Source organism: Aeromicrobium sp. UC242_57 (genome assembly GCF_044452305.1).
GTDB lineage: Bacteria > Actinomycetota > Actinomycetes > Propionibacteriales > Nocardioidaceae > Aeromicrobium.
Genome location: NZ_JBIOAM010000003.1, coordinates 798,717 through 853,368, shown reverse-complemented (window position 1 = coordinate 853,368; position 54,652 = coordinate 798,717). Strand labels below are relative to the sequence as shown.

Here is a 54,652-nt window from a genome sequence, read left to right as displayed (position 1 = left end):
CTCGCGGTCGTCTATCGCGAGCCCATCGCTGATTGGTCGACCACGACCTTGCAAAGAACTATCGGCATTGCCGCGGTCGTGCTGGCCGTCGGGACGTTCCTCGCCCGAGCCCTGCTGAAGGGGGCCGGGGCCGTGGTCGGCAGGACATTCGTCGACGTCGTCCGCTATCTCGACCGGTCGCCCAGGTCGTACACCGTGCGCAAGGACATCCGTGCCGGACTCGTCGACCTGCTCGCCGAGCTGCACTCAGCGCAGCGCTACAGCCGGATCGTCGTCGTGGCGCACAGCCTCGGCGGCTTCATCGCCTATGACGCCCTGACGTCGTTGTGGCCCACCATGAACCGCACGCACACCTGCGAGCCGCACGACTCCAAGTTCCGGATCCCGCACCTCGCAACGTTGACGGAGCAGGCCAAGCAGCTGCAGGATCACCCGTCCGACGAGGCTCTGCTCGACGACGAGCAGGCTGCGGAGCTGCACGCCTTCCGCGCCACTCAGCTCGACTTGTGGAAGGACCTGCGCCTACGAGGCAATCCGTGGCTCGTCACCGACTTCATCACCCTCGGCACCCCGATGTACTTCGCCGACGTCCTGCTGTCGTCCAAGCGGAGCGAGTTCGCCCGCCTGACCCGCATCTCCGAGCTGCCCATGTGTCCCCCGCGGCCTGGGACGCAGACTGTCGAGGGCGGCACGATGCCGATCAAGGATCGTGACACCTACAGCCACGTCGACAAGAACATCGAGGTGCTGAACCACGACGCCCTGTTCGCCGTCGTCCGGTGGACCAATCTGTACTTCCGTCCGGCGGCCGGCTTCTTCGGCGACTGGTTCGGCGGCCCTCTCCGACCTCTGTACGGCCTCGGCATCCAGGACCAGCCGCTGACCGGCAACCGCCCGAAGCGCTTCATGCCAGGGCTGGCGCACTCGTACTACTTCCGGTACCCGAACAGCTCGATTCCGACGACGCCGCCCGCCAGCTGCAACGGCACATCAACTTCCGGCTGGAGGCCGAGGACGACGACTGGCCCGACCTCGTCAAGGCTCCGTGACGACCGGGCACCCCTAGCTCGGATCGGGGGCGACCTGCAGCTTCACGTCCGCCTCGAACGTCTTGCCGTCGCGCACCCCCTGCACCGTGACGACGTCACCGGCAGACCGGGTCAACGAGATCTCCTGCAGAAGCTGCTGCAGTCGTTGCCCGGCGCCCGTCGATCGAGGTCAGGACGTCGCCGGCCTGCAGGCCAGCCAACGCAGCGGGTCCGCCCTCGGACACCGATGTCAGGAACAGGCCCCGTGGCGGTCGACACCTCCGAGCCGTCGGTGACCGGCGCGACCGAGACACCGAAGTGGACGTGTGCCACCCGACCGTCGCTGATCAGCGTCGGCAATGCGTCGAGCACTGTCTGCGGGGATCGCGAAGCCCAGACCGATGCTGCCGGCGACCGGCACCCCGGCCGAGTCGCTGGCGGTCGCACCGGCGGTCGGCACGCCGACCAGGACCCCGGCACAGTTCGCGAGCGTCCCACCGCTGTTGCCCGGGTTGATCGCCGCATCGGTCTGCAACGCCGAGATGAGCAGGGCTGTCGCATCACCGTCGGCGGGCACCGTGACGGTACGGCCGAGCCCGCTGATGATCCCGGCGGTCATGGTGTCTGACAGTCCCAGGGGTGCGCCGACTGCGAAGACCTGCTCGCCGATGCGCGGGCTCTCCCGCGTGTCGAACGTGATCGGCACGATCTCGGTCTGCGCACTGACCTTCAGCACCGCGAGATCAGTCTGGATGTCGCGACCGACCAGTGTGGCCTCGAGAGTCTCGCCGTTGGGACGCAGCACGCTGATGCTGCCGCCGTCGACCGCCGACGAGATGACGTGGTTGTTGGTCAGGATGTGCCCGTCGGTGTCGATGAACTCGCCAGACCCGCTGCCCGCCGGACCGCTGGCGTCGTTGGCGAAGATCGTCACGACCGAGGGCATGACCTTCGGAGCCACCTCGGTAGCCGGGCAGAACTCGCCGGCTCCGCCGCTGTTCGACGACCCGGACCGATCGGCCACGACGAAGATTCCGGTGACAAGCAGAGCCGTGCCCGCAGCGACGACCGCGCCGACACGTACATCGCGATTCTTGAGCAAGGTCTCGGGCTTTCTGGGCGGCATCCGGTGGCCAAACCCTACTTCGTCGCCGGGTCAAGGGATACCAACGCACCGTTCCCGCTGGCGCAGTGACATAGCAACCTATCCGGCGCTCGGATACGTCGCCAAGTCACCGCACCGGGGATTGCTACGCCAGGGCGGCCGCCGCTGCCAGCGCCACGGCACTGTCCTGGTCAGGAGCGCCGCCACCGACCCCGATCGCGCCGATCAGACGTCCGTCACGGTGCAGCGGCACGCCACCGGCGATGAAGAGCAGCGGCCGGTCGAGGGCCGTGGGCAAGGTGTGGAACAGCGCGCCGGGTTGCACGAGGTCGACGAGGTCCGCCGTGGGGCTGCCCAGCTGGACCGACGTGAAGGCCTTGCGGGTGCTGGTCTCGCCCGAGATCAGCACAGCGTTCTCGTCGCGCCGGAATGCCATCAGGTTGCCGCCCGCGTCGAGGATCGTGATGCTGACGGCGATACCTGCTGCCTCGGCTTCGCTGCGGGCCACTGCGACGAGCTCATCCGCCTCAGGTGCTCTCAGGGGGCGGACGCCAGCGGCGATGGGATGCGACATGAGTGTCTCCTGGTGTGGTGAAGGGTGAGTGGGCTGGAGCTGTTCAGGCATGGCTGGTCTGCAGGACAGGGGTGTGAGCTCGTTCAGAACGGCGTTCGAGCGCGCCTGAGAGGACGGCTAGCGCGAGTGCTCCGGCAACGAGCAGGGCCCCGACCCAGTTGGGTGCGGTGTAGCCGAGGCCTGCCGAGATCACGACTCCACCGAGCCAGGCGGCCAGCGCGTTGCCGAGGTTGAAGGCGCCGATGTTGACGGCCGATGCGAGCGTCGGCGCGCCGCTGGCCTGGTCGAGCACCCGCTTCTGCAGCGGCGGCACCGTCGCGAAGCCGAGCGCGCCGACCAACGTGATGCTGATGGCAGACAGCACCTTGTCGTGGGCCGTCAACGTGAACAGGGCCAGCACGATCGCCAGACCGCCGAGCGATGCGTACAAGAACGGCATCAACGCCCGGTCGGCGTACTTGCCGCCGATCAGGTTGCCTGCCACCATCCCGGTGCCGAACAGGACCAGCAGCCACGTGACTGCGCCTTCGGAGTAGCCTGCGACGTCCGTCATCATGGGCGCGATGTAGGTGATCGCGGCGAACACTCCACCGAAGCCCAGCACCGTCATCAACATGGCGAGGACGACCTGGACGTTGCGGAACGCAGCCACCTCGTGCCGTACCCGCACCGTGTCCTCGCGCGGCGCGAACGGCACCAGCGCCGCGACGCCGATCATCGCGATGACTCCGAGCCCGGCGACGAGCACGAACGTCGTGCGCCATCCGATCTCCTGGCCCACGAACGTCCCCAGTGGAACGCCGACGACATTGGCCAGCGTGAGGCCGGTGAACATCGTCGCGATGGCTCCGGCTCGCTTGTTCGGCGCCACCAGACCTGCGGCGACGACCGATCCGATGCCGAAGAACGTGCCGTGAGCCAGCGAGGCGACGAGACGGCCGATGACCATGACTTCGAAGGTCGGGGCGAAGGCCGTGACCAGGTTGCCGATCACGAAGATGCCCATCAGGGCCGTCAGCATCCGCTTGCGCGAGATCTTGGTGCCCAGGATGGTCAGGACCGGAGCCCCGATCAGCACGCCGAGGGCGTATCCGGTGACGAGCCATCCGGCGGTGGGTATGGAGACGCCGAAATCTGCCGACACGGCAGGCAGGAGTCCCATGATCACGAACTCTGTGGTGCCGATGGCGAAGGCGCCTACAGCGAGTGCGAGCAGTGCGAGTGGCACGATGGACCTTTCGAGACGAACGATGATTGCCATCGTCGACAATAGTTGCAGACGCTTGTTAATGCAAGCGCGCATTATTGCTGTTTGCTATCTTTGCCTGAGAGGGAAGGACACCCATGACTGCGACAGATCCCGCACTGACCGCGCTGGCCGACGGCTGGTGGAGCTTGTCTCAGCCCCACGGCACGATCGAGACGCGCATCGAGCGCGCGCTCCAGGCCCATCACGACCTGAGCGTCCGCGAGTTCTCGCTGCTGAACGTCCTGAGCCGGCAGCACTCCGGCGAAGGCGGGCACCTGCAGATGAACCAGGTCGCCGTTGCCGTCGTGCTGAGCCAGAGCGCGACGACCCGCCTCGTGAGCAGGCTCGAAGATCGCGATCTCCTGGCTCGCTACCTGTGCCCCACCGACCGTCGTGGCATCTACACCGACGTCACCGAGCAGGGCCGCGCACTGCTCGAACGCAGCTCGCCCCGACCCATGACGGCGCCCTGCGGGCTGCGCTGGACGACGCCTCGCAGGACCCCGAGCTCGCACCGCTGGTGCGCGCGGTCGAAGAGCTCTCGTCGGTCACGTCGGCGTAGCTGCTTCCGCCTGACCCTCTCGCCAGATTCGGGGCTATCGTGACGCATGGCCCTCCATCGCAGCCCTGGTCCCCGCCACGCCTCTGCCCACTCGGCCGAACGCGATGTGGACGCATCACCGTCGCGCTCGTCGAATCCATTCCTCACCGAGGCCAACCCCGACCTCGCGAGCCGCCTGGTGCCACCGAAGGACTCGCTGGCCGATGCGCCCGTGCCACCCGATGTCGCGTACCAGCGATCCACGGACGACTGATGCTCGACGGCAACGCCCGGCTCAACCTCGCGACCTTCGTGACGACCTGGATGGAACCACACGCGCGCGCCCTGATGTCCGAGTGTGTCGACAAGAACATGATCGACAAGGACGAGTACCCGCAGACCGCCGAGCTGGAGCGCCGCTGCGTCTCGATCCTGGCCGACCTGTGGCACGCCGACTCCACTACACCTGCCACGGGATGCTCGACGACGGGTTCCAGCGAGGCCTGCATGCTCGCCGGCCTGGCGCTGCGCCACCGGTGGTCCGCCCGGGTGCACGATCGGACCAGACGGCCCAATCTCGTCATGGGGGCCAACGTCCAGGTCTGCTGGGAGAAGTTCTGTCGCTACTTCGACGTCGAGCCTCGCATCGTTCCGATGTCCGGAGACCGCTTTCACCTCGACGCGGAGCATGCCGTCGCCCAGTGCGACGACGACACGATCGGCGTCGTCGCGATCCTGGGCTCGACCTTCGACGGCAGCCGAGCCGGTCGCCGAGATCGCCGCTGCCCTCGACGACCTCGCCGCAGCGGGCGGACCCGACGTGCCGATCCATGTCGACGGTGCCTCCGGTGCCATGATTGCGCCCTTCCTCGACGAGGAGCTGCTCTGGGACTTCCGGCTCCCCCGGGTCGCCTCGATCAACACCTCGGGACACAAGTACGGCCTGGTCTACCCCGGCGTCGGCTGGATCCTGTGGCGAGACGCCGCGGCACTGCCCGGACGAGCTGGTGTTCAACGTCAACTACCTGGGCGGCGAGATGCCGACGTTCGCCCTCAACTTCTCCCGCCCCGGCTCGGAGGTCGTCGCCCAGTACTACACGTTCTTCCGGCTAGGCCGCTCCGGCCTCCGGGACGTTCAGCAGGCGTGCCGCGACGTCGCCACCTACCTGTCGAGCCGCATCGAGGCCATGCCCGAGTTCACTCTCCTGAGTCGCGGGGACGAGCTGCCCGTCTTCGCCTTCACGACGAGCGAGCACGCTGGGACGTGGGACGTCTTCGCGGTGTCTCGCGCGCTGCGCGAACGAGGGTGGCAGGTCCCGGCCTACACCTTCCCCGAGGATCGGCAGGACCTGTCAGTCCTGCGGATCGTGTGCCGCAACGGATTCGGCCATGACCTCGCCGACCTGCTGATCGCCGACCTGACCTCCGCCGTGGCCACCCTCAACGCCCATCCCACCACCGAGACCAGATCCGGCCCAGCTGGCTTTCGCCACTGACGGACGGACCTGGCGAGAAACGCGCCCTCCTCACCCACGACGGGGGAAGCATCTGCGGTCGACACAGGAGGATCGTGACCGAGATGAACCCCACGACGACCTGTGCGCGCATCCTCCTCCTCTCCGCACTCGTGCTCGCCGCTGGTTGCGGCAGCGAGGACGACGACACGGCCGCTCTCTGCTCCAGCGTCGACTCGCTGAAGACCTCGGTCTCAGGACTGACCGACATCACGATCGACAAGAACGCCCTCACCGACCTGCAGGCACGCCTCGACCAGGTCCAGACCGACCTGGGAGAGGTCAAGGACGATGCAAGCGACAAGTACGCCACCGAGATCGATGCGGTCGACCAGGCGGCCTCCACGGTGGGTTCGACGCTCGACCAGGCGATCAGCACGCCGTCCGTCCAGGCCGCGTCGGCCGTCGGCACCGCCGTGCAGAGCCTCGGCACGTCACTGAAGACCCTCGCCGATGCCGTCAAGGGAACCTGCTGAGACCTGGTCGTCGCCGCTGTTGGTCACACTCGGCAGGTCCTGCGCGTCAGTAGGGTGACCAGCAGCGACAGAAGGGTGCGACCCGTGGACCAGACCGAGCAGTTCGAGGCAGAACGACCACGACTGGTGGGAATCGCGAGCCGAGTGCTCGGCGATCCCACCGAGGCCCAGGACGTCGTCCAGCAGACGTGGTTGCGGCTGCACGGCACCACGACCCAGATCGACAGCCTGCCAGCGTGGCTGACGACGGTCACGACGCGACTGTGTCTCGACCGGTTGCGCTCACGCACCCCAGTTCCCGTCGACGCCCTCGATCCGGGCACGACCGTCAGCGATCCGGCCGACGACGTCGCGCTCGCCGACACTGTCGGGGTCGCCCTGCACGTCGTGCTCGACCGGCTCTCCCCACGAGAGCGAGTGGCCTTCGTGCTCCACGACAGCTTCGGCTTCGAGTTCCCGACGATCGCCGCAGTCCTCGACACGACCCCTGCGGCGGCCCGCAAGCTGGCCTCGCGGGCACGTGCCAAGGTCGCCCAACCGCGTTCTGAGGACGGCTTGGCCGACTGGCAGGTCGTCGACGCGTTCATGGCTGCGGCACGCAGCGGCGACTTCGACGCCTTGCTGCGGCTGCTGGCGCCCGATGCGCTCGTGGGAGCAGACGACGCCGCGATCCTCGCCGGGACTCCCCAGGAGATCGTCGGTCGCGGCGAGGTCGCGGCGTTCTTCAACGGCAGCGCCCACGCCGCACTGGCCGTGTTCGTCGGCGACCGCCCCGGCAGCGCCTGGTTCCACCTCGGCGCAGCCAAGGTCGTCTTCGACTTCACGATCGCCGACGGCGTGGTGCAGGCCATCACCTTCCGCGCCGCTCCGGAGACCCTCTCGCAGGTGGTTCGCCGAGACGGTGACCAACGCCGCGACTGAACCGATCTCGACCCGTTGCAGCTCCCCCTGTCACACAGCGTCCATCCCCATCGTCAGTACAGCAGGACCCCACACCCAGAAGGAGACACCCATGAAGACCATGACCTGCCGAGCGCTCGGCGGCCCGTGCGACATCGAGCACCACGGCGAGACCGCCGACGACGTCATCAACGCCCAGGACAGGCACCTCAAGGAGGCCGAGAAGGCCGGCGATGCCTCCCACCAGGAGGCGCGCAACGCCATGAAGAGCCGGTGGCGCCACCCCAAGAAGTCGCTGGGCTGGTACAACGACACCAAGAAGGCCTTCGCCGAGCTGCCGGAAGACTGAGATCGGCCTGCCCGGCCATGTCGACTGGCCGGGCGGGCCGTGAATCCGGAGCACCCGCTCGGCCGGGTCCCGGTTTCGCGGCGGTGCTGACGGGTACGCAGGAGCGACACCCGCACCGCCATCGCGAAAGGTCCACCATGAGTCGCTACCAGCTGCAGGACGCCGACGGACGAGCTTCGGCGAGGAGTCGTTCGACTCGTTCGACGCCGCCAACGCCTGGGCTCTGGAGCAAGACGTATCCCCCGGATGGACGCTGTTCCAGCAGATCGGCGGCGACTGGACACCGGCACGCATCGACCCGTCGTAGTCGATCACTTCTGCTTACCGCATGCGCGATTCGCTGTATGACAACGTCTTCATCTGGCCACTACCCGGCGTACGGCACCTCGGTCTGCCAGCTTTTCGACGTCTTGACGGGAAGCGTCGAAGATCGCCTCGGCGACCCGGTCGGGCGTGAAGGCGCCTTCCGACGCCAGGACGCCTCGGACCGTCACCGAGACGGCGCGGATCCCGTCGTCGCTCAGGTGCGCGTCGAGGCTCTGGACGAGGTTGCGCACGCCGGCCTTCTGGACTCCCAACGTCGCCGCGCCCGGGGACGGCTGGTCGGCGGCCATGCTCCCGGTGACCGTGATCCGTGCACCAGCGGCCATGAACGGACGCGCCGCCTGGACCGAGGTCAGCAGGGCACCCACCCCCAGCGCAACGTCCGTCAGGAGCTCGTCGACGGTCAGGGTCAGCGGATCCTTGGCACGGAACGCGCTGGGGTTGAAGTGCAGGACGTCGACCTGCCCGAAGGCTTCACCGAGCTGGGTGATCGCCGCCGTGGTGACCGCGACGTCGGTGACGTCGGCGACAGCCCAGCGGACGAGGCTCTCGTCCGACGAGATGCTCTGCGCCACCTGCTGCACGACATCCTCTTCGGCTCCGAGCAGGGCGACGCGGTAGCCATGGCGGGCGAACAGCCGTGCCACGGAGCCGCTGACCCCTGGACCCGCTGCGATGACGAGGACGACCGGTGCGCTCATGTCTGCACCCTAGTCGGCCCCCAGCGGGCCCGCGCCGGATCAGGCCGTGACGGTCCTGACCTCGTCGTCGGCGTACTGGACGAACGCCTTGCCTGCCAGCACCGGCCCGATGTGGTCGGTGACGACGGCGACGTGCGCGGGGTGTGTTTTGTACGCCTGCCAGGCCTCCACCGACTCGAAGCGCATCTGGAACCGCAGGTTCGCGTTGCCGGGGACCAGGCCCGCATCTCGCACGACCTGCGCCTCGGCGAGCCCGTCGATCTGCGCCGGAAGGCCGAGCAGCCCGTCGAGGATCGCGTCGACCTGGGCGTCGGTCGCTTCGGGGACGAGCGTGAGGTGGCCTACGTGGTTGAACATCTTGCTCCTGGTGCTTGTGTTGGTCGGTGGGGGATCGTCAGCAGGCAGGGGTCAGTGCAGCTCGAGGAGCGAGCCGTGACCGGCGATCCGGTCGTCGATGCCGTTGACCCGGAAGGCATGCCACATCGTGGCCAGGTTGATCGCGATGACGGGCTTGCCGAGCTCCTTCTCCAGCTCGGCGGCGACCGCGACGCACTCCAAGTTGGTGCCGCACTGGATCAGCGCATCGACGTCGGGTCCGTCGACCGACAGGAAGGCATTGCGCAGGGTCTCGGGCGTCTCGTCGGCGATCGACGTCGCCGACTCGGAGCACAGACCGTGAATCGCTGCGACGTCGAAGCCGAGCTCGGTGAAGTAGTCGACGACCTGCTCATCTCCGACGGGCTGGTACGGGGTCACGATGCCGATTCGGTTGGCGCCGAAGGCCTTGAGCGCCTCACCCGCGGCAGTGGCCCCCCGTGGTGACCTCGAGCCCGGTCAGCTCACGCACGTTCTGCTCGAACGCGGCATTGCCCTGCACACCGCCCCAGAAGGTCTCGGCCGACATGCCCATCACGATGTACTCCGGCTGGCAGGTCATGACGGTCTCGAGCGCTGACGGCAGCGCTTCGTTGAGGCACTCGCGAAATGCACCGAAGGCGTCGGCGGAGTCGAGCGCGGGTGCCTTGATCATGATCCGGCCGGTGTGCCAGGAGCAGTCCTGCGGTCGCAGGTGCGCGAACTCTCGCTCGACCGAGGTGTTGGTCGACGGCAGGACGAGGGCGAACTTGCGACCTTTGGCAATCGTGCTGGGCATCCGGATCTCCTTGGCTTTGCGCGACGCTCTCGCGCACTCACAAGAAGTATAGAGAATATATACATCCCATCGAGTCAGTGGACGGATACGCTGCCCACCCCCGTGCCGCTGCGCTACAGCAACCTGGCCAGCCGCTTCTTGCGCAGGTTCTCCTTCACGATCCACCCGACGTCCGGATCGGACGTGTCGAGGTCTCGGAACGCCCCCAGGCCGGGCCCGGGATCGGCGGCGACCGCCACGCTCCAGGCATAGCCCAGTGCCTGACGGAGCGTCCGTGCGTCAGAACCTGCCCGCTCGGCCAGCGGAAGACCAACCAGGTGCAGCGTGCACCGGCCGCAGAGGTCGACAGCGACCGCTGCGGCCCCTTCTGCCTTCAGCAGCCGTGGCTCGCAGATCGCTGCCACCGCCGCGCGCTGCACCAGGAGACTGGGATCGTCCGCCCACCTCCGCACGATCTCGACCAGCGCAGCGGGCGCGTCATCGCCCAACAGCGCAGTCCGATGACGACGCCCTCCCGTACGCGCCAGCGTTCATCGGCGGCCAACGAGCGAGCCCGCGCCTCGAACCTGGCGCCGTCCGCACGGCGACCGAGCGCCGCCGCAGCGCACATCGCCTGGTACTCCCCGCCGTCTCGCACGAGCTCGTCGATCTCAGCTTCTCCGGCCACCCTCGCGACGGCGCCGACCAGCGAGAGGTTCGCGCGCGGTCCCGGGAAGGCCGGAGTTCTCGGCCAAGTAGGCCGGCCACTCCGCACGGTCCACGTCCCGCAAGCCGGTTTCCCAGACGTCAGCCGCTGCCATGAGGTCATGCTAGTTCCCGACCGGTGCACCACCTCCACCTACGATGGGGCCGTGACTGCGCCGAACCCTGCTCACAAGCTTCCAGGTCGCCCTGCTCGTCGTGGCCTGGTTCAACCTGGTCTCGGCACTGATCGGGATGGTCGGGCTCACCGTCGGCGGCGGTCTCGGCCTGCCGACGGAGTGGCTCGACGGGACGGGGTTCGCGTCGTACTTCTGGCCCGGAGTGTTCCTCGGCGTCGTCGTCGGCGGAGTCCAGGCCCTCGCGCTCATCGCCCAGCGCGGCCGCTTTCAGGCCGTGTGGGGCATGCACGCCGCGGCTGGCCTGGTGATGATGATCTGGATCTTCGCCGAGATCGCGATCATCCTCGCCTGGTCGCCCCTGCACGGCATCTACTTCGCGACCGGACTGATCCAGACGGTGCTGGCCGTGCTGGCGCTCGGCGCATGGCCCTCGCCGTTCCTGCTGCGATCCGCAGAGACGGCTCCTCGCTCCCACGCCTAGAGATCGTTGTCTCGCAACCACGCGCGCAGCCGTCTTCGAGGAAGTCGACATACCCACGTCCGGTCGACAGCTCTGAGAATTCCTTGGCGTCAGAGAAATCTGCCGCACTTCACGTCAAGACCCGCGGCGTCTTTCCACCACCTCCGCGGGTCTTGGACGATGTCAGTACAGCGTGGTCTGACCACCGTCGATGACGAGGTCGTGCCCGACGACGAAGGCGGACTCATCGGAGGCCAGGTAGGAGACTGCGGCCGCGACCTCGCGGGGGTCGCCGAACCGACCTGCGGGGATCCCCTGCCGAATCCCCTCCATGACCTCGCTGCGATACTCCGCCGGAATGGCAGCCTTGTCATAGAGAGGAGTGGCGATCGGGCCAGGACTCACAGCGTTGAACCGGATCCCGTGGCTGGAGAACAGATCCGCGTTCCAGCTCTGACCAGCGACGACACCGCGGCCTTGGTCGAGGCGTAGGCATTGGCGTGTGACGCACCCCCATGCGCACTGGTCGAGGAATTGACGACTACCGACGCCGGTCTCGCCATGACGGGCACGAGGGCCTGCATCAGGAAGAAGGGACTCTTGACGTTGATGTCGAAGAGGCGGTCGTAGCTTGCTTCGTCGTGCTGATCGAATGGTCGCCAGTCCGACACGCCGGCATTGAGGAAGACGACGTCGAGCTCGCCGAAGTGGTCTCGGGCGAGACCAGCGAGACCGCGCTGGGCGTCGAGATCGAGCGCGTCGGCGCCGATACCGAGGACGTCGGCGCCCAGCGTCGCGGCTGCAGCTTCAGCGCCGTGTTGGGTGCTGCCGGTGATGATGACTCGTGCCCCCTCTGCCAGGAAGAGGCGTGCGGTCTCCATTCCGATACCGCTGGTGCCTCCGGTGATGAGGGCGCGCTTGTCGTGCAGTCGGGTCATGGGTTGCTCCTAGGATAGATAGATAGATAGATGGATAGGTAGTGACGGGGAGATGGCCCCCGAAGGTCTTCGGTGCTGGTGCGCGAGCGGAGCAGTTGAGGATCTATGCCTGCTCGCTACGCGGAGTGGGCACCGTGCGGGGCGATCTCGTCGATGAGATCCAGGTCGTCCTTGCTGAGTTCCAGCTTCGCGGCGAGGTTGTTCTGGGCAACCCGTGCTGCGCTCCCGGAGCCGGGAATGGGCACGATGTAGGGCTTGCGGGCCACCAGCCACGCGAGGGCCAGCTGAGACAGTGTCGCTCCTTTGCTCTGCGCCAAAGCAGTGAGCCGCTCGACGATCGCCACATTGGCGTCGAAGTTGCGCGGGGACCACCACCGTGAGTTCCGACGGAAGTCGCCGTCGGGGAACGCGTCGCGGGTCATGACCGAGCCGCTCAGGAAACCGCGCGCGAGCGGGGAGAAAGCAACCACGCCGATGCCGAGCTCCTCAAGGACGGGAAGTTCACCTCGGACTCCCGCGAGAAGATCGAGTACTCCACCTGAAGGACGCTGATCGGGTGCACCGCGTGCGCTCGGCGGACGTTGGCGAGGCTGGTGTTGGACAGACCGAGGTAGCGGACCTTGCCCGCCTCGACGTACTCCTGCATGACGCCGACGATCTCCTCGACCGGCACCAGCTGGATCGTCGACGTGCTGGTAGAGCACGTCCAGGTGATCAACACCCAGGTGACGCAGGCTGGCGTCGACAACCTCGCGCACGTGACGCGGGTTCGAGTTCGGGCGCAGCGGAGGTTCGAAACCGAACTTCGTCGCGATCGTGACATCGTCGCGGACCGAACCCAGTGCCCGACCCAGCAGGCGCTCACCTCGGCCCCAGCCATACAGCTCGGCGGTGTCGAAGTGCGTGACGCCGTCATCGAAGGCTCGGCGGATCGCCGCAATCGACGCGGCGTCGGTGCTTTCGTCGTCGCCCAGCGCGATGCGCATACCTCCGTAGCCGATCACCGAGGTGACCAATCCCTGTCTGCCCAGCTTGCGACGCTGCATCCCTTGTACTTCACGAGTCATGATGTCAGTCTACGCTACTTCTGTCAGCCTCTGACACCAGAGGTAGGATGACGACGTGCCTCCCACTCACGACCGAACCTCTGGACTGCGAGCTGTGACGCGCGACGCGGCCCGTCAGCACCTGTCCGACGTTGCCGTCGATCTCTTCGCCCAGCACGGATTCGATTCAGTGACGGTCGAGCAGATCGCCGATGCAGCCGGCATCTCGGCTCGCAGCGTGCATCGCTATTTCGCGGCCAAGGAGGACATGGTCATCGGAATGTTCGAGGCGAACGGGGAGTTCGTGCGAGACGCGCTCCTGGGGCGTCCGGTCGATGAATCGGTCCTGACGTCCCTCTACGCCGCCATTGCGGCCCTCATCCATCGGGGACCTCAACGGAACCGCGACAAGGCGGCGATGCGCCTCCTCGCCACCACGCCATCTGTGCGCGCCCGCAACGTGGAGAAGCACTTGGCCTGGAGCGGCTGCTGACGCCTGTCGTCGCAGCGCGGCTCGACGGCCCGGATGAACACCTCCGGGCGCGAGTGCTTGTGCAGGCCGTCTTGGGCGCCTTCCAACTGGCGCTGATGGCATGGGCCGATGACCCCGCCCAGCGGTCCATCCCGGAACTCCTCCATGTCACCTTCAGAGACCTTCAGCCGGGACGTCGAGCACCCGCTCCCAGATCACGGCACGCCGACCAAGCCATGACGGCCATCCTCACACCTGCGCCATCAACTGATCCCAGTCGAGATTGTGATCGTCACGAACACTGTCGACATGGACCACCTGCAGCTCGGGAAGAGGTCATGGGCCTCAGCCCCCACTGGCCTCCTCCACCCCGTCGGCGGCTCCCTATCGCGCTTCCGCATTGTCGATGGTGTTCGGCACATAGTCACCGCTGCTCGCAATGTCGGGCGTGACATACGTGAAGAACGGAGGCTCTTGCTCTGAGAACGATTCCAGAGGATGTCCGTCGTTGGCAATGACTCGAGGCACCGGATTGCCGGCAACAGCTTCGTGCAGCATCAGAAGCGCTGTCTGGGCCGACGTGCCGTTGTAGTAGGGATGCGTACCGGCCGCCTTGCCTTCTTTCATGAGGTCGACCAACAACTGAGTTCCGCCCGACATGTAGACCTTGACCTTGTCGGTGAGACCGGCCGCTTCGACAGCGGTGACCGCGCCAGCACCCATCTCATCGGAAATCGCCACCACGAACGATGCGTCCCTATTGTCGTTGAGGTACTGCTCGGTGACTGCCTGCCCACCGGCAGCGTCAGGCGACGGCGAGTCTGCGCGCGTCAGGTCGACCCCGGCACTCTTTTCCAATGCACCGTCAAGTGCCGTGTTCCAGCCCGCCCCGCACACGCACATAGACGGCGAGAGAGCGATCGAGAGCCCCTTGGTGTCCGGCGCGTCTGCAAAGATCCGTTCGTGGAAGAGCCGCCACGTCGCGGTCGAGCTCGACCCGCCGACCACACCGAGGGTCCCGGGAACGTCCTGCTTCTCGATCGGCTCGGTGTCTTTGCCACAGAGCGGGTTGATCAAGGAGACCACGAGGATGCCCGCCGTGGCGGCCTGTTGGGTGAAGGCGTCACACGACCCAACCCCGTCGACAGGATTGACGAGGATCGCGTCGTACTTCTTTGTGCTGATCGCCGCCTGGATCTGGTCGGCCTGCTTGCCGGCGTCGAACGCCGCATCAACCAGCTCGAGGTCCCAGTCGTAAGCCTCAGCCTGAGCCTTCGCCCATGCGTAGGTCGTCTGGAAGAACGGTGTCGCTCCACCACTCACGAACAGCCCGACCTTAAGCTTCTGATCCTTGTCGACGGTGACGGACTTGCCAGCGACGTCGATTGTCACCTTGCCACCGTCTACGGTCGGCTCGGTCACCTCAGATCCGGTGATCAGCCCGCTGAACTCCCCCAGGTCCGACACAGCGAGGGTCGTGGGCGCCGACGAGGCGGTCGGTGCGTCGGGCGTATCGCTGGTGCTGTCGGCACAAGCGGACAGCACCAGGCCAGTGGCCGCGATCACGGCGACGCTCCCGCCCGCCAGGACCGGCGTGGGGGCCCAGCAGCAGCACGCGGCGAACGGTTCATGAAGACCTTCTTCCAGTTCAGCGATGAATCACACGTCTCGTTCCGGCAGAGCACGTCGGCGGCGCCGCACCGACGCTGGTTCTAACCGAACAATTTGGTAGATTATTCGACCTAGTAATCGATATTTCGAACAAGTATGTGATCCAGGGCACATGCTGTCAAGGGTCGTTCCCATCCCACCTACGACGAACAAACGCCACCGGTCCTCGTAAGGACCAGTGGCGTTGCAGGAGGTCTGACGATCAAACGATGGTGTTGCCTTGATCGACCGGCAGCGCCACACCGGTGATAGTCCTGGCCAACGGTGACGCAAGGAACAGAACGGCATCGGAGATGTCGCTTGCCTCGGCGAGCGGTGGATCGTGCAGGACCTGCTTGAAGCTGTCCACGAAGGACGGATTGGCCCCCAAGATGCTCTCGCCGAAGGGGTGCATGCCTCCCATCGGCGTGTTCACGGCCCACGGGTGCACCGAATTGACCCGGATCTCGTGCTGACCAAGCTCGATGGCCGCCGCCTTCATGAGTCCGGTCACGCCGTACTTGGAGGCTGCGTACGCGATCATTCCCGGCAGGGCCTTGAGACCAGTGGCGGAACTGGTGATGATGATCGAACCACCCTGACCATTCTTGATCATCAGTGGCGCCGCAGCACGCAGCGTGTTGTACACGCCTGTGAGGTTGATGCCGATGGTGTCGTCCCAAGGGTCTTCGTCGCCGGCGTCGAGCAGGCCACCCCAGACGTTGACGCCAGCATTGGCCACAACGATGTCCAAGCCACCCAGTTCCGCTGCCCCTGAGCGTACGAACTCAGTCAAGGCACCAAGATCCCGCACGTCGATCTCACCTGTGACGATCTTGCCGCCAGCCTTCTCGACCAGCGAATGAGTCTCGGCCAGGTCCTCAGGTGTCGCCGGGTCGTAGACAGCGGTCGACACCCGTCGGCAGACATCGAGTGCGAGGATCGAAGCGCCCTGCTCGGCCATCTTCAGCGCATGGCTGCGGCCCTGGCCGCGAGCGGCGCCCGTAATGAGGGCAACCTTGCCTTCCAACAAACCGGTCATCGTGGACATGTTTCTCCTGTCGTCGTGCATGCGTGTTGCTGCGGAAGCGTCAAGCGACGCATTGAGTTTCGAGTCATCGACTCGAAATTTTCACCAATCCGGCCGGATGGGCGAGGTTTTCGACGCGCGGGCTGACAGCGCCCTTACGGCGACATGTCGACCTTGCGCTTCTGGCCCCGGCAGACCCCGGGCCAGATCGAGACGAACCCAGCCAGCGCGGCGCCCCTCGCCTCATCATGGAACGGCACTCGCGACAACCGTCGGTCACAGATCTGCGGTGCGCGATGGGCGTGCTCACGACATGCACCAAGCGCCGAAAGCCCCGCGACCTGCCGAACCACACAAACGGGCACTGGCCACAACCGACCGCCGACCCCGAATGCGATAAATCAGATAGATCATTGTCTTGTGGAACTTAGCAGACGCTCCACGACCCATCAATAGGCCTTTGCGACCAATAGCCGAGCCGGTGGGAGCCACCGCGGGGGCTCTTTTCATCTCGTCAAGAACACGTATTATCAGCACAATCAATAAACTGACAGGGTCGATTGGCGTTCCGCGGGAATCAATAGTGATCGCTGAGCGGTCGACCACAGGCAAGCGCAAGGCTCGCCAAGCGCTGCGACGGCGTTCGCCAACCGCAGCCGTCGCAGAGCGAATGGCGCTAACAAGAGGAGAAACTCGTGATGACGACGAAGCATGATTCGAGCCAGGAGCCGACGTGGACCTAGGACTGTTTCTGCCGATGGTCAACCGACACCCTCCGTTCGTCGCACCCCGTTGGGAGGACGAGGCACGGCCAGATGATCTCGCGTTCATCGCACGAGCGGCCGACGAAGCCGGTTGCAGGTTCCTTTGCGCACCGGAGCACGTCGCCATGCCGCTCGCACGCCGAGAGGTCCGCGGCGACAAGTATTGGGACCCTTTCTCGACCCTCGGCTATCTCGCAGCGGTGACGCGACGCATCGAGCCGTGACCTATATCCTTCCGCTGCCCTACCACCATCCGCTCGAGATCGTGAAGCGCGCGGGCACGCTCGACCTGTTGGCAGGCGGCCGCGTCCACCTCGGCGTTGGGGTCGGATCATTACGTGAAGAGTTCGAAGCTTCTCGGCGCACAGTTCGAGGGGCGCGGCAGCCTGTCAGACGATGCGCTTCGTGCAATCCGTGCGGCACGTGGCCAGGAACTGGTGTCCTACAGCGGAACCCATTTCAACTACACCGATTTCGTGGTCGAGCCAACTCTGCGCGCGGACGCGCCGCTGTGGCTTGGAGGCCAGGGCAAGAGGTCGCTTCGCCGCGCCCTCGAGTTCGCAGATTACTGGTCCCCCGTCGGGCTGGGCCTGGATGACATCGTCACGATGCTGGGCTCGCCTGACATGAAGGAGTTGGCGGACGCGCGCAAGAACCCACTCCACCTGGCGTACTACCGTTCCGACCTCAAGGTCGACCCACTCGGAGACACAGCGTCGGTCCGACAGCTCGTGGAAGAGTCGGCAGAGGCCGGTATGGATGCGATCATCCTGTCTGTCGACAGCGAAAGTCCCGCACACTACGCCGAGCAGGTTGAGGCAGCCGTCGAGATGACCTCCGCCGTTTCAGCATGAGCCTTCGCCACCATCCGCCGTAGTCGCTAGCCCGGGCTGTGGCGCCGCAACGGAGCCCGCCCCAAGGTGCAGACAGACGATGCGTCGCTCTGAACCTTGGGTGCGGGAGTTGTGGGGGCTTAGGGAGTAGTCGACGCCTGCTTCCTGCCGTTCTTGAAGAAGTCGCGCAAGCGGGTCTTGGAATCGCTGGTCGAGTAGGACTCGCACCACATGTCGAGTTCGATCGTCGCAGCTTCTTCGTGGCTCAGCTCGCCCGCGCGATCGATAAAGGCCTTCATGTTCGCTTGGGCGGGGCCCGCAAATGCAGCGAACACGCGAGCGAGCTCCAAGGCGCGATCGACAGCTTCGCCGGACGGGGCAACCTCGTCGACCAGCCCGATCGCCAGGGCCTCCTGCGCGGTGATGAGCTGCCCGCCGAGGTACATCTTCTTGGCCCTGGACGTCCCGATCAGTGCCGCCATACGAGCAAGCCCGCCGCCGATCGTTCCACCACCAAGCGTCACCTCGGGCGAACCGAGCTGGGCGTCATCAGCGGTCACTCGGTAATCGCATGCGAGCGCGAACTCCAGGCCTCCACCCCGGGCCATGCCCTCAACGGCTGCCACCACGGCACACGGCAGCGCGGAGAGCGCTGCGAAAGTGCGCTGGTACTTCTCCCCGAGCTCACGGACATATACCGGATCAGTGATACGTGCTACCGCATCGTCCAGCTCCCCGTCCGGGATATCTGTACGACCTTCGAAGTGGATACGTCGCGTCTCGGAGATCTCTCCGCCGACTGCGAAGGCTTCACGGGATCCTGTCAGGACGACCGCGCGTGGCAGGCTGATCTGCAACTGCTGCACGATGGTGAGCACATCCGCGAAGACACCGCTGACCAGAGCGTTGATGGGCGGATTGTCGATGGAAATGACGGCGATCTCGCCATCCTCCCAATGCAGGTGGGCAAAACTTGTCGTCACGTCGCAATCTCCTCCAGAAAATGAAATTTAATAATTGCATAAATAGCACCTATTGATCCACCCCTGACCCACCCTGGTGCGATCCTCACTGGAAGCGACGCTCTCCCATGCATGCTCGCCGAAACCCGCCGGAGCAAGAATGATCAAGCGGCCTAGGCTCTCGGCCGATCGTATGCAGGCTGAGGTTCGCGTAGCGTCAGACGAGTTCAACCCCCCGCCGCCCCAGCCCAGTTCAACACCATGCCCAAAGTTGCCTACTGGCAGCCGTCTCCCGGCCCTCACCGGCGAACTCCTACGCGAACTCACCATCAACCCCGACCGCGACTACCAAGCCAGAAACTAAAAGTCCCGAACCTGCTTCCGCAGGTTCGGGACTTTCCTATCTCTTGCGAGATCACAACGTCGGGCTGACAGGATTTGAACCTGCGACCCCTTGACCCCCAGTCAAGTGCGCTACCAAGCTGCGCTACAGCCCGATTGGTACCGAAGAAGAACTTTACCGTAGGCCGTCTGAGCGCCCTCCACCGGGGAGAGCCTCAGACGAACACCGCGGATCAGCGGCGTTCGCGCTTCTTGCGCGGACGCTGCTGCAGGTGGATCGGCGAACCGACGAAGCCGAACTCTTCACGCAGACGACGCTCGATGAAGCGCATGTAGGACGCTTCGAGCTTGCCCGAGGTGAACAGCACGAACGTCGGCGGAGCCGTCGACGCCTGGGTTCCGAACAGGATCTTGGACTGCTTGCCGCCGCGCACAGGATGCGGGTGCTCGGCGACCAGACGGCCCAGGAAGGCATTGAGCATGCCGGTGGGGACACGTGTGCTCCCAACCCTCCAGCGCAGCGTCCAACGCCCGTACGAGGCGGTCGACGTGCCAGCCGGTGCGGGCCGTGATGTTGATCGTCGGCGCCCACGGCACCTGGACGAGCTCGCGCTCCATCTCGCGCTCAAGGTAGTAGCGACGCTCTTCGTCGACCAGGTCCCACTTGTTGAACGCGATGATCAGCGCGCGCCCTGCTTCGGCGACCGAGCTGATGATGCGGATGTCCTGCTCGGTCATCGACTGGCTGCCGTCGATGATGACGACCGCGACCTCGGCCCGGTCGATCGCCGACGACGTGCGAAGGCTCGCGTAGTACTCGTGACCCGAGGCATCGCGCACGCGGCGACGGATACCGGCGGTGTCGATGAAGTTCCAGGTGCGACCGCCGAGCTCGACGATCTCGTCGACCGGGTCGACCGTGGTGCCCGAAGCGTTGTCGACGACAACACGCTCCTCGCCCGCGAGCTGGTTAGCAGGCTGGACTTGCCGACATTGGGCTTGCCGACGATCGCGACGCGACGCGGACCCTGGGGTGCGTCGAAGTCTTCAGGCGGCGGGTCGGGCAGCGCGTCGATGACCGCGTCGAGCATGTCGCCGCTGCCACGACCGTGCAGCGCCGAGACGGGGAACGGCTCGCCGAGCCCGAGGTTCCAGAGTCCGGCGGCCTCAGCCTCGGTGCGCTGGTCGTCGACCTTGTTGGCGGCCAGCACGACAGGCTTCTTGGCCTCGCGCAGCAGCCGGACGACCTTCTCGTCGACGTCGGTGATGCCGACTGTCGCATCGACGACGAACAGCACGGCGTCGGCGACCTGGATCGCGATCTCGGCCTGAGCGGCGATGCGCTCGGCCAGACCACGTGCGTCGGGGTCCCAGCCGCCGGTGTCGACGACCGTGAACGCACGGCCGTTCCAGACCGCGTCGTAGGACACCCGGTCACGGGTCACACCCGGCACGTCTTCGACGACGGCTTCACGCCGACCGATGATGCGGTTGACCAAGGTCGACTTTCCGACGTTGGGACGCCCGATCACTGCTAGAACGGGTACAACGTCAGACATCGGGAAGCTTCCTGTCGGCAAGGGGCCGGGCAAGTCGCGCTTCAACGCGGTCTTGGCCCGGGAGACATGGGCACGCAGGTGATCACGAATTTGCTCACCTGCGTCCTCCATCATCCCACGATCTCGCGGCCAAGCTTGCATCGGGAACTGGATCGGCTCGCCGTACACGATGTCGAGCCGTCTGCCACGCGGTGGACGGGCCTGCGAGGACTCCCCTGCCTCACGGGTTCCGAACAGCGCGACGGGCACGATCGGGGCACCGGTCACGAGGGCCAGGTAGGTGACGCCGCCCTTGAAGTGGGTGAACTCTCCATCGCCCCGGGCGCCTTCCGGGTACAGCAGGACGGCTTGGTCGGCGGCCAGCGCGCGGAGCGCCTGTCGCAGGGCACCTGCATCGGTGCGGTCACGAGCGACCTTGATCTGCCCGACGAAGCGCAGCAGCCGCCCGGTCTTGCCCGAGAACTCCTCTTCCTTCGCCATGGCATGCAGCGGACGTGGAGCAGTCGCCACCAGCAGGGGGCCGTCGAGCCAGCCGATGTGGTTGCTGGCGAAGATCACCGGGCCGGTCTCGGGGACGAGGTGCTGTCCACGCTCGTGGATCTCCCACTTGCGGTGGAAGTAGCCGTGCGCTCGGCGACGGGCGAATCGCAGCCCCGTCTCAGGGATCCCTCCGGCGGGGGTCGTCCGACCTGTCATCGCGTCGAGTCGACGATTCCGACGATGTGCGCGATGACCTCGTCCAACGTCAGGTGGGTGCCGTCGACCAGCACGGCGTCATCGGGCATGGCTAGCGGCGAGGCTGCACGGGTCGAGTCGATCTGGTCGCGGCGCGCCAAGGCCGCCTCGGTCGCAGCCGTGTCGGTGTCGCCGGTCTCGGCCGCACGACGGGCGGCGCGCGCGGCGGGGTCGGCCACGAGGTAGATCTTGACCCGCGCATCAGGCGCGACGACCGAGCCGATGTCACGCCCCTCCACCACGATTCCGTCGCTCTCGTCGATCGCGCTGCGCTGCAGGTCGACGAGCTGGGCGCGGATCTCGGGCACTGCTGCGACCTTGCTGACGGCCGACGTGACCCGCTCACTGCGGATCGGGTCTGACACGTCGACGTCGTCGGCGTAGATCGCCGGCGCTGCAGGATCAGTCGTCCAGCCCAGCACGACTTTCGTGGCTGCCTCGGCCATGGCTGACGAGTCGTCGAGGTCGACGTCACCTTCCAGCAGTGCCCACGTCATGGCGCGATACATCGCACCGTGTCGAGGTAGGCCAGGCCGAGCTGACCTGCGACTCCGCGTGACGTGCTCGACTTGCCGGAGCCGGACGGTCCGTCGATCGCGACGACCAGTGGCTTGCTCACGTGTTTCTCCTTGGCGTGCTGTGCTGTTGACGTGCTGTGCTGTTGACGTGCTGATGTGGTGCTGTTGAACGGGTGGCTGTCTCAAAGGTAGGCGGACCAGCCGCGCGCCGTCAGCGCTTCGACCAATGACTTGCCCACGCCGACCGCGACGGCGATCTCGGCGAGACCGCCCTGGCGCCCCAGGTCGTGGTCGAGGCGAAGATCCTCGATGTTGACACCCGATTGTCCCGTGTCGGCCATGAGCCTCGAGAAGCTCGCCGGGCTGGTCGGCGACCTGGACATAGACGATGTCGACCCGATCGGCTTGTGAACCGTGCTTGCCGGGGATCAGCTCGGTGCCCCGGCGTCCTGCGTCGAGCACGTCGGCGATGACGGTGTCGTCGGTTCCGAGCGCCGAGATGAGCCGGTCGAGATCGTCCCTGACCAGCGTGAGGACCGAGCGGACGTCATCGGCATTCGCACCGAGGATGTCGATCCACAGGGCACTGTCGCTGGCCGCGATGCGAGTCGTGTCGCGCAGACCCGGGCCGGACAACGAGAGCGAGTTGCCCTCGGCGCTGTTGAGGCGGGCCGCCGTCAAGGTCGACATGACCTGAGGGACGTGCGAGACCAGAGCGACGGCGCGGTCGTGGCTCGCCGCGTCGAGGATGATCGGGACCGCACCGGTGTGCAGGGCGAGGTCGACGACGGCGTCCAGCGCCCCCGAGAGCGTCCGCTTGCCCGGTGTGACAGCCCACGGCCGTCCCTCGAAGGCTGCGCAGAACCCGACATCGGCCCAGAACGTTCGCTCCCGGCCATCGGGTGACCACCTGCATAGCGTTCTGCGCCGGGCAACGAGTCGATCTCGGCGACCAGTCCCGACTTGACGCTCGTGACGTCGGTGACGAAGGCGTTCGGCCAGCGGTCCAAGGCATCGGCGACGACGTCTGCGGCCACCCGGGGCGGCACGGCGACCAGCACGAGGTACGGCTCGGTGCCGTCGAGCGCGCGGCCAGCTCCTCGCGACGCCGCGATCTCGACGTTGTCGACCTGCCAGTCGTCGAGCAGGACGTCGACGTCGTGCGCCCGCAGGGCCAGGCCGACCGATGTGCCGATCAGCCCGCAGCCGATGACCAGGACCGCCCCAGGCAGGGCGTTGGGGGATGCAGCCGTCACGTCTCGTCCACGCTGTCGAACAAGGCACCCAGCTCGTCACGGGTCAGATCGCGCATGGCGCCCGATGACAGCCCACCCAGGTGGAGCGGCCCGAAAGCTGTCCGGGTCAGCCGCGCACCGGATGACCGGCAGCGTCGAGCAGCCGGCGGACGATGCGGTTGCGTCCCATGTGGATGTCGAGCTCGACGATCGAGCGTCCGCGTGACCTGTCCTTGACCTGGAAACGGTCGACCTTGGCGGGTCCGTCGTCCAGCTCGATGCCCTTCTTGAGCTGGGGCGCCGAGCGTGTCGGGCACGTCTCCGTCGACCAGGGCGACGTACGTCTTGGTGATCTCGAACGACGGATGGGCCAGCTTGTGCGCCAGGTCGCCGTCGTTGGTCATGATCAGGAGCCCGGACGTGTCGGTGTCGAGCCGGCCGACGTGGAACAGCCGGTCCTCACGACCGGCGATGAACGACGACAGGTCGGGACGCCCCTGCTCGTCGGCCATCGACGTCACGATGCCACGCGGCTTGTTGAGCAGGACGTACGCGCGGTCGTTGGCAGCCGGGAGCCGCTTGCCGTTGACCCGGATGACGTCGGTCGCCGGGTCGACCCGGGCGCCCATGACGTCGATGATCTCGCCGTTGACCTCGACCCGCCCCTGGGCGATCATGTCGTCGCACCGGCGGCGGCTGCCGAGTCCCGCCTGCGCCAGCACCTTCTGCAGTCGGATCTCAGCCACGGTCATCCTCTTCATCGGTCGAGCCTTCATCGGTCGGGCCAGCCTCATCGGTCGAGCCTTCGTCGGTCACGTCGGTCGAGATCTCGTCTGGTCCGTCCGACAGGCCCAAGGCACCTTCGGTCTCAGCGGCCGCCACGAGCTCGTCCTCCATGTCGTCCATGTCGGGCAGGTGCTGCGCGATGTCGGGCAGCTCGCTGATGCTGCCGAGCCCCATGCGTTCGAGGAAGTAGTCGTCGTGCGGTACAGGATCGCGCCGCTCTCGGCGTCGGCCCCGCCTTCCTCGATCAGGCCCCGGGTCACGAGCGTGCGGACGACGCCATCGACGTTGACCCCGCGGATCGCCGAGATGCGCGAACGGCTGATGGGCTGCCGGTAGGCGACGACCGCCATCGTCTCCAGGGCTGCCTGGGTCAACCGGGCCTGCTGCCCGTCGAGGATGAACCGTTCGACGGCACCGGCGAACTCCTCGCGGGTGAAGAACCGCCAACCTCCGGCGACGTTGCGCAGCTCGAAGCCGCGGCCCTGCTCGGTGTACTCGGCGGCGAGCGTCTCGAGCGCCTGCGAGACATCGCTCGGCGGGTGCCCGACGGCTTGGGCCAGCGTCAGGTGGTCGAGCGGCTGGTCGGCCACCATCAGGACCGCCTCCAACGCCGGCAGGAGGTCGAGCATCTCCAGCTCGAGCTCGTGGGGTCCGGTGGGGACGTTCTGCTCAGTCATCGGTGCTCTCTGGTGTTTCGGTGTCGGTCAACAGTTCTGCATCGATCAGGACGGCTTCGTCGTCGAGGTCGAGCATCGGCTCGTCGAACTCGTCGCCGACGTCGATGTCGCCCTCGTCGGTGCCGGTCCAACGGACGTGCAGGTCTCCGAGAGGAGTGGCCTGCTCGAAGGCGATCGCGCCCTCACGGAACAGCTCGAGCACCGCGAGGAACCGGGCGACCTTCGTCATGATGTCAGGCGCGTCTGCGGTGAGCGCCCGGAACGTCATCTCGCCCTTGCGTCGCAGCTGGTCGACGACCAGGTGCGCCTGCTCACGGACGCTGACCTGGGGCGCGTGCAGGTGCGCCAGCGACAGGATCGGAACCGGCTTGTCCTCGAAGGCCCGGGCCGCCAGCTGGGCGAGCTCGACCGGCCCGACCGAGATGAGCACCTCGGGCAGCAGGTCGGCAAAGCGCGGCTCCAACGTCACGATGCGCGGGAACCGCCTGGACTCGCTGGCCAGCCGCTCGGCCATGACGCCGGCGACCTGCTTGAACGCGCGGTACTGCATGAGTCGGGCGAACAGCAGGTCTCGCGCCTCGAGCAGGGCGAGATCTTCTTCGTCCTCGACCTCGGCCTGCGGCAGGAGCCGTGCGGTCTTCAGGTCGAGCAGGGTGGCCGCGACCAGCAGGAAGTTGGTGGTCTGCTCCAGATCGTCGCCGAGCTCCTTGATGTAGGCGATGAACTCGCCGGTGACCGCCGACAGCGCCACCTCGGTGATGTCGAGCTCGTGCTTGGAGATCAGCTGCAGCAGCAGGTCGAAGGGGCCTTCGAAGTTGGTCAGGACGACCTGGAAGCCGGTGGGCGCGGGTTCTTCGACGTCCGCGACGGTCACGACTCGCTCAATCGCCGCGCGACGTCGCTGTTGGTTCCTCGGGAGCTCGAGATCGGCCAGCGCCACCGCGAGCGCTGCTCGGACGAACCGGCCACGGTCGACGCTGCGACCGAGCTCTCCGCGCAGTGTCAGCCGTGCCTGCTCGACGGCCAGCAGCTCGGCGGCCGTGACGTAGACGGTCATCTTCTCGTCGTGCTTGACCCGCCCGCTCGCCGCAACGCTGGGCTCAGGTTCTGGTTCGGGAGCCGGGGTCGCCTGCTTGGCCGGGGCGGTCGCACGGAAGAGCTCATCGGCACCCGGCATCGAGGGACGCTTGCTGGCGCCTCCTGCCGAGGGTGTCACGCGTCGGGGCATCGAACGAGTACCTCCCTGGCGAGCTGACGGTACGACTCGGCTCCCGGCGAGGTCGTGGCGTACTCGGTGATCGGCTCCCCCGCGACGGTGGAGTCGGAGAACTTGACGGTCCGGCGGATCACGGTGTGGAACACCAGGTCGCCCCAGCCCTCCACGAGGGTCTGCAGGACCTCCTTGCCGTGCAAGGTGCGGCTGTCGTACATCGTGCCGAGCAGGCCGATGATCTCGAGGTCGAAGTTGGTCCGGTCACGAACCTTCTCGATGGTGTCCTTGAGCAGGGCGACGCCGCGCAGTGCGAAGTACTCGCACTCGAGTGGCACCAGGACCCCGCTCGCGGCGGTCAGGGCGTTGACCGTGAGCAGACCGAGGGACGGCTGGCAGTCGATCAGGATGACGTCGTAGTCGTCGCGGACGGGCTTGAGCACCCGGGCAAGGACCTGTTCGCGTCCCACCTCGGTGACGAGCTGCATCTCAGCGGCCGACAGGTCGATGTTGGACGGCACCAGGTCGAGACCTTCGACCGTGGTGGGCATGATCAGGTCCTTGATCGTGATCTCACGATCCATCAGGACGTGGTAGATGCTCTGGTCGAGATCGTGGGCGTTGACGCCCAGGCCGACCGTCAGCGAACCCTGGGGGTCGAAGTCGACCAGCAGGACCCGGCGCCCTGTCTCGACGAGCGCCGCGCCCAGGTTGATGGTCGTCGTGGTCTTGCCGACGCCACCCTTCTGGTTGCACAGCGCGATGATCGTCGCGGGCTTGCCCGGATCACGAGGCGTGGGCTCTGGGAAGTCCGGCATCGGCCGTCCGGTCGGTCCCAGCTCCATGCTCATTCGGCTCCCCTGCACTAGACCGGCCTGCAACGAGACCCGACGGACGAGCGCCACTCTACCGCGACCTGCGCCCTCCACGATCACTCAACCGGTCAACTCGCCGTGCACCTACCGCGAGGCTCGTGGATGTGCTGTCGCATATATCTCTCGGAGCTTCTCCACGGTCACCAGCGTGTAGATCTGCGTCGTCGTCACCGATGCGTGCCCGAGCAGCTCTTGGACGACCCGCACGTCGGCGCCCCCGTCGAGCAGATGCGTCGCGAACGAGTGACGCAACGTGTGCGGAGACACGTCGGTGCCGATGCCGGCCCGGTCGGCGGCCTTCGTCAGGACGGTCCACGCACTCTGCCTCGACAGCCGACCGCCGCGGGCGTTCAGGAACACCGCCGGTGTGCGTGTCGTCGCCGAGACCAGGGCGGGACGCGAGACGGTCAGGTAGTCGCCCAGGGCGGCCAGCGCGTACGAGCCGAGCGGCACGATCCGCTGCTTGCCGCCCTTGCCGCGCAGCAGCACGACGCCTTCCTGAAGATCGAGGTCGTCGATGTCGAGGCCCACCGCCTCGGAGATGCGCGCCCCGGTGCCGTACAGCATTTCGAGCAGCGCCCGGTCGCGGGAGGCCAAGGTCGTCCCGGGTGCCCCGGCCGCGTTCAAGATTGCCTCGATGTCCGACAACGGCAGGGCCTTCGGCAGGCGTGCTGCCGGACGTGGCGGCTTGACTGCCGCCGTGACGTCGGCGGTCACAGCTGTTCTCGCAACCAGAAGCGGTGCAGACCGCGCACGGCCACGATCGTGCGAGCCGCGCTGGCCGTGCTGAGCGGCACGTGGTCGTCGTCGCCGGTGCGCAGCTCCCAAGAAGGCGGAGATGTCGAGCTCGGTGATCGCCGACGGATCGGTCAGCTCGCGTGAGCTCAGGAAGCCCAGGTAGCGGGACAGGTCGCGGCGGTACGAACGCAGGGTGTTGTCGGCCAAGCCACGTTCGACACCCAGGTGGCTGAGATAGTCACCGATGGCGCGACTGACGTCCTGGCTCATCTGGTGCGTTGTACCTGCACCGCGAGGATCGCCGCGACCGTCATCGAGTCGGTGATCCGACCGGCCAGGACCGCATCGACCGCCTGGTCGAACGGCAGCCACCACTGGACCATGGCAGCCTCTTCGGCCTCACGGTCGGTGCGGTCGGCCTCTGGCACCGCCGAGAGCCCGGATGCGCTGAAGACCTGCCACCCTTCGCTGGAGTAGCCGGGGGTCGCGAGCAGGTGCAGCACCGACTCCCAACGCTCAGCGACGATGTCGGCCTCTTCGGCCAGCTCGCGCACCGCGGCGTCCAAGGGCTTCTCGCCCGCAACGTCGAGCGTCCCGGCCGGGATCTCGAGCAAGAACTTGCCGACCGGGTGGCGGTACTGCTGGACCAGCAGCAACCGGTCGTCGTCATCGAGCGCCAGGACGCCGATCGCGCCGTTGGGCTGCACGACGGCACGCGCATGCTCGTCTCCGGCCGGATCGACGATCGTGTCGATCCGTAGTGAGACGTAGGGGCTCGCGAACTTCTCGACGCTGTCCGACACTGACCACGACTCATCGGTGTCGGCGACCTCTGGGTCGGCCAACCGCCCCGGAAGCTGCGGGTGGGGGTCATACCTCGACCGTCTGCGGCTCAGCCTCCACCGGAAGTCGGGTCTCGCGCTGCCGGATGATGGCCGCACCGACGAGGCCCGCGAACAGCGGGTGGGCCTTGGTCGGACGCGACTTCAGCTCGGGGTGAGCCTGGGTCGCGACGTAGTACGGGTGGACCTCACGCGGCAGCTCGACGAACTCGACGAGGGACGCATCGGGAGACGTTCCGCTGAAGACCAGTCCGGCCTTCTCGAGCGCCGGGCGATAGCTGTTGTTGACCTCGTAGCGGTGACGATGGCGCTCGTCGACCGTGGTCGTCCCGTACACCTCGGCGACGATGCTGCCGTCGGCCAGCGTGGCCGGGTACGAGCCGAGACGCATCGTTCCACCGAGATCGCCTTCGCCGTCGACGATCGACAGCTGCTCGGCCATCGTGGCGATGACCGGGTTGGCCGACTGGGGGTCGAACTCCGACGAGCTCGCACCGGCGATACCGGCGACGTTGCGGGCGTACTCGATGACCATGCACTGCAGGCCGAGGCACAGTCCCAGCACGGGGATGCCTTGCTCGCGGGCGTACTTCAGGGCGCCGAGCTTGCCTTCGATGCCACGGATGCCGAAGCCTCCGGGCACGCAGATCCCGTCGACGTCACCGAGGTTCTTGGTCGCGCCGGCGACCGTCTCGCAGTCATCTGATCCGACCCAGCGCAGCTTGACGCGCGCATTGTGGGCGAAGCCTCCGGCCCGCAGCGCCTCGCCGACCGACAGGTAGGCGTCGGGCAGGTCGATGTACTTGCCGACCAGGGCGATCGTGATCTCTTCGGACGGCTCGTGCACGCGGCGCAGCAGATCGTCCCACTGCGTCCAGTCGACGTCGCGGAACGGCAGGTCGAGACGCCGTACGACGTACGCGTCGAGTCCTTGCCGGTGCAGCACCTTGGGGATGTTGTAGATCGACGGCGCGTCGGCTGCCGTGACGACGGCCTCCTGGTCGACGTCGCACATCAGCGAGATCTTGGCCTTCATGCTCTCGGGGATCTCACGGTCGGCGCGGCAGACGATCGCGTCGGGCTGGATGCCGATCGACCGCAGTGCGGCCACCGAGTGCTGGGTCGGCTTGGTCTTGAGCTCGCCGGAGGGACCGATGTAGGGGATCAGCGACACGTGCAGGAAGAACACGTTGCCGCGGCCGACGTCATGACGCACCTGCCGGGCGGCCTCGAGGAAGGGCAGCGACTCGATGTCGCCGACCGTTCCGCCGATCTCGGTGATGACGACATCGACCTCGGGCCCGGCCATGGCGCGGATGCGCGACTTGATCTCGTTGGTGATGTGCGGGATGACCTGGACGGTGTCGCCCAGGTAGTCGCCGCGGCGTTCGCGCGCGATGACCTCGGAGTAGACCTGACCGGTCGTGACATTGGCCTTGCCCGACAGGTCGACGTCGAGGAAGCGTTCGTAGTGTCCGATGTCGAGATCTGTCTCGGCGCCGTCCTCGGTCACGAAGACCTCACCGTGCTGGAACGGGTTCATGGTGCCGGGATCGACGTTGAGGTACGGATCGAGCTTCTGCATCGTGACGCGCAGGCCGCGCGACTTCAGCAGGCGTCCCAGGCTGGAGGCGGTCAAGCCTTTGCCGAGCGAGGAAGCAACCCCGCCGGTGACGAAAACGTGCTTGGTAACCGCGCTACCTGGCAAGGTGACTCCCGTGGTCGAGTGAGGTGTCGAGCGCTCTGGATGCAGGTATTTGCATCAGGCCTCCACGGGATTCCAGCCTACCAATAATCGGCCGTGGATGGAGAACCGACGACGTGTCGGATCCCCCACATCCCATGTTTTCGCCATGTTGCCAGCGTCGACAACGAGCGGTGACTACTTGGGCAGTGCCCCGTCGTCGCTGCGGGAGGTGCCCCGACGAGCCCGGTTGATCGGCCACCTGCGCTGCGGTCGCGAGCACGGCCACGATGCGTCCGGCCGCCGAGTCGATGACGTCGACCGTCGAGATCTCGGCAGCGGCGCCGCCCTCACGCACGGCCTTGACCGCCCCGCCGTCCGCGCTCGACGACGGCGGACCGGCGACGACGACGCCCTTGCCAGTCGGGTTCAACGACGCAGCCAGCGCGGCGATCACGGTGCTGCGGTCGCTGCCGTTGGAGTCATTGGGGCCGGCCACGATGATCGCCACCGTGGCAGCGCGCTTCGGCGCCTTGGTCTGGGTGATCAGATCGCCCTCGGCAAAGGCCGAGCGGACGGTCGTGGCCGTCGCGTCCAGCGCAGCCGCGGTGTCGGCCATGAGGGCGCGAGCCAGTGCAGCCCCGATCCGTTCATCAGCTGCCCGTGGCAGAGGTGACAGCGGGGACGTCGGCTGCAGACTGCTCGGCCACGCCCTCGGCGAACTGCCGCCCCGAGGAGTCGAGCAGCTTGCTGGTCAACGCGATCTCGCCGGTCACCTCGGCGCCCGCAAGCCCGAGGTCGGAGGTGATCCCCTTGACCTGAGCCTCTTCGGTGCCGGGCACCGTGACGACCAGGACCGCTTGGCCCTTCAGCTTGTCCTTGAGCAGCCCGGAGGACGCCCGGTCGGCGAAACCTGCCTCGAAGGCGGCAACAGCAGGATCTGCGGCCTGGCTCGAGCCCTTGTCGTTGCCGAGGGCCTCGCTGGCGTCATCGAGCGGCCCCGAACCCAGCGCGATTCCCGCTGCAAGCGCAATCAGTATCGCGGCGATCGAGACGAGGTGGTAACGGAAGTTGATCACGTGAAAAGTCCTTTGATCCAGGAGCCGAGGTCGGCGAGCGGTCCCCGAGAGAGTCGAACCAGTCCTGGCCCACCGGGGTCACCGAGACGGCGACAGCAACTGCTGCCACGGCCGCGACGAACAGCAGGAGAACTGGCCACAGCGCGAGTCGCTGCGATGTGAAGTGATGAACAGACTTGGCGTCGACGAGCCTGGACCCGGCGCGCAGACGGGCGACGAACATGCGGGCGGACTCCGAGGGTGGCCGCTCCAGGAAGTCGGTCAAGGTGGCGGGGCCACCGACGTGCACGATGACGCCGGCCTCGTGCGTGTCGGCCAGCACGATGGCCAGGTCGTCATCTGACCCGGACGACACGAAGGTCACGATCTGCTTGCCGTGCCGCTCCAGCCGCTCGGGTGACTCGACGGTGCCCGACGACGTCGTCACGACGACCTCTCCGGACGTCCTGATGGCCTGGTCGGAGATGTTGTCCAGGGAGCCGATGACGACCGAGGGGGTGTAGCCCGCGTCGATCAGCACGTCGGCGCCCGCGCCAGCGCCGATCAGCACCGGATCGTGGTCGTGGATGTAGCGCCGCAGTCCTCGCAGGTCGGACACGTCGTCGTAGGCACGCGACACCACGATGACGGGACGGCCCGCCAGCTGGGTGCGCAGCTCTGGGACGGTTGCCCCGGTCAGGAGCATGACCTGCTCACGGTGGATGTGGTCGGCCGCGTTGGCAGCCAGGGCATCGAGCCGGTTGGAGACGCTGTCCTTCGCGGCGGCGAGAGCCTCGTCGGCCTTGATCGCGTCGATCTCGGCACCGCTGGCGACGAGCACCTCGTCGCGGAACACCCGGCCGTCCTCGATCCGGACCTCGTCGCCTGACTTCACGCGGGTCCAGATGTCGTCGCTCGTGATGTCGATCAGCAGGATGCCGGACTGGGCCAGCATCTGCGGGCCGAGGTTGGGGGTGCGGCCGCTGCTGGACGCAGCGGCATTCAGCACACCGCGGACCCTTCGATCAATCAGGATCTGAGCCTGGCGGGCATCGAGGTCGGGATGTTCGACGAGCGCGATCTCTCCTTCGCTCAGCGACTTGCTGTCACTGTCACGACGTACGAACCGCACGGTCCCGACAACGCCCTTGACGTCTGCCGGTAGGGCTTTTTTTCGCTTCCAGATGGCCATCACCACCATCGTTCCTGCTAGGTCCGGTGGTTTTGTGCGCTGCGTCGGCGTGTCGCCTGTGAGAGAAAACTTTCTCGGCGCAGCACTATCCGACCATTCGACCGCCGGCCACCGATCACCGGGCGAGTGCGCGCCTGGCCAGTCGCACCGTCATCACGATGCCCGCTGCACCGACCACGAGCATCAGGATCGTCGCGATCACTCCACCGACAACGCTGCCCCCCACCGCCAGTGCACACGGTCTGCGTGTCCTGACCCGTCACGACGGTCGTGCACTCCTCGACACTGCCGGCATAGCTCAGCACGATCCACAGCACGAGGCCCGGCGCCGGCACCAGCAACGTGCCCCACAGCTTCTCGCGCACCGTCCACACCTGGGAGAGCCACATCAGCACCAGGCCGACGAGCGTCAGCACCAGGGGCGCGATGAGTCCCGCCAGCGCGGCGCCGACGAAGGTCAGCCCCAGCGCCAGGATCGAGAACCAGCCCCGGGCGCGCACTCCTGTCCGCTTGCTGTCCGCAGGCGCACCCAGCTCGTCGGCGGCAGCCGCCGCGATCATGACCGGGTCACCCAAGCTCCCGCAGCACCTCGGCGGTGTCGCGTCCGTCGGCACCGATGTGCTCGCGCAGTCCGGCCAGGATCTCGTCGCGGTCAGTCACTCCGCGGGCGACGAGGGCAGAGTCGACCTCGGCGAGATAGCGCTCGACCTGGGCGGAGGTGTGCATGCTCATAGTTCGGTTCACTTTCCTTCGAGGAGTGCCGAGTCGACGGCATCGCGAAATGGGATCCAGGCAGATTCGAACGCTTGCAACGCGGCCTCGCCATCAGCGGTCAGGCTGTAGTAGCGCCGCGGCGGCCCCTCGGTGGACTCCTGCCACGACGACGCGACCAGGCCTCCCTTGCGCAGACGCGACAGCAGCGGATAGAGCGTCCCGGCGCTGGCGAGCAGGGTTCCTTCGAGATCGCGCGCGATCTCGAAGCCGTAGCGCTCCCCCGCACGCAGGGAGGCGAGGATGCAGTGCTCGACCACCCCTCGTCGAAGGTTGGCGAGCGCCTGCGCCTGACTGGGTACCATGCGTGACACACTACCAGGTCACACGTAGACACGGGTGCCTCGGTGGGGATCCCCTACGTTCCGGAGCGGGCGAGCTCCAGCAGCTCGCGGGCGTGCGCCTGAGCAGTGGCCGAGTCGTCCTGGCCGGCCAGCATCCGGGCCAGCTCGTCGACCCGGTCGGACTCGTCGACCCGGACGACCGAGCTGCTCGTCACGTTGCCGTCGTCGTCCTTGGACACCACGAAATGGTGGTGCGCGAACGCGGCAACTTGCGGCAGGTGCGTCACGGCGATGACCTGGGCGTGACTGGCCAGTCGCGCCAGGCGACGCCCCACCTCTACTGCGGCCTTGCCGCCGATACCAGCATCGACCTCGTCGAACACCAAGGTCGGAACCGTCGTCCGATCGGCCAGCACGACCTCGAGCGCCAGCATGAGCCGCGACAGCCACCACCGCTGGCGCCCTTGTTGAGCGGACGCAGACCTGCGCCGCTGTTGGCCGCGAACAGCAGCTCGACATCATCGGTGCCGTGGGGGCCAGGGACAGCCGCACCGTCGGTGGTGACCCGGACCTCCAAGGTCGCCGACGGCATCGACAGCTGCGCCATCTCGGCATCGACCAGGGCCGACAGCCGACCGGCGGCCTCGGCGCGCAGCGTCGACATCTGCGCGGCGATGTCGCGCACCTGAGTGATCGAGCTCAGCCTGCTCGATCTCGAGTGCAGCCACGGCCTCGTCGTCGTGGCCGAGCTCACCCGAGCCTCGCCGAGCTCTTGTCGGCCCACGCGAGCACGTCGTCGAGCGTCGGTCCGTACTTGCGCTGCAGACTCGCCAGCGCGGCCCGCCGTTCTTGCAGCTCGGCGAGACGTTCAGGATCTAGCTCGACCTGCTCGGAGTACGAGCCCAGCTCGGCACCGACCTCGTCGAGCAGGATGCCGATCTCGAAGACCCGATCGGCCAAGGCGTCGAGCTCGGGATCGTGCCCGCCTGCCTCACGCAGCTGCGCCGTGGCCTCAGCCACCGTGGTGCGCGCCGAGGTCACGTCCATGTCACCGACGAGTGCCTGGTGGGCGATCGAGGCGGCCCGCGCCAGCGACTCCGAGTGCGCGAGACGTCCTTCTTCTGCTTTGAGCGCCTCGTCCTCGCCTGCCTGCGGATCGACAGCGGCGACTTCGTCGAGACCGAACCGCAGGACGTCGAGCTCACGGGCACGTTCTTGTGCGTGGGTGCGGAGATCGTCGAGGGTGCGCTCGACCGTCAGCCAGCGGGTGTAGATCGGCGCATACCTCGCTGCGACCGCGGCGAACTCCTCGCCCGCAAACCGGTCGAGCGCCGCACGCTGCTCGGCAGCCCGCAGCAGCCGATGCTGGTCGGACTGACCATGCACGGCCACGAGCTCGTCGGTGACCTCGGCCAGCAGCGCGGCAGGGACCGTCGCCCCACCGGCGACCGCACGCGACCGGCCCTGTGCCGAGAGGACCCGTCCGAGGATCACGACGTCGTCGTCGATCTGCCCTCCTGCCTCCTCGACCACCGCGACGGCAGCAGCGTCTGGTCGTACGCCGATGCTCGCCTCGACCCGAGCCTGATCGCTGCCGCGACGAACCAGGCCGAGGTCGGCTCGCTCACCGCGCAACAGTCCCAAGGCGGTGACCACCATGGTCTTTCCGGCACCGGTCTCGCCGGTGATGACGGTGAAGCCGGCCGACAGCTCCAGCTCGGCGGACTCGATGACTCCGAGGTTTCTCAGGCTGAGGCGCTCCCAGATCGAGCGTGGATCAGCCGAACGACTAGCGGTCATCAGCTGCGTTCCTCCCTGCGTCGTTCAGCAGCACCACGCCAGCCGGCCACCGGCAGGTCGAACTTGCGCACGAGCCGGTCGGCGAACGACCCCGACTGCAACCGGGCCAGTCTCACGGTCTCGCGTCCTTTGACCACCTCGACCCGCGCTCCCATCGGCAGATCAGCGGCACGTCGGCCGTCGCACCACAGCACACCGGTGGTCTGCTCGCCCACGACCTCGATCGCCAAGGTCGAGTCAGGCGACACGACCAGCGGCCGGGCGAACAACGCATGCGCACTGATCGGCACCATCAGGAGCGCCTGGACCTCGGGCCACACGATCGGGCCGCCAGCGCTGAAGTTGTAGGCGGTCGATCCGGTCGGCGTGGCGCACACGACTCCGTCGCAGCCCCACCGTGACACGGGACGGTTGTCGATCTCGACGACGACCTCGAGCATGCGCTCACGGGCCGCCTTCTCGACGGAGGCCTCGTTGAGGGCCCAGTTGGTCGCGACGACCTCGCCGGCCACCTTGACGGCGACGTCAACGGTGAGTCGCTCTTCGACCGTGTAGCTGCGGTCGACGACACCTCGCACCACGTGATGCAGATCTTCGACATCGGCCTCGGCCAGGAAGCCGACGTGGCCCAGGTTGACGCCGAGCAGAGGCGTCTGCGTGCCCCGGCACAGCTGAGCAGTGCGAAGGATCGTGCCGTCTCCCCCGAAGACCACTGCGAGCTGACAGCCGGTGGCTGCACCCGGCCCGGCCTCGACGACCACGGCGTTCTCGACACCGGCAGAACGCATCGCGTCGGCCTCGACGTCGAGCACCACCACGTCGATGCCCTCGGCCTGGAGATCGGCTGCGAAAGCCGCCGCCACCTTGGTGGCTTCTTCACGGACGGCGTGCACCGTCAGCAGCACGCGTCTCGACGACACGGAACTCATTCGCTCGCTCCAGACGTGACGAGCGGACCAGCCGCGACGACGTCGTGGGCTGCCTGCAGAGAGGGGCGTCTGCGTCGGTGCGCAGCCAGCAGAAGTACTCGACGTTGCCCGCCGGACCCGGCAGCGGACTGGGCGCCAGCGCACGCGTGCCCCAGCCCAGCGCATGGGCCGACTCGCACACGCGAAGGACGGCGTCGGCGTGCAGGGCGGGGTCGCGGACGACGCCGTTCTTGCCGAGATTGGACTTGCCCACCTCGAACTGCGGCTTGATCATCAGCACGATGTCGCCTCTCGGGGCTGGTTCGCACACCCGGGTGAGTGCTGGCATCACCACGGTAAGGGAGATGAACGACAGATCTGAGACGACGAGCTGAACCGGCCCGCCGATGTCATCGGCCTCGAGATGGCGCACGTTGGTCCGATCGAACACGTGCACGCGTTCATCGGACTGCAGCGCCCACACGGCTGGCCGTACCCGACGTCGACGGCGCAGACCTCGCGGGCGCCCTTGCGCAGCAGCACGTCGGTGAACCCTCCCGTCGAGGCTCCGGCGTCGAGGCAGCGGCGACCTTCCACGGTCAGCCCCATCGGCTCGAACACGCCCAGTGCACCCAACAGCTTGTGCGCACCGCGCGAGGCGTAGGTGGGCTCGTTGGTCGTGCGCACCACGATCGCCTGATCGGTCGTCACGCCCGTTCGCAGGCTTGGTCGCCACAGAGCCCGCGACCTTCACGAGCCCGTCATCGATCAAGGATGCGGCGTGGTCACGAGACCGCGCGAGACCACGCCGGACCAGCTCGGCGTCGAGTCGTAGCCGTCTGGTCATGCTGGTTCCACGTCGACCTCGTCGCGTCCCGCATTGGCCAGTGACTCGCGCAGGACCCCGTGGATCGCGTCATATTCCTCGGGATGGGCGGCGATGTCGAGCTCGCCCAGCCGCTGCAGTCGATCGAGCGCCTCGTCCATCTGGGGGTGACCAGTCAGCTCGACCTCGGGAACGTCATCGTGCAGATCCTCGGCGTGCGTGTCGGTCATGACACCAGTGTCCCATCAGGCACCACCGAGATGTGGGAGCGATCCCACATCGACCAGGCGAGCTCGACCGCAGCACGCAGCGTCGCCGTGTCCTGCCGTCCGCCCGACCGAACCTGCAGCAGGTGTCCCTCGACCGCTACCTCGGCCCCAGCACAACGTGCGACGGCGCCGTCGACCACGACAGCCGGATGCTCTTCGTCGAGACCGCGCAGATCGGCTGCGACATAGGTCGGACGATGGCCCGGAACCGCGGCGAACAGCGCGCGGAGGTCACTGACACCCGTCAGCACCGCGAGGCTGTCGATACCGGCGTTGAGCGCGCCGTCGATGTCGGTGTCGAGCCGGTCACCCACCATGAGCGGACGTCGACCTCCGACCCGCTCGATCGTCTCGTCGAACAGCGCCCGCTCGGGCTTGCCGGCCACGATGGGTACCGCGCCAGTCGCATTGCGCACTGCTTGTACCAACGAGCCATTGCCCGGAGCCATGCCACGCGGAGTCGGCACCGTCATGTCGGTGTTGCTGACGTACCACGGCAGGCCAGCCTGGATCGCGTACGACGCCTCGGCGAGCTGGTGCCAGCCAAGATCGGGATGGAAGCCCTGCACGACGGCCACCGGCCCGTCCTGCAGCGAGGCGACGCACCGAAGACCGCGCTCCTCCAACGGGATTTGCAGCCCCTCGCCGCCCACCAGCAACACCGATGAACCGGCGGGCAGCGCCTCGGCCATCAGGTGGGCGACGGCCTGCGCCGACGTGACGACGTCTTCGTCATCGAGCGCAGGCATCCCCATCGAGCGAAGCTTGGCTGCTACCTCGCCGGCCGGCCGTGAGGCGTTGTTGGTGATGTAGGCCAGACGCATCCCCCGGGCACGGGCGGCCGCCAGGCCGGAAGCTGCTCCGTCGATGACCTCGGAACCCAGGTAGACCACACCATCGAGGTCCAGCATCGCCACGTCGTACGTGGCGCTGAGCGCACGAGTCGTCGAACCGAGACAGGCGTCAGCAGCAATCGTCATGGACTCGAGGCTACCGCCGACGACGACTCCTTCCGACACGAGAGGACCTCGACGGACACGAAGCTCACGACACCACCGCCGGACCCGGAGAATCGTCGCCGCAACGCACCGGTGACTGCCACCTCGGAGCCTGCTTCCCACCGCAGCACCCGTTGCTGCAGCTTGGTGTTCCATACCGTGCAGTCGATCGTGTCGACGACTTGTCTGGACCGGCGTAGCGCGTGCGGGCCTCGCCGGACCACCAGCCGAAACGACACGACGACGTCGCCGCTAGGAAGGGCCTTTGACTCGGGAACCGCCGACACCCGGCCGACCAGCTCCACCTTGTTGTGATGTGCCATGACATGACGATGCCCCTCACCAGGGGTGAGGGGCATCGTCATCTGCGCAGCCTGTGGACAAGTCCAGCGATCATCGATCCTGTGGACGGAATGATCACCGACGACGGGGCTGAAAAGCTGGTGAATTGCAGCGAGGCCGCCCCGTGTTGGGGCGGCCTCGCGCGTAATGTTTGTCCGGCGACGTCCTACTCTCCCACACCATCTCCGGTGCAGTACCATCGGCGCTGAAAGGCTTAACTTCCGGGTTCGGAATGTTGCCGGGTGTTTCCCTTTCGCTATGGTCGCCGTAACTCTATGGAGATATCAAAACCATTGTCTTCACACCCGCCGGCCAGCACACTCTAGGTGTGTTGGTGGTGGTGTGGAATGGTTCCCGGTTGTATCTCGGGAACCTCACAGTGAACGCGGATGTGCTTTTGAAGGCACAGTATCTTTGTAAGAAACAAGCCCTCGGCCTATTAGTACCGGTCAGCTCCACACATTGCTGTGCTTCTACTTCCGGCCTATCAACCCAGTGGTCTGCTGGGGGCCTTACCTGGTAAACCAGTGGGAAACCTCATCTTGAAACACGCTTCCCGCTTAGATGCTTTCAGCGGTTATCGCTTCCGAACGTAGCTAACCAGCGGTGCTCTTGGCAGAACAACTGGCACACCAGAGGTTCGTCCATCCCGGTCCTCTCGTACTAGGGACAGATTTTCTCAAGTTTCCTACGCGCGCGGCGGATAGGGACCGAACTGTCTCACGACGTTCTAAACCCAGCTCGCGTGCCGCTTTAATGGGCGAACAGCCCAACCCTTGGGACCTGCTACGGCCCCAGGATGCGACGAGCCGACATCGAGGTGCCAAACCATCCCGTCGATATGGACTCTTGGGGAAGATCAGCCTGTTATCCCCGGGGTACCTTTTATCCGTTGAGCGACGCCGCTTCCACTTGCCAGCGCCGGATCACTAGTTCCGACTTTCGTCCCTGCTCGAGCCGTCACTCTCACAGTCAAGCTCCCTTGTGCACTTACACTCGAAACCTGATTGCCAACCAGGCTGAGGGAACCTTTGAGCGCCTCCGTTACATTTTAGGAGGCAACCGCCCCAGTTAAACTACCCATCAGGCACTGTCCCTGATCCAGATAATGGACCTAGGTTAGATATCTAGTACAGCCAGAGTGGTATTTCAACGTTGACTCCACCTGAACTGGCGTCCAAGCTTTCACAGTCTCCCACCTATCCTACACAAACTGAACCAAACACCAATACCAAACTATAGTAAAGGTCCCGGGGTCTTTCCGTCCTGCCGCGCGTAACGAGCATCTTTACTCGTAGTGCAATTTCGCCGAGTCCATGGTTGAGACAGCGCCCAAGTCGTTACTCCATTCGTGCAGGTCGGAACTTACCCGACAAGGAATTTCGCTACCTTAGGATGGTTATAGTTACCACCGCCGTTTACTGGGGCTTAAGTTCTGTGCTTCGCTTGCGCTGACACGTCCCCTTAACCTTCCAGCACCGGGCAGGGAGTCAGTCCGTATACGGCGTCTTTCGACTTAGCACGGACCTGTGTTTTTAGTAAACAGTCGCTTGGGCCTGGTCTCTGCGGCCCTCAACGCTTCGCACAGCAAGTGTGCTAACGAATCGGGCCCCCCTCTCCCGAAGTTACGGGGGCATTTTGCCGAGTTCCTTAACCATGGTTCACTCGATCACCTTAGTATTCTCTACCTGACCACCTGAGTCGGTTTGGGGTACGGGCGGCTCATAATCTCGCTAGATGCTTTTCTCGGCAGCATAGGATCACTCACTTCGACTAAAACGTCTCCCCATCAGATCTCAGGCTATGTGAGTCACGGATTTGCCTATGACTCGCCCTACATCCTTAGCCCGGGACAACCATCGCCCGGGATGAGCTACCTTCCTGCGTCACACCATTGCTTGCCTACTACCAGATCGGGTCATGCGCAGCCACAGCATCGCTCCGAAGAGTCCCGCCGCTTTTGGGCACTTAGCATCACTGGATTCAGCATGGGCGATTATGCGCCGGTACGGGAATATCAGCCCGTTGTCCATCGACTACGCCTGTCGGCCTCGCCTTAGGTCCCGACTTACCCAGGGAAGATTAGCTTGACCCTGGAACCCTTGGTCATTCGGTGGAGGAGTTTCTCACTCCTCATTCGCTACTCATGCCTGCATTCTCACTCGTGTAGCCTCCACGGCTGGATCACTCCGCCGCTTCACTGGCCACACGACGCTCCCCTACCGATCCATACGCCTGGACCACAAAGGCCTAGCACGTGTATGAATCCCATAGCTTCGGTGGATAACTTGAGCCCCGCTAAATTGTCGGCGCGGAATTACTTGACCAGTGAGCTATTACGCACTCTTTCAAGGGTGGCTGCTTCTAAGCCAACCTCCTGGTTGTCTGGGCGACTCCACATCCTTTTCCACTTAGTTATCGCTTAGGGACCTTGCTGATGGTCTGGGCTGTTTCCCTCTCGACAATGGAGCTTATCCCCCACTGTCTCACTGCTGCGCTCTCACTTACCGGCATTCGGAGTTTGGCTGGGTTCAGTAAGCTTGTAGGCCCCCTAGCCCATCCAGTGCTCTACCTCCGGCAAGAAACACGCAACGCTGCACCTAAATGCATTTCGGGGAGAACCAGCTATCACGGAGTTTGATTGGCCTTTCACCCCTATCCACAGGTCATCCCCCCAGTTTTTAACCTAGGTGGGTTCGGTCCTCCACGCGGTCTTACCCGCGCTTCAACCTGCCCATGGATAGATCACTCCGCTTCGGGTCTAGATCCTGCAACTATGAACGCCCTATTCGGACTCGCTTTCGCTACGGCTACGACTCACGTCTTAACCTCGCTACAGAACGCTAACTCGCAGGCTCATTCTTCAAAAGGCACGCTGTCACACATCACAAGGATGCGCTCCAACGGATTGTATGCACATGGTTTCAGGTACTATTTCACTCCCCTCCCGGGGTACTTTTCACCTTTCCCTCACGGTACTAGTCCGCTATCGGTCATCGAGGAGTATTTAGGCTTAACGGGTGGTCCCGCTAGATTCACACCGAATTTCAGGGGTTCGGTGTTACTTGGGATACCACAAAAGAGCCATGAGCTTACGTGTACGGGACTATCACCCTCTACGGTACGACTTTCCAGTCGGCTTCAACTTCACTCATGGTTTATCACTCTTTGCCTGTCCGGTAGAACAGACCATGTGGTCCCACAACACCGCACATACAACGCCTACCGGCTATCACATACATGCGGTTTAGCCTGATCCAGTTTCGCTCGCCACTACTACCGGAATCACTTTTGTTTTCTCTTCCTGTGGGTACTGAGATGTTTCACTTCCCCACGTTCCCTCCACACGCCCTATGTGTTCAGGCGCAGGTACCCAGACTTTACTCTGGGTGGGTTTCCCCATTCGGACATCCCCGGATCACAGGTCGGTTGTCACCTTCCCGGGGCTTTTCGCAGACTCCAACGTCCTTCATCGGCTCTCGATGCCAAGGCATCCACCATGTGCACTTAGTAGCTTGTTGTTACTACAAAGATGCTCGCGTCCACTGTGAAGTTCTCAAAACACAAACGGTCCCACCACCTGATCCCACACCAACCCAACCCAAAGGTCGAACGGTATGCGGGGGGTATGTGGTCCAAGGAAACCAACCCAAACGGGCTGATCCCTCAGGACCCAACAGTGTGCCTGAAATAATGACCTTCAACCATCGCTTTCCACGCGATCTTGCAAGCAAGACAGCAGTACTCACCACAACTTGGCAGCCATTAAGCCAAATAATCGACGATCCACTAGTGAGCGGGACTGCGGCCACACATTCGGTGACCAAACAGAACCCATATGGACAACCACCACGATGGGCGATTGCCAAGTGCTCCTTAGAAAGGAGGTGATCCAGCCGCACCTTCCGGTACGGCTACCTTGTTACGACTTCGTCCCAATCGCCAGCCCCACCTTCGACAGCTCCCTCCCACAAGGGGTTAGGCCACTGGCTTCGGGTGTTGCCGACTTTCATGACGTGACGGGCGGTGTGTACAAGGCCCGGGAACGTATTCACCGCAGCGTTGCTGATCTGCGATTACTAGCGACTCCGACTTCATGGGGTCGAGTTGCAGACCCCAATCCGAACTGAGACCGGCTTTTTGGGATTCGCTCCACCTTACAGTTTCGCAGCCCTTTGTACCGGCCATTGTAGCATGCTTGAAGCCCTGGACATAAGGGGCATGAAGACTTGACGTCATCCCCACCTTCCTCCGAGTTGACCCCGGCAGTCTCCTATGAGTCCCCACCATCACGTGCTGGCAACATAGAACGAGGGTTGCGCTCGTTGCGGGACTTAACCCAACATCTCACGACACGCTGACGACAGCCATGCACCACCTGTAAACCGACCACAAGGGGGGCCGTATCTCTACGGCTTTCCGGCATATGTCAAACCCAGGTAAGGTTCTTCGCGTTGCATCGAATTAATCAGCATGCTCCGCCGCTTGTGCGGGCCCCCGTCAATTCCTTTGAGTTTTAGCCTTGCGGCCGTACTCCCCAGGCGGGGCGCTTAATGCGTTAGCTGCGGCACGGAAACCGTGGAAGGTCCCCACACCTAGCGCCCAACGTTTACGGCATGGACTACCAGGGTATCTAATCCTGTTCGCTCCCCATGCTTTCGCTCCTCAGCGTCAGGTAATGCCCAGAGAACCGCCTTCGCCACCGGTGTTCCTCCTGATATCTGCGCATTCCACCGCTACACCAGGAATTCCGTTCTCCCCTGCATACCTCTAGTCTGCCCGTATCGGAAGCACGCTCAGGGTTGAGCCCTGAGTTTTCACTCCCGACGCGACAAACCGCCTACGAGCCCTTTACGCCCAATAATTCCGGACAACGCTCGGACCCTACGTATTACCGCGGCTGCTGGCACGTAGTTGGCCGGTCCTTCTTCTGCAGGTACCGTCACTCTCGCTTCGTCCCTGCTGAAAGAGGTTTACAACCCGAAGGCCGTCATCCCTCACGCGGCGTTGCTGGATCAGGCTTTCGCCCATTGTCCAATATTCCCCACTGCTGCCTCCCGTAGGAGTCTGGGCCGTGTCTCAGTCCCAGTGTGGCCGGTCACCCTCTCAGGCCGGCTACCCGTCAATGCCTTGGTGAGCCATTACCTCACCAACAAGCTGATAGGCCGCGAGCTCATCCTTCTCCGCCAGAGCTTTCCACCCCCCAACATGCGAAGGGGGGTCATATTCGGCATTAGCCATCGTTTCCAATGGTTATTCCAAAGAGAAGGGCAGATTGCTCACGTGTTACTCACCCGTTCGCCGCTCGTGTACCCCCGAAAGGGCCTTACCGCTCGACTTGCATGTGTTAAGCACGCCGCCAGCGTTCGTCCTGAGCCAGGATCAAACTCTCCATTGAAACAGTTTTCACAAACTGTCAAAGAGGTCCAACCTGACAAACTATTTGCTGACAAATAAATTGTCCGAATTGATATCCATCAAAAACCAGCAAACCCCCAAAGGGATCCACCAGACATCCGACGGGGTACTACTAATTAATCTCGTCGACTTTTGGCACACTGTTGAGTTCTCAAGGATCAGACGCTCACCACCCATCAATCCAAAAGGACATCCGGCCTGGGGCTGCTGGTCAAACTTACACGGCTCGTTTTCACCCAAATGATCGGGGTCGGTCACCATGCTGTGGTCGAACTGCTGCGCGACTGGCCTTGCGGCTTGTCCTGCGCTGCGCTGTCCAACAAGAAGAACATTACACGGGCACTTTGCGAGTGCCAAATCGGGGTCCCATGGTGCATGTCACAGCACCACGGACCCTCCGGAATCGCAGGGTTCAGGACACCGAGACACCCGAGATCGAGCGCTTGCCCTTGCGCAGGACCGCCCACGAGCCGTGCAGCAGCAGGTCGCCGGCGAGCTCGAGCTCGGGGTCGGTGACCCGGACGTTGTTGACGTACGCGCCCCCGTCGCCGACAGCCCGGCGCGCGGCCGACTTGCTGTCGGTCAATCCGGAGGCAACCAGCGCGTCGACGATCGTCGGTCGGTCGGCGGCGGCCAGGTCGACTGCACCGGCCTCCCGAAGAGCGGCGGCCAACGTAGCTTCGGGTAACTCGCTGAGCTCACCGCGTCCGAACAGTGCGGCTGCGGCCAGCTCGGCAGCAGCTGTCTCCTCTGCACCGTGCACGAGCGTCGTCACCTCGGCGGCCAGTCGGCGTTGCGCTGCCCGCAGACCGGGCCGCTCGACGTGCTCGGCCTCGATCGCCTCGATCGCCTCGAGGCTGAGGAACGTGAACTGACGCAGGTACTCGATGACCTTGACGTCCTCGGCCTGAATCCACGACTGGTAGAAGGCGTACGGACTCATCAAGGCCGGATCGAGCCACACCGTGCCCGACTCGGTCTTGCCGAACTTGGTGCCGTCGGCCTTCGTGATCAGCGGCGTCGCGAGCGCGTGCACCTTGCCGGCGTCGGCCCGGCGGATCAGCTCGACGCCTGCGGTGATGTTGCCCCACTGGTCGCTGCCGCCGGTCTGCAGGACGCACCCGTGACGTCGGTACAGCTCGAGGTAGTCCATCGACTGCAGCAAGACGTAGCTGAACTCGGTGTAGCTGATGCCCGTCTCGAGCCGGCTGCTGACGACGTCGCGGGCCAGCATCCGGTTGACCGGGAAGTGCTTGCCGATGTCACGCAGGAAGTCGATCGTGCTGAGGTTCGCGGTCCAGTCGAGGTTGTTGACCAACGCGGCACCGTTCGGACCGTCGAAGTCGACGAAGCGGGAGACCTGCGAGCCGATGCGCTCGACCCAGTCGGCGACGGTCTCCTTGGTGTTCATGATCCGCTCCCCCGCCTCCTTGGGGTCGCCGATCAGGCCCGTCGAGCCGCCGACCAGCAGGAGCGGCTTGTGCCCGGCCAGCTGGAGCCGGCGCGCGGTCAAGATCTGCAGCAAGTTGCCGATGTGCAGGCTCGGCGCAGTCGGGTCGAAGCCCACGTAGTACGTGATCGACCCGGCCGACAACTCTTCGCGCAGGGCGTCGCGATCTGTCGAGTGCGCGATGAGTCCGCGCGCGTCGAGGTCGTCAAGTACGTGGGTCACAAGTGGTGCCTTCCAGGAACGGGTGGATCACCGCGACTTTAGCGCGGCGCCCTCGGAACCTATGGCTTGACTGCGACGACCGGAACGGTGGCATCGAGCAGGATCTGCTGGGCGACGCTTCCCATCAGGATCTTGCCGACCGGACTGCGTCGGCGAATGCCGATCGCGATCGAGCTCGCACCGGCCTGCTCGGCCTCGAACAGCACTGCATCGGCGACGTTCTCGCCCATGACCTGGCGGACCTCGTACTCGATGCCCTCGTTGTCGAGCCGGTCGCTCAACGACTGAACGTGATTTCCACGGGCGAAGCCGGTGTCGAGCCGCGGCTCCGACCGGGTGATGTTGATGACCACGATCCGGTCACCGCTGCAGCTGCGACTGGCTGACGGCCCAGTCAAGCGCTGCACGGCCGAACTCGTCTGGACGATACGCCACGGCAATTGTCATGACATAGACGTTACTCTGCGAACCACGCGAGAGGAAGTGGAATATCTGGGCGTCGACGAACTGTTGGTCACAGTGTGAGTCACACAGTGAAGGTCGACATCTGGTCAGACATCGCCTGCCCGTGGTGCTTCGTCGGCAAGCGCCGGTTCGAGGCGGCGGCAGCATCCTTCGAGGCCGCAGGCGGCGAGGTGGAGGTCGAGTTCCACTCGTTCGAGCTCGCGCCCGACACCCCCGTCGACTTCGACGGCAGCGAGGTCGACTTCCTCGTCAAGCACAAGGGCATGCAGGCCGCGCAGGTCGAGCAGATGCTGGGTCAGATGACCGAGCTCGCGGCGGCCGAAGGCCTGGCGTACGACTTCGAGTCGCTCCAGCACACCAACACCGTCAAGGCGCACGCGCTGCTGCACTACACCAAGACCCAGGGCCGCCAGCTCGACATGAGCGAGCGGCTGTTCTCGGCGTACTTCGAGCAGGGACGACACATCGGCCGGATCGACGATCTCGCCGACCTGGCCAGCGAGATAGGCCTCGACCGCGACTCGGTCGTCGAAGCCCTCACCCACGACGTCCACCTGCCCGACGTGCAGGCCGACAAGCAGCAGGGCGCGGCCTACGGCATCAGCGGCGTCCCGTTCTTCGTGATCGACAAGAAGTTCGGCGTCTCCGGCGCGCAAGATCCGGCCACGCTGCTGGACGTGCTGCAGAAGGCTGCGGCCGAGTCGTGACGGGTCCGTTGGAGATCGTCGGCGAGGACGCCCCGTCGTGCGAGGACGGTGTGTGCGCCGTCCCCGCCGACACCGTCGCTGACGAGAACAGCCAGCCGAGCAGCTCGTCGGCCCGCTCGCCCTTGACCGACAGGACCGGGCAGGTCGAGTCGAGGATGAGACGTTGCGCGACGCTGCCCAGCAGCACTCTGCCGACCGCCGTGCGCGGCCGGATGCCCACCACGATCAGCGACGCACCCGTCTCCCGCGCGGCCTCCAGCACCGCCTCGGCGACATCAGGCACGACCTCGTGCCGGACCTGCGTCGTGGCTGCAAGGAGTCGAGCACCTGCTCGAGCCTGGCCAGGTCGTCGTCCCCCACGAACTTGCGGTCGACGTAGGAGTCACCCCGCGTCGGATTGACGACGACGCTCTTCGCCTCGGCGTGCGGCCTCGTCGGCCCCGTAGGACAACGCCGATCGACCGTACTCGTCCGGGCTGAACATCACCACGACGCTCATGCCGCTACCTCCGTAGAACACACACGATACTGAGGCATCGGCATGAGACCGACCCCATCTATCGTTCGCTGACGCTCGCTCATGCCGCTACCTCCGTCTTGTCGTTGGCTGCTGCTGTGCGCTTCTTGCGCAGGCCCGATCCGACGATCCAGACCAAGGCGGCGGCGATGATGACGTACACGATGACCGCGACCGGCTCGCTCCAGAGCGTGCTGATGTCGCCGGACGAGATCTGCAAGGACGTCGTCGGCTGCTCCTCCAGCTCGGGACCCAGGATGACGCCGATGATCAGCGGCAGGACCGGGATGCCGAACCGCCGCATCGCGAGTCCCAGCAGACCGATCACCAGCAGGATCGCCAGGTCGAAGGGCTGGAAGCTGACGCTGTACGCACCGAGCGAGGCGAAGAACAGGATGCCGGCGTACAGGTACGGCCGCGGGATCTGCAGGCTCGGCCCACAACGGCGCGAGCGGCAGGTTCAGCAGCAAGAGCAAGGTGTTGCCGATGAACAGGCTTGCGAGCAGCGCCCACACCAGCTCAGGCTCGGTGTCGAACAGCTGCGGGCCGGTCTCGATTCCGGCTCCTGGATCGCCAGCAGCATGATCGCCGCCGTCGCCGTGGTCGGCAGGCCGATCGCGAGCAACGGGACGAGCGTCCCGGCAGCCGACGCGTTGTTGGCAGCCTCGGGCCCGGCAACCCCCTCGATCGCTCCCTTGCCGAACTCCTCAGGGTGCTTGGAGGCTTGCGCTCGGTGACGTACGACAAGAACGTCGGGATCTCGGCGCCACCGGCCGGCAGGGCGCCGAACGGGAAGCCGAATGCCGTGCCACGCAGCCACGGGCCCCACGAACGTCCCCAGTCCTCGCGACTCATCCACGGCTGTCCCACCGGGATGATGTCGAGCGGGCGCCGACGCAGGTGCGCCGCGACCCACAGGGCCTCGCCGATCGCGAAGATTCCCACCGCGACGACCACGATGTCGATGCCGTCGGCCAGCAACGGGCTGCCGAACGTCAGCCGCGGCTGACCCGTCTGACCGCCGACCAGGCCGATCGCCAGGCCGAGGAACAGCCCGATGAAGCCGCGCAGACGCGACGAGCCGAGCACGGCGGTGACCGCGAACAGGGCCAGCACGATGAGCGCGAAGTTGGACGGGTTGCCGAGCTTGACGACCTGTCCGGCTACCGACGGCGCGAACAGCACCAGCAGCAGGGTGCCGATCGTGCCGGCGACGAACGAACCGATCGCCGCTGTCGCCAGGGCCTGGGCGGCGCGGCCCTTCTTGGCCATCTTGTTGCCCTCGATCGCCGTGACGACCGACGACGACTCCCCTGGCGTGTTGAGCAGGATCGAGGTCGTCGAGCCGCCGTACATGCCGCCGTAGTAGATGCCGGCGAACATGATCAGTGCGCTGTCGGGACCGACGCTGTACGTGATCGGCAGGAGCAGCGCGAGCGTCATGGCCGGACCGATGCCCGGCAGCACACCCACGGCGGTGCCGAGGAAGACCCCGACGACGGCGTAGAAGAGGTTCTGCAGGGTCAGGGCGGAGGCAAAGCCGTCCATCAACAGGTTGAGTGAGTCCATCAGAGGATCCCGTCCAAGATGCCGGCCGGGATTGCGAGTCCCAGGCCGGAGTAGAAGCCGTACCAGGTGCCGACCGAGAGCGCGACGCCCACGGCGATGTCGCGGATCAGCGTGCGGCTGCCCAGCACTTGCGCCGTGCCGACGAACAGCAGCGCACCGGTGATCGCCCAGCCCAGCCAGTCGATGAGCAGGATGTTGGCGGCGAAGACGGCCACGAGCTTGGCAACCGTCATCCAGTCGCTGGGCTGGGACAGGTCGATGTCCTCACCCTCCTCGGACTCCGGCACGTCGCCGCGGGCGGTTGCCAGTGCCAGCAGCGCTGCGAGCAGCAGCAGCACCGCGCCGACGACGTAGGGGAAGGCGTACGGCTGCACCGGTTGATCGGCGAAGCCGTCCTCGAGCGTCGTCGCGTCGTACACGATGTAGCCGCCGACGACGGCCAGGAAGGCCGCCAGGCCGTACTGGGCCTTGTCGATGACGCGCATGCGTTGCGGTTGCGGTGCCTGTTCCAGGCCCTGTGCGTCGGTGCTCATGTCAGCCCCAGCTCCTTCAGCGTCGTCTCGACGCGTTCGTCCTGTTCCTTGAGGAAGGTCGCGAACTCATCACCGGTCGCGAACGAGTCGATCCAGCCATTGCGCTCGACGACGTCCTTCCACCCCTGGGTCGAGTGCATCTCGGTGAACATCTCGACGAGCTCGTCACGCGCCTCGTCCGAGATGCCCGGAGGCGCGAGGATGCCGCGCCAGTTGACGAACGTCATGTCGATGCCCGACTCCTTGAGCGTCGGGGCGTCGACGTTGTCGAGCCGCTCCTCACCGGAGACGGCGAGGATGCGCAGCGACCCGTCCTTAGCTGTCCCCTCGAACTCGCTGGGGCCCGACGTGCCGACGTCGATCTTCTTGCCGAGCAGCGCGCTCGTGAGCGGCCCGCCACCGTCGTAGACGATGTACTTGACCTGCTTGGGATCGACCCCGACGGTCTTGGCCAGCTGCATGGGGAAGAGATGGTCCGGGCCGCCAGGTGACGAACCGCCGCCGATCGTGACGCTCTTCGGATCGGCCTTCCAGGCGTCGACCAGGTCCTGCACGGTCTTGTACGGCGAGTCCTTCGGCACGATCAGCGCCTCCTGGTCCTCGATGAGCCGCGCGATGGGCGTCGCAGCCGAGACCCTGGCCTTCGACTCGTTGGTGTAGGTCGCACCGACCACGCCGAGCCCCATCGCCATCACGAGATCTTCGACGCCGCGCTCGTTCAGCAGCCGCTGCATCGCCACGGTGCCTCCGGCGCCGATGACGTTGGTGACCTCGAACCGGCCGGACAGCTCTTCGTCCTCCAGCACGCGAGCAGCGGCACGTCCGGTGAGGTCATAGCCGCCACCAGGACTGTTGGGGATGTACATGCTGATCCTGCGGTTGGCCTGGCCCTCGCCCCCGCGCGTGACACCACACGCAGAGATCATCAGGGCGGCGGCGAGCATCAGCACCGCGAGCAACCGTGGCGTACGCCTGGTCGGCATCATGGAACCTCCTGTGGTCGACCCCGATCATGGACCCGCCATGTGGTCTGGGTCACTATTACGGAGGCAAAGGAGGTTGTGGACATTGTGGTCACCGCGGCGCAGGCGCATGACGCTTGCCGGACAGTTCCTCGTCCTGCAGCGGTCGTCGTCGCTGTCGTGCTGACGATCGTCGGTGCGATCTCGCTGCGCCAGTCGACCACGTCCTTCGGCTCCGACCGGGGCGCGCAGATGCGCTCGGTGGCCGAGTACCTCGCGAATGGCTCGGTCGTCCGCGACCAGATCAGCGAACCGGTGCCCGCGACCCGGCTCGCGCCGCCGATCGACCGGGCCGTCGGCCTGTCCGGCGCGACCGAGGTGTCGATCGCCGATCCCGACGGCACGATCCTGTCGTCGTCCGACCCGCGCCTGGTCGGTGAGCAGGCTGCGCTCGGCGACTCGGGGGTCCAGCAGGGACGCGGCTGGGTCGGCGACGTCGAGACTCGGGGACAACGCTTCGTCGCCGGTCATGCCCCGATCATCGACGACTCCGGGCAGCCGTCGGGCTTGCGATCGCCGAGCAGCGCTACCCCTCGGTGTGGTCACGGCTCACCGACGCCGCCGGAGACCTGGCCCTCTACCTCGGCGTCGGAGCACTGCTCGGGGTCGCCGGGTCCTGGCTGCTCGCCCGACTCGTCAAGCGCCGGACCCGAGGCCTCGAGCCGCACGAGTTCGCCACCTTGGCCGACCACCGTGAGGCGTTGCTGCACAGCATCCGCGAAGGCATCATCGCCGTCGACCCGGCCAACCGGGTCACGATGGCCAATGACGGGGCGCTCGACCTCCTGGGACTCGACGGTCGCGTCGTCGGCCAGCAGATCGACGACCTCGACCTGCCCCCACAGGTTGCGGCGGTGCTGACCGCAGGAGACGACAGCCAGGACGTCGTGCTGCTGGTCGGCGAACGAGTCGTGGTGTTCAACCAGAGATCGGCGTCCAGCCGTGGAGAGGGCATCGGCACGGTCACCACGATGCGTGACCGCACCGACCTCGTCTCGATGCAGAGCCAGCTCAGCTCGAACCTGTCGATCACCGACACGCTGCGTGCCCAGACCCACGAGTTCGCCAACCAGCTGCACACCATCTCGGGTCTCGTGCAGCCGGCGAGTACGACGAGGTCACCCAGCTCATCGGCAGCCTGAGTCGACGCCGGGCCGAGCTCAGCGACGCCGTCACGCAGCGCATCGCAGATCCGGCAGTCGCGGCGCTGCTGATCGCCAAGTCCAGCGTCGCAGCCGAGGCCGGGGTCACCTTGACGCTGACGAACCACTCCCGGCTCGCAGCGCTCCCCCGGGCCGTGTCGGCCGATCTGACCACGATCGTCGGCAACCTGGTCGACAACGCCGTGGACGCCTGCCGGACCAGCACCGATCCGCATGTCATGGTGGAGCCAGCGAGACCACAGACGAGATCCGGCTTCTGGTCAGCGACAACGGGCCCGGGGTGCCCGACGACATGGTCGAGACGATCTTCATCCGGGGCTTCTCGACCAAGCCCGATCTGCTGGGCGGCCGCGGGATCGGTCTTCCGCTCGTGCGCTTGATCTGCACCCAGCGCGGCGGAACGGTGTCGGTCCACCACGACGACGGCGCCCACTTCACGGTCCGACTGCCGCGGGTCTCGGCATGATCCGCGTGCTGGTCGTCGACGACGACTTCATGGTCGCGAGCATCCACGCCAAGTTCGTCGAGCGGACCGAAGGCTTCAGCGTGGTCGGCACGGCCCGCACCGGGGCCGAGGCCCTCCAGCTGTGCGCCGACCTGGTCCCCGACCTCGTGCTGCTCGACGTGCACCTGCCCGACTTCAGTGGTCTCGAGGTGCTGCAGCAGCTGAGGTCGGACGGCAGCACGGTCGGGGTCGTGATGGTGACCGCCGAACGCGACGCCGACGCGGTGCGCAGCGCCCTCCACGGTGGAGCGATGCAGTACTTGGTCAAGCCCTTCGAGTACGCCGACTTCGCGGCCCGCATGCAGCGGGTGCGTGAAGCCATCGACAGCCTCTCCGACGGGTCACCCGACCAGGCCGCGATCGACCGGGCCTTCGGCGCTCCGCCCACCACCAGCACGACCCTGCCCAAGGGTCTCAGCTCCGGAGTCGGCCCGCCTCGTGGCACGCGCGCTGGCCGCCGCCGGTGGCTGTCGGCAGCCGAGTGCGGCGAGCAGGTAGGCCTGTCGCGGGTCAGCGCTCGCCGCTACCTCGAGTTCTTCGTCGACCAAGGGCAGGCCGCCGTCCGGCTCAACTACGGCAGCGCCGGACGTCCCGAGCGTCGTTATCGGTCGATTCGGTGACTGCGATCCCCTGCTGACAGACTTGCGTCGTGGACACCCTGCGCTCGATCACGCTCTTCGTCGCTGCCGCGATCTTCGAGATCGGCGGTGCCTGGCTGGTGTGGCAGGGTGTGCGCGAGCACCGGGGGCTGGCCTGGATCGGCGGCGGTGTCATCGCGCTGGGCCTGTACGGATTCATCGCCACTCTGCAACCGGATGCCAACTTCGGCCGCATCCTCGCGGCCTACGGCGGTGTGTTCGTCGCAGGTTCCCTGCTGTGGGGCATGGCCGCCGACGGCTTCAAGCCAGACCGCTGGGACGTCTCCGGTGCGCTCGTGTGCCTCGTCGGAGTCGCGATCATCATGTACGCGCCGCGGTCAGCCTGAGGCTGGCGCTCGCGGGCTGCGACGATAGGCCGACACCGTCGGATCGCCGCTGATCCAGAACCGCCACGGCACGTCGGCGGCCTTCGACACCCCCACGCGCGGACCGGCAGTGACCGGCGGCGCCGAGTCGACCAGCGGCCCCAGACGCACGCCTTCGGACGCCAACAGATCGGCACCGAGGTCGTCCAGGGTGAGCCCGAGAGTGCGTGCAAGGTTGCCGGGGCCCCGAGCCAGACCCTCGTCGGGAACACCGGGCCTGCGGGCTCGCGCGACGTCGAGACCGCTCACGACCTGCCCAGCGCGGACCAGCACTGCGGCGGCCTGCTCGGTGGGCCCCGTCACGACGTTGGCGCAGAAGTGCATGCCGTAGGAGCGGTAGACGTACAGCCGCCACGGCGGTCCGTACATGATCTCGCTCCGGGGCGTGCGGGTGAACGCGTGCGAGGCGGGGTCTTCCGTTCCGCCGTACGCCTCGACCTCGGTGATGCGCACGGCCACGCCGTGTCCGTGCAGCACGCGGCCGAGCAACGACCTCGCGCGCTGCTCGACCGGGTCGGGGACGGGGCCGACGATCAGCTGACCGACTCGATGATGACGTCCTTCTTCGGTGCGACGCCGTCGGCGCCATTGCCCTCGTCGGCGATCTTCTGGGCCAGCTTCAGACCGGCGTCGTCGACCGTGCCGAAGACTGTGTACGCGGGCGGGAGCTCGGCGTCGGCCAGCACGATGAAGAACTGCGAGCCGTTGGTATCAGGACCGGAGTTGGCCATGGCCAGCGTGCCGGCCGGGTAGGTCTCGTCGCCCTTCAGCTCGTCGGCGTACGCATATCCGGGACCACCGGTCCCGGTGGCCGACGGGTCACCACACTGCAGGACGAATCCCGGAACCAGGCGGTGGCACTTCGTGTCGTCGAAGTAGCCCTGCTTGGCCAAGGAGACGAACGAGTTGACCGTGCACGGCGCCGTGTCGGGCTTCAACGACGCGACGATGTCTCCGCGGTTCGTCGCGATCGTCAGAGAATCGGCACTCACGGGCTCGGCCGCAGGTGCCTTCGCCTCCTTCGCGGCATCGTCGCTCTTGTTGTAGACGCACTCACCCGAGGCAGCCGGAGCATCGGCCGTCGCGGCGGGAGAATCAGTTTTCGAGTCAGATCCCGGATCTGAGCCCGCGTCTCAGCTGCCGCATGCGGCAAGTCCTCCCAGAGCGATCAGCAGGGCGGAAGCGGCAACGAGACGGGTACGCATACGCCGACCCTATCGATGTCGAGGTCACGGCCGTGGCGGCACTCAACCTTCCTGATCAGCCGTCAGACAACGACCTCGTCATCGCAGCGCTCGCAAGCGTGCGCTCAGCACCTTCGCAGCGATCTCGACCGAACGTTCAGAGCGCAGGTAGACATCGCTCGCTTGTCGCCGTTCAGCGGCCTCCCTGCGTCGCTCGGCCCGGTGCACGATCTCATGCTCGATCGCCTCGAACCACGCGTCAGGCCGATCGGCAACCTTCACGATGTGGTGAGCAATGTCTACCGGCTGATAAGGCTCGACGTCCGACACGAGC

Annotated in this window: 62 protein-coding genes, 1 tRNA gene, 3 rRNA genes and 13 pseudogenes (1 of these 79 running past the window's edge); 20 read left to right on the top strand and 59 right to left on the bottom strand. The window is 65.9% G+C overall.

Going from position 1 to position 54,652, the window contains the following annotated elements:
- Positions 1–246: 246 nt before the first annotated feature.
- Entirely contained in the window at positions 247–480 is a 234-nt protein-coding gene (locus ACHMWU_RS15335) for a hypothetical protein (RefSeq protein WP_396044914.1), read from the bottom strand.
- Between the two features lie 299 nt (positions 481–779).
- On the opposite strand from ACHMWU_RS15335, the gene ACHMWU_RS15330 reads away from it, so the two are divergent.
- Positions 780–1,049, top strand: coding sequence for a hypothetical protein (locus ACHMWU_RS15330; RefSeq protein ID WP_396044912.1), 270 nt, complete (start codon positions 780–782; stop codon positions 1,047–1,049).
- Positions 1,050–1,144: 95 nt separating this feature from the next.
- Here the strand turns inward: ACHMWU_RS15330 and ACHMWU_RS15325 are convergent, their stop codons facing one another.
- The 4 genes from ACHMWU_RS15325 to ACHMWU_RS15310 form a co-directional block, all read right to left on the bottom strand.
- Entirely contained in the window at positions 1,145–1,273 is a 129-nt protein-coding gene (locus ACHMWU_RS15325; RefSeq protein ID WP_396044910.1) for a PDZ domain-containing protein, read from the bottom strand.
- A gap of 5 nt (positions 1,274–1,278) precedes the next feature.
- Entirely contained in the window at positions 1,279–1,974 is a 696-nt protein-coding gene (locus ACHMWU_RS15320; RefSeq protein ID WP_396046799.1) for a S1C family serine protease, read from the bottom strand.
- 304 nt (positions 1,975–2,278) lie between these two features.
- Entirely contained in the window at positions 2,279–2,707 is a 429-nt protein-coding gene (locus ACHMWU_RS15315; RefSeq protein WP_396044908.1) for a heme-binding protein, read from the bottom strand.
- 43 nt (positions 2,708–2,750) lie between these two features.
- Positions 2,751–3,935 (bottom strand): MFS transporter, encoded by a 1,185-nt coding sequence (locus tag ACHMWU_RS15310; RefSeq protein WP_396044906.1) that lies wholly within the window; start codon positions 3,933–3,935, stop codon positions 2,751–2,753.
- Positions 3,936–4,051: 116 nt separating this feature from the next.
- Here ACHMWU_RS15310 and ACHMWU_RS15305 point away from each other — a divergent pair, with 116 nt between their 5' ends.
- The 8 genes and pseudogenes from ACHMWU_RS15305 (at position 4,052) to ACHMWU_RS15270 (ending at position 7,736) form a co-directional block, all read left to right on the top strand.
- Positions 4,052–4,561 carry a MarR family winged helix-turn-helix transcriptional regulator gene (locus tag ACHMWU_RS15305; RefSeq protein ID WP_396044904.1) on the top strand — a complete coding sequence of 170 codons (510 nt, stop codon included), beginning with the start codon at positions 4,052–4,054 and terminating at the stop codon, positions 4,559–4,561.
- A gap of 63 nt (positions 4,562–4,624) precedes the next feature.
- On the top strand, positions 4,625–4,771 hold the full coding sequence (locus ACHMWU_RS15300; RefSeq protein WP_396044902.1) for a hypothetical protein: 147 nt from the start codon (positions 4,625–4,627) through the stop codon (positions 4,769–4,771).
- Positions 4,771–5,196 (top strand): annotated as a pseudogene (locus ACHMWU_RS15295) (pyridoxal-dependent decarboxylase); the annotation flags it as partial. The gene ACHMWU_RS15300 and the pseudogene ACHMWU_RS15295, both read left to right, overlap by 1 nt.
- Positions 5,186–5,458, top strand: a pseudogene (locus tag ACHMWU_RS15290) (pyridoxal-dependent decarboxylase); the annotation flags it as partial. The pseudogenes ACHMWU_RS15295 and ACHMWU_RS15290, both read left to right, overlap by 11 nt.
- A 76-nt stretch (positions 5,459–5,534) precedes the next feature.
- A complete protein-coding gene (locus ACHMWU_RS15285; RefSeq protein WP_396044900.1) occupies positions 5,535–5,993 on the top strand; it encodes a pyridoxal-dependent decarboxylase in 459 nt (152 codons plus the stop codon).
- A gap of 74 nt (positions 5,994–6,067) precedes the next feature.
- On the top strand, positions 6,068–6,487 hold the full coding sequence (locus ACHMWU_RS15280; RefSeq protein WP_396044898.1) for a hypothetical protein: 420 nt from the start codon (positions 6,068–6,070) through the stop codon (positions 6,485–6,487).
- Positions 6,488–6,571: 84 nt separating this feature from the next.
- Entirely contained in the window at positions 6,572–7,408 is an 837-nt protein-coding gene (locus ACHMWU_RS15275) for a sigma-70 family RNA polymerase sigma factor (protein ID WP_396044896.1), read from the top strand.
- Positions 7,409–7,499: 91 nt separating this feature from the next.
- The gene (locus ACHMWU_RS15270; protein ID WP_396044894.1) at positions 7,500–7,736 is read left to right on the top strand and encodes a DUF1059 domain-containing protein; all 237 of its coding nucleotides are present in this window, start codon (positions 7,500–7,502) and stop codon (positions 7,734–7,736) included.
- 356 nt (positions 7,737–8,092) lie between these two features.
- On the opposite strand, the gene ACHMWU_RS15265 is transcribed toward ACHMWU_RS15270, so the two are convergent.
- From ACHMWU_RS15265 to ACHMWU_RS15245, 5 genes are all read right to left on the bottom strand, one after another.
- Positions 8,093–8,761, bottom strand: a complete 669-nt coding sequence (locus ACHMWU_RS15265) for an SDR family oxidoreductase (protein ID WP_396044892.1) — start codon at positions 8,759–8,761, stop codon at positions 8,093–8,095.
- Positions 8,762–8,800: 39 nt separating this feature from the next.
- On the bottom strand, positions 8,801–9,118 hold the full coding sequence (locus tag ACHMWU_RS15260) for a Dabb family protein (protein ID WP_396044890.1): 318 nt from the start codon (positions 9,116–9,118) through the stop codon (positions 8,801–8,803).
- A gap of 51 nt (positions 9,119–9,169) precedes the next feature.
- Positions 9,170–9,517 (bottom strand): hypothetical protein, encoded by a 348-nt coding sequence (locus ACHMWU_RS15255; RefSeq protein ID WP_396044888.1) that lies wholly within the window; start codon positions 9,515–9,517, stop codon positions 9,170–9,172.
- A 37-nt stretch (positions 9,518–9,554) separates the two neighbouring features.
- The gene (locus ACHMWU_RS15250) at positions 9,555–9,914 is read right to left on the bottom strand and encodes a hypothetical protein (protein WP_396044886.1); all 360 of its coding nucleotides are present in this window, start codon (positions 9,912–9,914) and stop codon (positions 9,555–9,557) included.
- A gap of 113 nt (positions 9,915–10,027) precedes the next feature.
- The gene (locus ACHMWU_RS15245) at positions 10,028–10,402 is read right to left on the bottom strand and encodes a hypothetical protein (RefSeq protein ID WP_396044884.1); all 375 of its coding nucleotides are present in this window, start codon (positions 10,400–10,402) and stop codon (positions 10,028–10,030) included.
- A gap of 412 nt (positions 10,403–10,814) precedes the next feature.
- Between ACHMWU_RS15245 and ACHMWU_RS15240 the strand changes: the two genes are divergently transcribed.
- Positions 10,815–11,216, top strand: a complete 402-nt coding sequence (locus tag ACHMWU_RS15240; RefSeq protein WP_396044882.1) for a hypothetical protein — start codon at positions 10,815–10,817, stop codon at positions 11,214–11,216.
- Positions 11,217–11,378: 162 nt separating this feature from the next.
- On the opposite strand, the gene ACHMWU_RS15235 is transcribed toward ACHMWU_RS15240, so the two are convergent.
- The 4 genes and pseudogenes from ACHMWU_RS15235 to ACHMWU_RS15220 form a co-directional block, all read right to left on the bottom strand.
- Complete coding sequence (locus ACHMWU_RS15235; RefSeq protein ID WP_396044880.1) at positions 11,379–11,600, bottom strand: SDR family oxidoreductase; 222 nt, start codon at positions 11,598–11,600, stop codon at positions 11,379–11,381.
- Positions 11,597–12,133 (bottom strand): SDR family NAD(P)-dependent oxidoreductase, encoded by a 537-nt coding sequence (locus ACHMWU_RS15230; protein ID WP_396044878.1) that lies wholly within the window; start codon positions 12,131–12,133, stop codon positions 11,597–11,599. Before ACHMWU_RS15230 ends, ACHMWU_RS15235 begins: the two co-directional genes overlap by 4 nt.
- Before the next feature lie 116 nt (positions 12,134–12,249).
- Positions 12,250–12,603, bottom strand: a complete 354-nt coding sequence (locus ACHMWU_RS15225; RefSeq protein ID WP_396044876.1) for an aldo/keto reductase — start codon at positions 12,601–12,603, stop codon at positions 12,250–12,252.
- Positions 12,567–13,119, bottom strand: a pseudogene (locus ACHMWU_RS15220) (aldo/keto reductase). Before ACHMWU_RS15220 ends, ACHMWU_RS15225 begins: the two are co-directional and overlap by 37 nt.
- Before the next feature lie 175 nt (positions 13,120–13,294).
- Here ACHMWU_RS15220 and ACHMWU_RS15215 point away from each other — a divergent pair.
- Positions 13,295–13,672: a TetR family transcriptional regulator gene (locus tag ACHMWU_RS15215; protein WP_396044874.1), complete on the top strand. Its 378-nt coding sequence runs from the start codon at positions 13,295–13,297 to the stop codon at positions 13,670–13,672.
- A complete protein-coding gene (locus tag ACHMWU_RS15210; protein ID WP_396046796.1) occupies positions 13,621–14,103 on the top strand; it encodes a hypothetical protein in 483 nt (160 codons plus the stop codon). Before ACHMWU_RS15215 ends, ACHMWU_RS15210 begins: the two co-directional genes overlap by 52 nt.
- On the opposite strand, the gene ACHMWU_RS15205 is transcribed toward ACHMWU_RS15210, so the two are convergent.
- Together ACHMWU_RS15205 and ACHMWU_RS15200 are read right to left on the bottom strand one after the other, a co-directional pair.
- A complete protein-coding gene (locus ACHMWU_RS15205; RefSeq protein ID WP_396044872.1) occupies positions 14,036–15,073 on the bottom strand; it encodes a sugar ABC transporter substrate-binding protein in 1,038 nt (345 codons plus the stop codon). The two genes, ACHMWU_RS15210 and ACHMWU_RS15205, sit on opposite strands and share 68 nt — an antisense overlap.
- Positions 15,074–15,524: 451 nt before the next feature.
- Positions 15,525–16,352 carry a mycofactocin-coupled SDR family oxidoreductase gene (locus ACHMWU_RS15200; RefSeq protein WP_396044870.1) on the bottom strand — a complete coding sequence of 276 codons (828 nt, stop codon included), beginning with the start codon at positions 16,350–16,352 and terminating at the stop codon, positions 15,525–15,527.
- A gap of 963 nt (positions 16,353–17,315) precedes the next feature.
- Here ACHMWU_RS15200 and ACHMWU_RS15195 point away from each other — a divergent pair.
- Positions 17,316–17,949 (top strand): annotated as a pseudogene (locus ACHMWU_RS15195) (LLM class flavin-dependent oxidoreductase).
- 119 nt (positions 17,950–18,068) lie between these two features.
- On the opposite strand, the gene ACHMWU_RS15190 reads toward ACHMWU_RS15195, so the two are convergent.
- The 35 genes and pseudogenes from ACHMWU_RS15190 to ACHMWU_RS15020 all read right to left on the bottom strand — a co-directional run bounded on the left by ACHMWU_RS15190 (position 18,069) and on the right by ACHMWU_RS15020 (position 46,036).
- Positions 18,069–18,911: an enoyl-CoA hydratase/isomerase family protein gene (locus ACHMWU_RS15190; protein WP_396044868.1), complete on the bottom strand. Its 843-nt coding sequence runs from the start codon at positions 18,909–18,911 to the stop codon at positions 18,069–18,071.
- 402 nt (positions 18,912–19,313) lie between these two features.
- Positions 19,314–19,387: transfer RNA gene (locus ACHMWU_RS15185), tRNA-Pro, on the bottom strand.
- 78 nt (positions 19,388–19,465) lie between these two features.
- Positions 19,466–20,791: pseudogene (der, locus tag ACHMWU_RS15180) on the bottom strand (ribosome biogenesis GTPase Der).
- A gap of 246 nt (positions 20,792–21,037) precedes the next feature.
- Positions 21,038–21,487, bottom strand: a pseudogene (locus ACHMWU_RS15175) (lysophospholipid acyltransferase family protein); the annotation flags it as partial.
- Positions 21,484–22,145, bottom strand: a pseudogene (gene cmk / locus ACHMWU_RS15170) ((d)CMP kinase). The pseudogenes cmk and ACHMWU_RS15175, both read right to left, overlap by 4 nt.
- A gap of 81 nt (positions 22,146–22,226) precedes the next feature.
- Positions 22,227–22,385, bottom strand: coding sequence for a hypothetical protein (locus ACHMWU_RS15165; protein ID WP_396047010.1), 159 nt, complete (start codon positions 22,383–22,385; stop codon positions 22,227–22,229).
- 196 nt (positions 22,386–22,581) lie between these two features.
- Positions 22,582–22,734: pseudogene (locus ACHMWU_RS15160) on the bottom strand (prephenate dehydrogenase dimerization domain-containing protein); the annotation flags it as partial.
- A complete protein-coding gene (locus ACHMWU_RS15155) occupies positions 22,722–23,300 on the bottom strand; it encodes a prephenate dehydrogenase/arogenate dehydrogenase family protein (RefSeq protein WP_396044866.1) in 579 nt (192 codons plus the stop codon). The gene ACHMWU_RS15155 and the pseudogene ACHMWU_RS15160, both read right to left, overlap by 13 nt.
- Positions 23,297–24,055: pseudogene (locus ACHMWU_RS15150) on the bottom strand (pseudouridine synthase). The gene ACHMWU_RS15155 and the pseudogene ACHMWU_RS15150 overlap by 4 nt, the downstream one beginning before the upstream one ends.
- 36 nt (positions 24,056–24,091) lie before the next feature.
- The gene (locus tag ACHMWU_RS15145; RefSeq protein WP_396044864.1) at positions 24,092–24,742 is read right to left on the bottom strand and encodes an SMC-Scp complex subunit ScpB; all 651 of its coding nucleotides are present in this window, start codon (positions 24,740–24,742) and stop codon (positions 24,092–24,094) included.
- Positions 24,735–25,493 (bottom strand): segregation and condensation protein A, encoded by a 759-nt coding sequence (locus tag ACHMWU_RS15140; protein WP_396046794.1) that lies wholly within the window; start codon positions 25,491–25,493, stop codon positions 24,735–24,737. Before ACHMWU_RS15140 ends, ACHMWU_RS15145 begins: the two co-directional genes overlap by 8 nt.
- 119 nt (positions 25,494–25,612) lie before the next feature.
- Positions 25,613–25,970, bottom strand: a pseudogene (locus ACHMWU_RS15135) (hypothetical protein).
- Positions 25,955–26,797 carry a ParA family protein gene (locus tag ACHMWU_RS15130; protein WP_396044862.1) on the bottom strand — a complete coding sequence of 281 codons (843 nt, stop codon included), beginning with the start codon at positions 26,795–26,797 and terminating at the stop codon, positions 25,955–25,957. Before ACHMWU_RS15130 ends, ACHMWU_RS15135 begins: the two are co-directional and overlap by 16 nt.
- Before the next feature lie 114 nt (positions 26,798–26,911).
- Positions 26,912–27,835 carry a site-specific tyrosine recombinase XerD gene (locus ACHMWU_RS15125; protein ID WP_396044860.1) on the bottom strand — a complete coding sequence of 308 codons (924 nt, stop codon included), beginning with the start codon at positions 27,833–27,835 and terminating at the stop codon, positions 26,912–26,914.
- On the bottom strand, positions 27,832–28,410 hold the full coding sequence (locus tag ACHMWU_RS15120; protein ID WP_396044858.1) for an NUDIX domain-containing protein: 579 nt from the start codon (positions 28,408–28,410) through the stop codon (positions 27,832–27,834). The genes ACHMWU_RS15125 and ACHMWU_RS15120 overlap by 4 nt, the downstream gene beginning before the upstream one ends.
- A gap of 25 nt (positions 28,411–28,435) precedes the next feature.
- Positions 28,436–30,115, bottom strand: coding sequence for a CTP synthase (locus ACHMWU_RS15115; RefSeq protein WP_396044856.1), 1,680 nt, complete (start codon positions 30,113–30,115; stop codon positions 28,436–28,438).
- Positions 30,105–30,737, bottom strand: coding sequence for a copper transporter (locus ACHMWU_RS15110; protein WP_396046792.1), 633 nt, complete (start codon positions 30,735–30,737; stop codon positions 30,105–30,107). Before ACHMWU_RS15110 ends, ACHMWU_RS15115 begins: the two co-directional genes overlap by 11 nt.
- 7 nt (positions 30,738–30,744) lie before the next feature.
- On the bottom strand, positions 30,745–31,170 hold the full coding sequence (locus ACHMWU_RS15105) for a copper transporter (protein ID WP_396044854.1): 426 nt from the start codon (positions 31,168–31,170) through the stop codon (positions 30,745–30,747).
- Positions 31,079–32,341 carry a putative cytokinetic ring protein SteA gene (steA, locus tag ACHMWU_RS15100; protein WP_396044852.1) on the bottom strand — a complete coding sequence of 421 codons (1,263 nt, stop codon included), beginning with the start codon at positions 32,339–32,341 and terminating at the stop codon, positions 31,079–31,081. Before steA ends, ACHMWU_RS15105 begins: the two co-directional genes overlap by 92 nt.
- A 17-nt stretch (positions 32,342–32,358) precedes the next feature.
- The gene (locus ACHMWU_RS15095) at positions 32,359–32,916 is read right to left on the bottom strand and encodes a hypothetical protein (RefSeq protein WP_396044850.1); all 558 of its coding nucleotides are present in this window, start codon (positions 32,914–32,916) and stop codon (positions 32,359–32,361) included.
- On the bottom strand, positions 32,909–33,073 hold the full coding sequence (locus ACHMWU_RS15090) for an HAAS signaling domain-containing protein (RefSeq protein WP_396044848.1): 165 nt from the start codon (positions 33,071–33,073) through the stop codon (positions 32,909–32,911). Before ACHMWU_RS15090 ends, ACHMWU_RS15095 begins: the two co-directional genes overlap by 8 nt.
- 8 nt (positions 33,074–33,081) lie before the next feature.
- Positions 33,082–33,372 carry a PadR family transcriptional regulator gene (locus ACHMWU_RS15085; protein ID WP_396044846.1) on the bottom strand — a complete coding sequence of 97 codons (291 nt, stop codon included), beginning with the start codon at positions 33,370–33,372 and terminating at the stop codon, positions 33,082–33,084.
- 98 nt (positions 33,373–33,470) lie between these two features.
- On the bottom strand, positions 33,471–33,731 hold the full coding sequence (locus tag ACHMWU_RS15080) for a hypothetical protein (RefSeq protein WP_396044844.1): 261 nt from the start codon (positions 33,729–33,731) through the stop codon (positions 33,471–33,473).
- Between the two features lie 2 nt (positions 33,732–33,733).
- Positions 33,734–34,150 carry a hypothetical protein gene (locus ACHMWU_RS15075; protein ID WP_396044842.1) on the bottom strand — a complete coding sequence of 139 codons (417 nt, stop codon included), beginning with the start codon at positions 34,148–34,150 and terminating at the stop codon, positions 33,734–33,736.
- On the bottom strand, positions 34,147–35,196 hold the full coding sequence (locus ACHMWU_RS15070; protein ID WP_396044840.1) for an AAA family ATPase: 1,050 nt from the start codon (positions 35,194–35,196) through the stop codon (positions 34,147–34,149). Before ACHMWU_RS15070 ends, ACHMWU_RS15075 begins: the two co-directional genes overlap by 4 nt.
- The gene (locus ACHMWU_RS15065) at positions 35,196–36,125 is read right to left on the bottom strand and encodes an NAD kinase (protein ID WP_396044838.1); all 930 of its coding nucleotides are present in this window, start codon (positions 36,123–36,125) and stop codon (positions 35,196–35,198) included. The genes ACHMWU_RS15070 and ACHMWU_RS15065 overlap by 1 nt, the downstream gene beginning before the upstream one ends.
- Positions 36,073–36,951, bottom strand: a pseudogene (locus tag ACHMWU_RS15060) (TlyA family rRNA (cytidine-2'-O)-methyltransferase). The gene ACHMWU_RS15065 and the pseudogene ACHMWU_RS15060 overlap by 53 nt, the downstream one beginning before the upstream one ends.
- On the bottom strand, positions 36,948–37,160 hold the full coding sequence (locus ACHMWU_RS15055; RefSeq protein ID WP_396044836.1) for a hypothetical protein: 213 nt from the start codon (positions 37,158–37,160) through the stop codon (positions 36,948–36,950). The pseudogene ACHMWU_RS15060 and the gene ACHMWU_RS15055 overlap by 4 nt, the downstream one beginning before the upstream one ends.
- Complete coding sequence (locus ACHMWU_RS15050) at positions 37,157–38,179, bottom strand: HAD-IIA family hydrolase (RefSeq protein WP_396044834.1); 1,023 nt, start codon at positions 38,177–38,179, stop codon at positions 37,157–37,159. The genes ACHMWU_RS15055 and ACHMWU_RS15050 overlap by 4 nt, the downstream gene beginning before the upstream one ends.
- Positions 38,176–38,562, bottom strand: coding sequence for a single-stranded DNA-binding protein (locus tag ACHMWU_RS15045; RefSeq protein WP_396044832.1), 387 nt, complete (start codon positions 38,560–38,562; stop codon positions 38,176–38,178). Before ACHMWU_RS15045 ends, ACHMWU_RS15050 begins: the two co-directional genes overlap by 4 nt.
- Positions 38,563–38,692: 130 nt before the next feature.
- Positions 38,693–38,809 (bottom strand): 5S ribosomal RNA (gene rrf, locus ACHMWU_RS15040).
- A 149-nt stretch (positions 38,810–38,958) separates the two neighbouring features.
- Positions 38,959–42,060, bottom strand: a 23S ribosomal RNA gene (locus ACHMWU_RS15035).
- Between the two features lie 359 nt (positions 42,061–42,419).
- Positions 42,420–43,937 (bottom strand): 16S ribosomal RNA (locus tag ACHMWU_RS15030).
- Together the 16S, 23S and 5S rRNA genes form the textbook arrangement of a ribosomal RNA operon.
- 432 nt (positions 43,938–44,369) lie before the next feature.
- Positions 44,370–45,629, bottom strand: a complete 1,260-nt coding sequence (gene tyrS / locus ACHMWU_RS15025) for a tyrosine--tRNA ligase (RefSeq protein ID WP_396044830.1) — start codon at positions 45,627–45,629, stop codon at positions 44,370–44,372.
- A 59-nt stretch (positions 45,630–45,688) separates the two neighbouring features.
- Positions 45,689–46,036, bottom strand: a complete 348-nt coding sequence (locus tag ACHMWU_RS15020; RefSeq protein ID WP_396044828.1) for a universal stress protein — start codon at positions 46,034–46,036, stop codon at positions 45,689–45,691.
- 114 nt (positions 46,037–46,150) lie between these two features.
- Between ACHMWU_RS15020 and ACHMWU_RS15015 the strand changes: the two genes are divergently transcribed.
- A complete protein-coding gene (locus ACHMWU_RS15015; RefSeq protein WP_396044826.1) occupies positions 46,151–46,801 on the top strand; it encodes a DsbA family protein in 651 nt (216 codons plus the stop codon).
- On the opposite strand, the gene ACHMWU_RS15010 is transcribed toward ACHMWU_RS15015, so the two are convergent.
- The gene (locus ACHMWU_RS15010; RefSeq protein WP_396046790.1) at positions 46,695–47,063 is read right to left on the bottom strand and encodes a universal stress protein; all 369 of its coding nucleotides are present in this window, start codon (positions 47,061–47,063) and stop codon (positions 46,695–46,697) included. The two genes, ACHMWU_RS15015 and ACHMWU_RS15010, sit on opposite strands and share 107 nt — an antisense overlap.
- Between ACHMWU_RS15010 and ACHMWU_RS15005 the strand changes: the two genes are divergently transcribed.
- A complete protein-coding gene (locus ACHMWU_RS15005; RefSeq protein WP_396047008.1) occupies positions 46,965–47,180 on the top strand; it encodes a hypothetical protein in 216 nt (71 codons plus the stop codon). The genes ACHMWU_RS15010 and ACHMWU_RS15005 overlap by 99 nt on opposite strands.
- A 199-nt stretch (positions 47,181–47,379) precedes the next feature.
- On the opposite strand, the gene ACHMWU_RS15000 is transcribed toward ACHMWU_RS15005, so the two are convergent.
- From ACHMWU_RS15000 to ACHMWU_RS14985, 4 genes and pseudogenes are all read right to left on the bottom strand, one after another.
- Complete coding sequence (locus ACHMWU_RS15000; protein WP_396046788.1) at positions 47,380–47,712, bottom strand: tripartite tricarboxylate transporter permease; 333 nt, start codon at positions 47,710–47,712, stop codon at positions 47,380–47,382.
- Positions 47,713–47,943: 231 nt separating this feature from the next.
- Positions 47,944–48,866: pseudogene (locus ACHMWU_RS14995) on the bottom strand (tripartite tricarboxylate transporter permease); the annotation flags it as partial.
- Between the two features lie 20 nt (positions 48,867–48,886).
- Entirely contained in the window at positions 48,887–49,420 is a 534-nt protein-coding gene (locus ACHMWU_RS14990) for a tripartite tricarboxylate transporter TctB family protein (RefSeq protein WP_396044824.1), read from the bottom strand.
- Positions 49,417–50,406, bottom strand: a complete 990-nt coding sequence (locus tag ACHMWU_RS14985) for a Bug family tripartite tricarboxylate transporter substrate binding protein (protein ID WP_396044822.1) — start codon at positions 50,404–50,406, stop codon at positions 49,417–49,419. Before ACHMWU_RS14985 ends, ACHMWU_RS14990 begins: the two co-directional genes overlap by 4 nt.
- 228 nt (positions 50,407–50,634) lie before the next feature.
- Between ACHMWU_RS14985 and ACHMWU_RS14980 the strand changes: the two are divergent.
- From ACHMWU_RS14980 to ACHMWU_RS14960, 5 genes and pseudogenes are all read left to right on the top strand, one after another.
- Positions 50,635–50,889: pseudogene (locus ACHMWU_RS14980) on the top strand (hypothetical protein); the annotation flags it as partial.
- 89 nt (positions 50,890–50,978) lie between these two features.
- A complete protein-coding gene (locus tag ACHMWU_RS14975; RefSeq protein ID WP_396044820.1) occupies positions 50,979–51,584 on the top strand; it encodes a sensor histidine kinase in 606 nt (201 codons plus the stop codon).
- The gene (locus ACHMWU_RS14970; RefSeq protein ID WP_396044818.1) at positions 51,487–52,071 is read left to right on the top strand and encodes an ATP-binding protein; all 585 of its coding nucleotides are present in this window, start codon (positions 51,487–51,489) and stop codon (positions 52,069–52,071) included. Before ACHMWU_RS14975 ends, ACHMWU_RS14970 begins: the two co-directional genes overlap by 98 nt.
- A complete protein-coding gene (locus ACHMWU_RS14965) occupies positions 52,068–52,730 on the top strand; it encodes a response regulator (RefSeq protein ID WP_396044816.1) in 663 nt (220 codons plus the stop codon). The genes ACHMWU_RS14970 and ACHMWU_RS14965 overlap by 4 nt, the downstream gene beginning before the upstream one ends.
- Positions 52,731–52,759: 29 nt before the next feature.
- Complete coding sequence (locus ACHMWU_RS14960; protein WP_396044814.1) at positions 52,760–53,095, top strand: YnfA family protein; 336 nt, start codon at positions 52,760–52,762, stop codon at positions 53,093–53,095.
- Here ACHMWU_RS14960 and ACHMWU_RS14955 read toward each other — a convergent pair.
- The 3 genes from ACHMWU_RS14955 to ACHMWU_RS14945 all read right to left on the bottom strand — a co-directional run.
- Entirely contained in the window at positions 53,087–53,668 is a 582-nt protein-coding gene (locus ACHMWU_RS14955; RefSeq protein WP_396046786.1) for a DNA-3-methyladenine glycosylase, read from the bottom strand. The genes ACHMWU_RS14960 and ACHMWU_RS14955 overlap by 9 nt on opposite strands.
- A complete protein-coding gene (locus ACHMWU_RS14950) occupies positions 53,668–54,126 on the bottom strand; it encodes a peptidylprolyl isomerase (protein ID WP_396044812.1) in 459 nt (152 codons plus the stop codon). The genes ACHMWU_RS14955 and ACHMWU_RS14950 overlap by 1 nt, the downstream gene beginning before the upstream one ends.
- A gap of 291 nt (positions 54,127–54,417) precedes the next feature.
- Positions 54,418–54,652, bottom strand: the 3' portion of a protein-coding gene (locus ACHMWU_RS14945; protein ID WP_396044810.1) for a hypothetical protein. Its footprint extends 209 nt past the window's final position; only the last 235 of its 444 coding nucleotides appear in the window; its start codon lies beyond the right edge, outside the window; its stop codon occupies positions 54,418–54,420.

What these genes read in the sequence shown, in the direction of transcription:
- ACHMWU_RS15050 (WP_396044834.1), bottom strand. Translation starts at nt 38,179, where the DNA reads ATGACGATTGCTGCTGACGCCTGTCTCGGTTCGACGACTCGTGCGCTC.
- ACHMWU_RS15315 (WP_396044908.1), bottom strand. Translation starts at nt 2,707, where the DNA reads ATGTCGCATCCCATCGCCGCTGGCGTCCGCCCCCTGAGAGCACCTGAG.
- ACHMWU_RS15045 (WP_396044832.1), bottom strand. Translation starts at nt 38,562, where the DNA reads ATGACGATGCCCCTCACCCCTGGTGAGGGGCATCGTCATGTCATGGCA.
- ACHMWU_RS15065 (WP_396044838.1), bottom strand. Translation starts at nt 36,125, where the DNA reads ATGAGTTCCGTGTCGTCGAGACGCGTGCTGCTGACGGTGCACGCCGTC.
- ACHMWU_RS15270 (WP_396044894.1), top strand. Translation starts at nt 7,500, where the DNA reads ATGAAGACCATGACCTGCCGAGCGCTCGGCGGCCCGTGCGACATCGAG.
- ACHMWU_RS15285 (WP_396044900.1), top strand. Translation starts at nt 5,535, where the DNA reads ATGCCGACGTTCGCCCTCAACTTCTCCCGCCCCGGCTCGGAGGTCGTC.
- ACHMWU_RS14990 (WP_396044824.1), bottom strand. Translation starts at nt 49,420, where the DNA reads ATGAGCACCGACGCACAGGGCCTGGAACAGGCACCGCAACCGCAACGC.
- ACHMWU_RS15305 (WP_396044904.1), top strand. Translation starts at nt 4,052, where the DNA reads ATGACTGCGACAGATCCCGCACTGACCGCGCTGGCCGACGGCTGGTGG.
- ACHMWU_RS15070 (WP_396044840.1), bottom strand. Translation starts at nt 35,196, where the DNA reads ATGACCGCTAGTCGTTCGGCTGATCCACGCTCGATCTGGGAGCGCCTC.
- ACHMWU_RS15260 (WP_396044890.1), bottom strand. Translation starts at nt 9,118, where the DNA reads ATGTTCAACCACGTAGGCCACCTCACGCTCGTCCCCGAAGCGACCGAC.
- ACHMWU_RS15320 (WP_396046799.1), bottom strand. Translation starts at nt 1,974, where the DNA reads ATGCCCTCGGTCGTGACGATCTTCGCCAACGACGCCAGCGGTCCGGCG.
- steA (WP_396044852.1), bottom strand. Translation starts at nt 32,341, where the DNA reads ATGGCCATCTGGAAGCGAAAAAAAGCCCTACCGGCAGACGTCAAGGGC.
- ACHMWU_RS15090 (WP_396044848.1), bottom strand. Translation starts at nt 33,073, where the DNA reads ATGAGCATGCACACCTCCGCCCAGGTCGAGCGCTATCTCGCCGAGGTC.
- ACHMWU_RS15145 (WP_396044864.1), bottom strand. Translation starts at nt 24,742, where the DNA reads ATGACTGAGCAGAACGTCCCCACCGGACCCCACGAGCTCGAGCTGGAG.
- ACHMWU_RS15250 (WP_396044886.1), bottom strand. Translation starts at nt 9,914, where the DNA reads ATGCCCAGCACGATTGCCAAAGGTCGCAAGTTCGCCCTCGTCCTGCCG.
- ACHMWU_RS15165 (WP_396047010.1), bottom strand. Translation starts at nt 22,385, where the DNA reads ATGGCCGACACGGGACAATCGGGTGTCAACATCGAGGATCTTCGCCTC.
- ACHMWU_RS15125 (WP_396044860.1), bottom strand. Translation starts at nt 27,835, where the DNA reads ATGAGCCAGGACGTCAGTCGCGCCATCGGTGACTATCTCAGCCACCTG.
- ACHMWU_RS15265 (WP_396044892.1), bottom strand. Translation starts at nt 8,761, where the DNA reads ATGAGCGCACCGGTCGTCCTCGTCATCGCAGCGGGTCCAGGGGTCAGC.
- ACHMWU_RS15230 (WP_396044878.1), bottom strand. Translation starts at nt 12,133, where the DNA reads ATGACCCGACTGCACGACAAGCGCGCCCTCATCACCGGAGGCACCAGC.
- ACHMWU_RS15130 (WP_396044862.1), bottom strand. Translation starts at nt 26,797, where the DNA reads ATGGAGCTGGGACCGACCGGACGGCCGATGCCGGACTTCCCAGAGCCC.
- ACHMWU_RS14985 (WP_396044822.1), bottom strand. Translation starts at nt 50,406, where the DNA reads ATGATGCCGACCAGGCGTACGCCACGGTTGCTCGCGGTGCTGATGCTC.
- ACHMWU_RS15055 (WP_396044836.1), bottom strand. Translation starts at nt 37,160, where the DNA reads ATGACCGACACGCACGCCGAGGATCTGCACGATGACGTTCCCGAGGTC.
- ACHMWU_RS15200 (WP_396044870.1), bottom strand. Translation starts at nt 16,352, where the DNA reads ATGTCCACGATGACCGGTTTGTTGGAAGGCAAGGTTGCCCTCATTACG.
- ACHMWU_RS14965 (WP_396044816.1), top strand. Translation starts at nt 52,068, where the DNA reads ATGATCCGCGTGCTGGTCGTCGACGACGACTTCATGGTCGCGAGCATC.